Annotated in this window: 48 protein-coding genes and 1 pseudogene; 28 read left to right on the forward strand and 21 right to left on the reverse strand. The window is 70.1% G+C overall.

All coding sequences use genetic code 11. From position 1 onward, the window contains the following. On the forward strand, positions 1 to 398 hold a 398-nt coding region (locus tag NT132_RS11530; protein WP_297788932.1), incomplete at its 5' end, for an HNH endonuclease signature motif containing protein. 187 nt (positions 399 to 585) lie between these two features. On the opposite strand, the gene NT132_RS11535 is transcribed toward NT132_RS11530, so the two are convergent. The 6 genes from NT132_RS11535 to NT132_RS11560 all read right to left on the reverse strand — a co-directional run bounded on the left by NT132_RS11535 (position 586) and on the right by NT132_RS11560 (position 6,561). After that, complete coding sequence (locus tag NT132_RS11535) at positions 586 to 1,500, reverse strand: NADP-dependent oxidoreductase (RefSeq protein ID WP_297788935.1); 915 nt, start codon at positions 1,498 to 1,500, stop codon at positions 586 to 588. A gap of 97 nt (positions 1,501 to 1,597) precedes the next feature. Next, the gene (locus NT132_RS11540) at positions 1,598 to 2,116 is read right to left on the reverse strand and encodes an RpiB/LacA/LacB family sugar-phosphate isomerase (protein ID WP_297788938.1); all 519 of its coding nucleotides are present in this window, start codon (positions 2,114 to 2,116) and stop codon (positions 1,598 to 1,600) included. A 2-nt stretch (positions 2,117 to 2,118) separates the two neighbouring features. Beyond that, the gene (locus NT132_RS11545; protein WP_297788941.1) at positions 2,119 to 3,507 is read right to left on the reverse strand and encodes an FAD-binding oxidoreductase; all 1,389 of its coding nucleotides are present in this window, start codon (positions 3,505 to 3,507) and stop codon (positions 2,119 to 2,121) included. Positions 3,508 to 3,577: 70 nt separating this feature from the next. Beyond that, the gene (locus NT132_RS11550) at positions 3,578 to 4,819 is read right to left on the reverse strand and encodes a multidrug effflux MFS transporter (protein WP_297788943.1); all 1,242 of its coding nucleotides are present in this window, start codon (positions 4,817 to 4,819) and stop codon (positions 3,578 to 3,580) included. Beyond that, on the reverse strand, positions 4,816 to 5,580 hold the full coding sequence (locus NT132_RS11555) for an SDR family oxidoreductase (protein WP_297788946.1): 765 nt from the start codon (positions 5,578 to 5,580) through the stop codon (positions 4,816 to 4,818). Before NT132_RS11555 ends, NT132_RS11550 begins: the two co-directional genes overlap by 4 nt. A gap of 45 nt (positions 5,581 to 5,625) precedes the next feature. Beyond that, positions 5,626 to 6,561 carry a VOC family protein gene (locus NT132_RS11560; RefSeq protein WP_297788949.1) on the reverse strand — a complete coding sequence of 312 codons (936 nt, stop codon included), beginning with the start codon at positions 6,559 to 6,561 and terminating at the stop codon, positions 5,626 to 5,628. A 106-nt stretch (positions 6,562 to 6,667) separates the two neighbouring features. On the opposite strand from NT132_RS11560, the gene NT132_RS11565 reads away from it, so the two are divergent. From NT132_RS11565 to NT132_RS11600, 8 genes are all read left to right on the forward strand, one after another. Further along, positions 6,668 to 7,582, forward strand: coding sequence for a LysR family transcriptional regulator (locus NT132_RS11565; RefSeq protein ID WP_297788952.1), 915 nt, complete (start codon positions 6,668 to 6,670; stop codon positions 7,580 to 7,582). Between the two features lie 69 nt (positions 7,583 to 7,651). Then, positions 7,652 to 8,830 (forward strand): FAD-dependent oxidoreductase, encoded by a 1,179-nt coding sequence (locus NT132_RS11570; RefSeq protein WP_366940406.1) that lies wholly within the window; start codon positions 7,652 to 7,654, stop codon positions 8,828 to 8,830. Then, positions 8,827 to 9,369 carry a cupin domain-containing protein gene (locus NT132_RS11575; protein ID WP_297788959.1) on the forward strand — a complete coding sequence of 181 codons (543 nt, stop codon included), beginning with the start codon at positions 8,827 to 8,829 and terminating at the stop codon, positions 9,367 to 9,369. Before NT132_RS11570 ends, NT132_RS11575 begins: the two co-directional genes overlap by 4 nt. 5 nt (positions 9,370 to 9,374) lie before the next feature. Then, positions 9,375 to 9,797, forward strand: coding sequence for a VOC family protein (locus NT132_RS11580; RefSeq protein ID WP_297788961.1), 423 nt, complete (start codon positions 9,375 to 9,377; stop codon positions 9,795 to 9,797). Continuing rightward, complete coding sequence (locus NT132_RS11585; protein WP_297788964.1) at positions 9,794 to 10,609, forward strand: SDR family NAD(P)-dependent oxidoreductase; 816 nt, start codon at positions 9,794 to 9,796, stop codon at positions 10,607 to 10,609. Before NT132_RS11580 ends, NT132_RS11585 begins: the two co-directional genes overlap by 4 nt. Next, positions 10,606 to 11,031 carry a nuclear transport factor 2 family protein gene (locus NT132_RS11590; RefSeq protein ID WP_297788967.1) on the forward strand — a complete coding sequence of 142 codons (426 nt, stop codon included), beginning with the start codon at positions 10,606 to 10,608 and terminating at the stop codon, positions 11,029 to 11,031. Before NT132_RS11585 ends, NT132_RS11590 begins: the two co-directional genes overlap by 4 nt. Positions 11,032 to 11,060: 29 nt before the next feature. Continuing rightward, positions 11,061 to 12,239 (forward strand): alpha/beta fold hydrolase, encoded by a 1,179-nt coding sequence (locus NT132_RS11595; RefSeq protein WP_297788970.1) that lies wholly within the window; start codon positions 11,061 to 11,063, stop codon positions 12,237 to 12,239. Positions 12,240 to 12,343: 104 nt separating this feature from the next. Continuing rightward, a complete protein-coding gene (locus tag NT132_RS11600; RefSeq protein ID WP_297788973.1) occupies positions 12,344 to 12,964 on the forward strand; it encodes a TetR/AcrR family transcriptional regulator in 621 nt (206 codons plus the stop codon). A 33-nt stretch (positions 12,965 to 12,997) separates the two neighbouring features. Here NT132_RS11600 and NT132_RS11605 read toward each other — a convergent pair whose 3' ends face one another. Beyond that, positions 12,998 to 14,251, reverse strand: coding sequence for an NAD(P)/FAD-dependent oxidoreductase (locus tag NT132_RS11605; RefSeq protein ID WP_297788976.1), 1,254 nt, complete (start codon positions 14,249 to 14,251; stop codon positions 12,998 to 13,000). Between the two features lie 90 nt (positions 14,252 to 14,341). On the opposite strand from NT132_RS11605, the gene NT132_RS11610 reads away from it, so the two are divergent. Then, positions 14,342 to 14,713 carry a hypothetical protein gene (locus NT132_RS11610; protein ID WP_297788977.1) on the forward strand — a complete coding sequence of 124 codons (372 nt, stop codon included), beginning with the start codon at positions 14,342 to 14,344 and terminating at the stop codon, positions 14,711 to 14,713. 30 nt (positions 14,714 to 14,743) lie between these two features. Here NT132_RS11610 and NT132_RS11615 read toward each other — a convergent pair whose 3' ends face one another. Then, a complete protein-coding gene (locus NT132_RS11615) occupies positions 14,744 to 15,706 on the reverse strand; it encodes a fumarylacetoacetate hydrolase family protein (protein ID WP_297788979.1) in 963 nt (320 codons plus the stop codon). A gap of 181 nt (positions 15,707 to 15,887) precedes the next feature. Between NT132_RS11615 and NT132_RS11620 the strand changes: the two genes are divergently transcribed. From NT132_RS11620 to NT132_RS11630, 3 genes are all read left to right on the forward strand, one after another. Then, the gene (locus NT132_RS11620; RefSeq protein WP_297789067.1) at positions 15,888 to 17,291 is read left to right on the forward strand and encodes an MFS transporter; all 1,404 of its coding nucleotides are present in this window, start codon (positions 15,888 to 15,890) and stop codon (positions 17,289 to 17,291) included. A 77-nt stretch (positions 17,292 to 17,368) separates the two neighbouring features. After that, positions 17,369 to 18,157 (forward strand): SDR family oxidoreductase, encoded by a 789-nt coding sequence (locus tag NT132_RS11625; RefSeq protein ID WP_297788982.1) that lies wholly within the window; start codon positions 17,369 to 17,371, stop codon positions 18,155 to 18,157. Then, entirely contained in the window at positions 18,150 to 18,449 is a 300-nt protein-coding gene (locus NT132_RS11630) for a hypothetical protein (RefSeq protein WP_297788985.1), read from the forward strand. Before NT132_RS11625 ends, NT132_RS11630 begins: the two co-directional genes overlap by 8 nt. Before the next feature lie 6 nt (positions 18,450 to 18,455). Here NT132_RS11630 and NT132_RS11635 read toward each other — a convergent pair whose 3' ends face one another. From NT132_RS11635 to NT132_RS11650, 4 genes are all read right to left on the reverse strand, one after another. Beyond that, the gene (locus NT132_RS11635; protein WP_297788989.1) at positions 18,456 to 19,232 is read right to left on the reverse strand and encodes an IclR family transcriptional regulator C-terminal domain-containing protein; all 777 of its coding nucleotides are present in this window, start codon (positions 19,230 to 19,232) and stop codon (positions 18,456 to 18,458) included. Between the two features lie 112 nt (positions 19,233 to 19,344). After that, positions 19,345 to 20,514, reverse strand: coding sequence for a thiolase family protein (locus tag NT132_RS11640; protein ID WP_297788992.1), 1,170 nt, complete (start codon positions 20,512 to 20,514; stop codon positions 19,345 to 19,347). A gap of 2 nt (positions 20,515 to 20,516) precedes the next feature. After that, positions 20,517 to 21,179: a 3-oxoacid CoA-transferase subunit B gene (locus NT132_RS11645; RefSeq protein WP_297788995.1), complete on the reverse strand. Its 663-nt coding sequence runs from the start codon at positions 21,177 to 21,179 to the stop codon at positions 20,517 to 20,519. Continuing rightward, positions 21,176 to 21,916 (reverse strand): 3-oxoacid CoA-transferase subunit A, encoded by a 741-nt coding sequence (locus tag NT132_RS11650; RefSeq protein ID WP_297788998.1) that lies wholly within the window; start codon positions 21,914 to 21,916, stop codon positions 21,176 to 21,178. Before NT132_RS11650 ends, NT132_RS11645 begins: the two co-directional genes overlap by 4 nt. A gap of 207 nt (positions 21,917 to 22,123) precedes the next feature. Here NT132_RS11650 and NT132_RS11655 point away from each other — a divergent pair, with 207 nt between their 5' ends. Further along, positions 22,124 to 23,116: an intradiol ring-cleavage dioxygenase gene (locus NT132_RS11655; protein ID WP_297789001.1), complete on the forward strand. Its 993-nt coding sequence runs from the start codon at positions 22,124 to 22,126 to the stop codon at positions 23,114 to 23,116. A 9-nt stretch (positions 23,117 to 23,125) separates the two neighbouring features. Here the strand turns inward: NT132_RS11655 and NT132_RS11660 are convergent, their stop codons facing one another. The 7 genes from NT132_RS11660 to NT132_RS11690 form a co-directional block, all read right to left on the reverse strand. Next, complete coding sequence (locus NT132_RS11660) at positions 23,126 to 24,124, reverse strand: acyl-CoA thioesterase (protein ID WP_297789004.1); 999 nt, start codon at positions 24,122 to 24,124, stop codon at positions 23,126 to 23,128. 25 nt (positions 24,125 to 24,149) lie between these two features. After that, positions 24,150 to 24,548, reverse strand: coding sequence for a 4-carboxymuconolactone decarboxylase (gene pcaC, locus NT132_RS11665; protein WP_297789008.1), 399 nt, complete (start codon positions 24,546 to 24,548; stop codon positions 24,150 to 24,152). A gap of 11 nt (positions 24,549 to 24,559) precedes the next feature. Next, positions 24,560 to 25,336, reverse strand: a complete 777-nt coding sequence (locus NT132_RS11670; RefSeq protein ID WP_297789011.1) for an alpha/beta fold hydrolase — start codon at positions 25,334 to 25,336, stop codon at positions 24,560 to 24,562. Between the two features lie 13 nt (positions 25,337 to 25,349). Continuing rightward, a complete protein-coding gene (locus NT132_RS11675) occupies positions 25,350 to 26,867 on the reverse strand; it encodes a lyase family protein (protein WP_297789015.1) in 1,518 nt (505 codons plus the stop codon). Further along, positions 26,857 to 27,447, reverse strand: coding sequence for a protocatechuate 3,4-dioxygenase subunit alpha (gene pcaG, locus NT132_RS11680; protein WP_297789018.1), 591 nt, complete (start codon positions 27,445 to 27,447; stop codon positions 26,857 to 26,859). The genes NT132_RS11675 and pcaG overlap by 11 nt, the downstream gene beginning before the upstream one ends. 1 nt (position 27,448) lies before the next feature. Beyond that, positions 27,449 to 28,267, reverse strand: coding sequence for a protocatechuate 3,4-dioxygenase subunit beta (gene pcaH / locus NT132_RS11685; protein ID WP_297789021.1), 819 nt, complete (start codon positions 28,265 to 28,267; stop codon positions 27,449 to 27,451). Positions 28,268 to 28,344: 77 nt separating this feature from the next. Further along, positions 28,345 to 29,106 (reverse strand): IclR family transcriptional regulator, encoded by a 762-nt coding sequence (locus tag NT132_RS11690; RefSeq protein WP_297789024.1) that lies wholly within the window; start codon positions 29,104 to 29,106, stop codon positions 28,345 to 28,347. A 112-nt stretch (positions 29,107 to 29,218) separates the two neighbouring features. On the opposite strand from NT132_RS11690, the gene NT132_RS11695 reads away from it, so the two are divergent. Together NT132_RS11695 and NT132_RS11700 are read left to right on the forward strand one after the other, a co-directional pair. Beyond that, the gene (locus NT132_RS11695; protein WP_297789027.1) at positions 29,219 to 29,971 is read left to right on the forward strand and encodes an IclR family transcriptional regulator; all 753 of its coding nucleotides are present in this window, start codon (positions 29,219 to 29,221) and stop codon (positions 29,969 to 29,971) included. A 119-nt stretch (positions 29,972 to 30,090) separates the two neighbouring features. Next, entirely contained in the window at positions 30,091 to 31,278 is a 1,188-nt protein-coding gene (locus NT132_RS11700) for a 4-hydroxybenzoate 3-monooxygenase (protein WP_297789030.1), read from the forward strand. 23 nt (positions 31,279 to 31,301) lie between these two features. Here the strand turns inward: NT132_RS11700 and NT132_RS11705 are convergent, their stop codons facing one another. Further along, positions 31,302 to 32,498: a CynX/NimT family MFS transporter gene (locus tag NT132_RS11705; protein WP_297789033.1), complete on the reverse strand. Its 1,197-nt coding sequence runs from the start codon at positions 32,496 to 32,498 to the stop codon at positions 31,302 to 31,304. A gap of 79 nt (positions 32,499 to 32,577) precedes the next feature. Between NT132_RS11705 and NT132_RS11710 the strand changes: the two genes are divergently transcribed. Continuing rightward, positions 32,578 to 33,795 (forward strand): MFS transporter, encoded by a 1,218-nt coding sequence (locus tag NT132_RS11710; RefSeq protein ID WP_297789036.1) that lies wholly within the window; start codon positions 32,578 to 32,580, stop codon positions 33,793 to 33,795. Positions 33,796 to 33,798: 3 nt separating this feature from the next. On the opposite strand, the gene NT132_RS11715 is transcribed toward NT132_RS11710, so the two are convergent. Beyond that, positions 33,799 to 34,284 (reverse strand): MarR family transcriptional regulator, encoded by a 486-nt coding sequence (locus tag NT132_RS11715; RefSeq protein WP_297789038.1) that lies wholly within the window; start codon positions 34,282 to 34,284, stop codon positions 33,799 to 33,801. A gap of 93 nt (positions 34,285 to 34,377) precedes the next feature. Between NT132_RS11715 and NT132_RS11720 the strand changes: the two genes are divergently transcribed. From NT132_RS11720 to NT132_RS11770, 11 genes and pseudogenes are all read left to right on the forward strand, one after another. Continuing rightward, a complete protein-coding gene (locus NT132_RS11720) occupies positions 34,378 to 35,304 on the forward strand; it encodes an SDR family NAD(P)-dependent oxidoreductase (RefSeq protein ID WP_297789041.1) in 927 nt (308 codons plus the stop codon). A gap of 37 nt (positions 35,305 to 35,341) precedes the next feature. Then, entirely contained in the window at positions 35,342 to 36,223 is an 882-nt protein-coding gene (locus NT132_RS11725) for an amidohydrolase family protein (RefSeq protein WP_297789043.1), read from the forward strand. A gap of 2 nt (positions 36,224 to 36,225) precedes the next feature. Further along, positions 36,226 to 37,410, forward strand: coding sequence for an acyl-CoA dehydrogenase family protein (locus NT132_RS11730; protein WP_297789045.1), 1,185 nt, complete (start codon positions 36,226 to 36,228; stop codon positions 37,408 to 37,410). A 26-nt stretch (positions 37,411 to 37,436) separates the two neighbouring features. Next, entirely contained in the window at positions 37,437 to 37,889 is a 453-nt protein-coding gene (locus NT132_RS11735) for a MaoC family dehydratase (RefSeq protein WP_297789049.1), read from the forward strand. Positions 37,890 to 38,034: 145 nt separating this feature from the next. Then, positions 38,035 to 39,030 carry an ABC transporter substrate-binding protein gene (locus tag NT132_RS11740; protein ID WP_297789052.1) on the forward strand — a complete coding sequence of 332 codons (996 nt, stop codon included), beginning with the start codon at positions 38,035 to 38,037 and terminating at the stop codon, positions 39,028 to 39,030. A gap of 70 nt (positions 39,031 to 39,100) precedes the next feature. Beyond that, entirely contained in the window at positions 39,101 to 40,636 is a 1,536-nt protein-coding gene (locus NT132_RS11745; RefSeq protein WP_297789055.1) for a long-chain fatty acid--CoA ligase, read from the forward strand. Positions 40,637 to 40,657: 21 nt separating this feature from the next. Continuing rightward, complete coding sequence (locus NT132_RS11750) at positions 40,658 to 41,509, forward strand: ABC transporter permease (RefSeq protein ID WP_297789058.1); 852 nt, start codon at positions 40,658 to 40,660, stop codon at positions 41,507 to 41,509. Continuing rightward, a complete protein-coding gene (locus NT132_RS11755) occupies positions 41,506 to 42,282 on the forward strand; it encodes an ABC transporter permease (protein WP_297789061.1) in 777 nt (258 codons plus the stop codon). Before NT132_RS11750 ends, NT132_RS11755 begins: the two co-directional genes overlap by 4 nt. Continuing rightward, on the forward strand, positions 42,272 to 43,135 hold the full coding sequence (locus NT132_RS11760) for an ABC transporter ATP-binding protein (protein WP_297789064.1): 864 nt from the start codon (positions 42,272 to 42,274) through the stop codon (positions 43,133 to 43,135). Before NT132_RS11755 ends, NT132_RS11760 begins: the two co-directional genes overlap by 11 nt. Positions 43,136 to 43,185: 50 nt before the next feature. Further along, a complete protein-coding gene (locus NT132_RS11765; RefSeq protein ID WP_297789066.1) occupies positions 43,186 to 44,361 on the forward strand; it encodes a multidrug effflux MFS transporter in 1,176 nt (391 codons plus the stop codon). Positions 44,362 to 44,462: 101 nt separating this feature from the next. After that, a pseudogene (locus tag NT132_RS11770) lies at positions 44,463 to 44,798 on the forward strand (methylenetetrahydrofolate reductase); the annotation flags it as partial.

The raw sequence follows: 44,798 nt of genomic DNA on the forward strand, positions 1-44,798 counted from the left end.
CCGCCCGGCGGATGGCAGCGGACGCGCAGATCATCCCCTGCGTCCTCGGCGGGAACAGCGACATCCTCGACTGGGGCAGAGCGAAACGCCTCTTCACCCCCGCCCAGAAACTCGCCCTCGTCGAACGCGACGGCGGCTGCGCGAACTGCGGCGCCCCACCCGGCATGACCGTCGTCCACCACATCCGCTGGTGGCACCGCGACACCGGACCCACCGACCTGAACAACGGCATCCTGCTGTGCACCACCTGCCACCACCGCATCCACGACGACGGCTGGGACATCCACATCGACGGCACCGGCACCAACGCCACCGTCTGGTTCATCCCCCCACCCTGGCTCGACCCCACCCAAACCCCACGCCCCGGCGGACGACACCGCTTCGACCTCACCGCCTGACCAGCGCGGGCAGGGCGACACCGGTCGCACCCCCGGAGTGCAACCCGTTTCGCCCACCGGGAGCAGCGCCTACGTGACTCCTACGCGACTCCGGTGTGACTCCGGCCTGACTCCAACGTGGTTCCGGCCTGACTCCAGCGTGGTTCCGGGCCTGACTCCGGCGCGACTCCTCCGAGGTCCCCCAGGCCTACGGCGTGACGACGATCTTGCCCGCTGCGTGCGCTCCTTCGAGCGCCGTGAACGCCGCCACGACCTCGTCCAGCGGGTAGGTGGCCGCGACCGGGGCGACCAGGCGTCCGGCGGCGACGTCCTCGGCGATCCACGCCAGGTTCTCGGCGGTCCGCGCCGCACGCTCGGCGGGCTGCACCCCCAGTTCGTCGCCCGCACCGTAGGCGGCGATCGCGACCATCCGGCTCACGGGCACCCCGAGTGCCACGCCGGCATCGAGGCCATCGCGGCCGTGACAGTCGTACACCGCGGTGAACGGCCCGAAGGGTTCGAGTCGCGCCGCGAGGTCGTCACCGTACTCGACCGGCTCGATGCCGACCGAGCGCAACAGCTCGTGGTTGTGCTCGGATGCGGTGCCGATCACGCGTGCGCCGGTGGCGAGCGCGAGCTGCGCGGCGATGAAACCGACAGCACCGGCGGCGCCGCCGACGAGCACGGTGTCATCACCGTCGACCGGGACCGTTTCACGGCAGGACAGCGCGGTGAGGGCGGCGACGTTCAGGCCACCGGCGACCTCGACCGGCAGCCCCTCGGGGCGACGGGCGAGCCCGGATGCGGTGGCGACCGTGCGCTCCGCTACCGACCCGGCGCCACGACCCAGCACCTCATCGCCGATCTGAATGGGGGAACCGTCCCAGTAGACGGCGCCCGCCCCCACGGCCTCCACCGTCCCGGCGAGGTCCGACCCGATGCGACGGGGGAAGGGAGCCTCGGAGGGGATGACGCCGCTGCGGACCTTCCCGTCGAAGGGATTGAGCCCCGCGGCGTGGACGCGCACGACGACATGCTCAGCGCCCGGCTCGCGGTCCTCGATCTCGGCGACGTAGAGGACCTCGGGTCCACCGACCTGGTCGTACAGGGCTGCGCGGGTCATGGAGTCCTCCTTGCGGCGGCGCCGTCCGGCGCGCCGGTTGCTGTCATGGGCGAGCGTACCGGTGCGCGAGCGGCCGGGGCAGGGTGCCGACGACGGGTCAGCCGTGCTGGACCGCGATCTGCTCGGGCTCGAGCTGGACCGCCCACCCTTCGATGGTGCCCGCGTTCTCGTACTCCTCGATCTGCAGGATTCGTCGACCATGGTCGACGACGTGCGGCAGGCTCGCGGTGACGAACGCGCTGACCGTCAGCCAGGCCGACTCCTCGAAGGCGATGCCATCGAGGACCAGCACGTTGGCGTCCACGATCTCCCGGGCGGTCACCGCCGAACGCGGCGAGGCGGCGGGCACAGCACGCACCCCGTTGACCTTGTTGGCGGCGACGACGCCGGCGAAGCCCTCGTCGACCACGAGCACGGCGAAGGCGTCGATCCCCGCATCCTGGTCCTCCACGACGGCGCGGCCGACGCGTACGGCGTAGACGGGGTAGTCGTCGCCCGGGTCAGGGGTATCGGCCCCGTGCCAGACGACGTCGTAGCCGGCGGCGATCGCGCGGGCTTCCAGCGCGCGGCCGAGGTCGTACCCGCCGTGGTCGACGGCGAAGTGGATGCGAGTCATGGTTACAGCTCCCAGTGGTTGTGGTTGAGGGTGGCGGGATCACTCGCCAGGTAACGGACGAACCGGCCGTCGGGGTCGCGGTCCGCCATGATCTGCTGCAGCCGCGCGTACGCCTCGTCGGTGGTGAATCGCAGCTGGCGCTGGGTGAAGTCGCTGTCGCCGAGGTACTGGCCCGCCGTGACGGGCTGCGCGTCGGTGAGCACCCGGCTCATCCAGGCGCGGTTCGCGTCCTCCTCCGCGGGGTCTTCGTAGCAGCAGTAGGTCGCGACATACGCGCCGGTGTGGAGGCCGAAGGCCATGTCCGGCAACGGGCGGGTGGGCAGGTTCGACATCCAGATCGTGAACGCCTTCTTCGTCGGCAGTTCGGTGAACAGCGGCCGGATCCGCTCGACGATCTCTGCGGTGTCCCCGTCCACCCAGATGTTGTCCGTGAGGTACTGGTGCTCCTCGGGGTTGGAGCGGATCTGCTCGACCCGCTGCTCCGCCAGGGACGACGGTGCCGCATCCTTCACCACGATCGCCCGCGGCAGCGCGGGGTTCTCCCGGAAGATCTCGAGAGATGCCTGCGCGTGCGCGAGGTCGTCGCCGAACGCGAGGCCCGTGACGATGAAGCCGGGTTCGCCCGGCTCGCCGTCCTCATCCGGGAGATACATGCCGACGACCACGATCTCGACATTCGTCGGGATGCGGAGGGTGGCGTCGTACATCCACGTCATGACCTCGGTGAACTCCTCCGGGCGGAACGCCTGGACGGTGTGCGCGAGACCGCCGAACAGCGGCCGGGTCTTCAGGTGGAAGCGGGTCACGATACCGGGGAAGGAGGGTCCGGCACCGCGGGCGGCCCAGTACAGGTCGGCGTTCTGCGTCTCGTCGGCGCGGACGAGCTCACCGTCGGCGGTGACCACGTCGATGGCGACGACGCTCTCCGCCGCCCACCCCCAGCCGCGCTGGTTCCAGCCCTGACCGCCCTGCAGCAAGAATCCGCCGATCCCCACGGTGGGGCAGTGCCCGCCGTTGAAGAAGCGGCCGCGTTCCTCGAGGAACGGGCTGAGCTCCTCGCCGCCCTTGGTCGACGGGGTGGCGCTGACGATGCCGGTGGCCTCGTCGTAGTCGATACCCCGGTAGTCGCCGAGGTCGATGAGCAGTCCGCCGTCACGGACACTCCATGCCGCCCACGCGTGTCCGCCGGAGCGCACCGCGACACTCCAGCCGTTCTCGGCGGCGAGACGCACCCCGGCGACGATGTCGTCCTCGGTCTGCGCGAGGAGGACCGCGTCCGGGCGGCGGGAGGGCCGGCGGTGGTTGAACACGCGGCCGAGGACGGCCTCGTCGAAGTCGGCATCGGCGGGCGTCACGAGCCGTCCGGTGAATGCGGGCGCTGTCTGGGTCATCGTCGAACCTCCGTGGTGAGCATATGAAGCGAACCGGCGCGGGAGAACGCCGTCCGAGGGATACCTGGGATCAGGCCGAGACGGTGTCGCGAGGGCGGAAGACGAACCAACCGACCCAGGCGATCACGGCACCGATGGTGAGGGTGAGCGCCAGCGGCGTGAAATCGCTTGCGCCGCCGAGCACCGACAGCGGTGCCACCACCGCCGAGATGGAGAACTGAATTGCGCCGACGAGGGCGAGGGTGGTGCCCGCCGTCTCGCGAAGCTCGGCCACGGCGAGGGCAAGCGAAGGGCCGATGTACAGGCCGCAGGCAGCCGCCAGCAGGAAGAAGCCAGGCAGGATCAGCCAGACGGTCATCGCCCCGGAGAGGATCGCCAGCACGACCGACGCGGCGCCGAGCGTGAGCACCGTCAGGCCGAGGGCGAGGATGCGGTGCGGCGTCCATCGCCGTGCGAGGCGGGCCGCCACGAGGCCGCCACCCACGACTCCCAGACCGTTGATCGCGAAGCTGATCGCGTAGCCGGCGGGCGAGAATCCGAGTGCCTCCTGCAGCACGTACGGCGAGGCCGAGATGTACGCGAAGCTCGCGGCGAAGGCGAACCAGACGACGAGGGAGCCACACCAAAAGGCTCGGGTCCGCGCCGCCGCACCGACCGCGCGGGGAACGGCGCGCAGCCCGCCCCGCACCCGCCGCGCCGGTGTGAGGGACTCCGGCACCAGCAGCGCGACAAACACGAAGGATGCTGCGGCGAGGACCGCCATCCCGACGAACACACTTCGCCAGCCCCACAGGAGCGCGAGACCGACACCGAACACGGGCGCGACAACGGGGCCGACAGCCATGGCCGAGCCGAGCAGGGAGAGGCCCCGGGTGAGCGCGGAGCCCGTTTCCAGGTCGGTGACCACGGCACGTCCGACCGTGGCGCCCGCGGAGGCGCCGAAGCCGAGGATCGCGCACGCCGCGATCAGCATCGGAAGGCTCGGCGCGAGTGCGGCAGCGAGTGAGAACAGCGCCAGTGCGGCGCTTCCCGCGAGCAGCGGCCGGCGTCGCCCGATGGCATCCGACAACGGGCCGGAGAACAACTGGCCGAGGGCCATGCCCACGGTCACACCGCTCAGCGCGAGCTGCGTGGACCCGGCCGACACCGCGAACTCCTCGGAGATCCGGGGCAGGACCGGCAGGAATGCATCCGTCGCGAAGGGGCCGAGCAGCGCCAGGCCGCTGAGCCCGAGGAGCGTTGCCCCGGTGAGACCGCCGGGCGCGGCGGCGGCCCGCTCGGTCGGATGACCGGCGACCGAGTCGGGGGTCATCCGAGGACGGTTCCGCCGCCGTCGACGACGAGGTTGATTCCGGTGATCCAGGATGCGTCGTCGGAGGCGAGGAACACGGCCGCGTTGACGACGTCGGCGGGTTGCCCGACCCGGCCCAGGGGAATGCGGTCCCAGGTGGCCTTGAGCGCGGGAGGCGGGTCCTCGACGAGGAACGTGGTCGCGGGGGTCTGGATGAACCCGGGCGAGATGCACACCGCCCGGATGCGGTGCGGGCCGCCTTCGACAGCGAGCTGCTGGGTGAGGTTGATGACCCCGGCCTTCGCCGCACCGTGCGCGTTCTGCGGCATGAACTCCACCCCCCGGGTACCGGCGATCGATCCGATGTTCACGATCACCCCGCCCCGGGTCTTCAGGTGCTTCCACGCGGCGCGCACGGCGTAGAACACGATGTTCAACTCCATGTCGATCGCGAAGTCCCAGTCCTCGACACTGATCTCGTCGATCGCGCCGAAACGTTGGATCGACGCGTTGTTGTAGAGGATGTCGATCCCGCCGTACACGGCGGCGGCAGCATCGATCCACGCCGCCACCGCGACCGCGTCCCCCGCATCCACCGGAGCGAACCCGGTGATCTCCCCGCCCTCGGCGCGGACGAGCTCCACCGTCTCGGTCAGGCCCTCCGCGTTCAGGTCGCACCCGACCACCCGGGCACCCTCGGCCGCGAACCGACGAGCCGCCTCACGGCCCATCCCCCCACCGATCCCGGTGATCACCGCCACCTTGCCAGCCAGCCGGCCCATCGCCACTCCCTCGTGATCGTCGTCGTCTGCGTGCACCGGCGCCGGTCAGACCGGCGGTGCGACGAACAGGCCCTTGTCGATGTCGTTGAACGATTCGCGGGCGACGAGCTCGCTCATTTCGGCCGCGGTCCCCCACTGGTCCTGGGTGGAGAGGTGGCTGATGTCGTGGCGGTTCGCCTGCCAGTTCTCCTCGTCGACGACGGCGAGCTCGGTCGTGTACTCGATCGTGTTGCCGGCCGGCGAGAGGAAGTAAGCGAACGTGTTGTCGCCGGCGTTGTGGCGTCCCGGTCCCCAGATCATCCGGGCACCGGATCGCAGGATCTTGCCGGAACCCCGCATCCATTCCTCGATGCCGCGCATCTCGAACGAGAGGTGGTGCAGCGAGTGGTGTGGGCCCGTCGCGATGGCGATGGAATGGTGGTTCGGGTTGCACCGCATGAAGTGCATCATGTCGCCGCCGTCCGGCCGCACCAGCGAATCCGAGATGGTGAACTCCAGGTGGTCCACGTACCACTGGGCCGACCGGTTGAGGTCGGAGGAGTTGAAGACCATGTGCGACAGCTTCGCGGGGATGGGCTCGCGCTCGCGGATCTTGCGGCTCTCGCGCTGCTCGTAGCCGGTGGAGAACTCCAGCACGCGGCCGTCGCCGTCGAACACCCGGAATCCGTACCCGCCGCCGAAGCCGGTGAGCTCCTGCGGCTCGTGCACGAACTGTACGTCCTCGGCGTGGAGCTTGTCGGCGAGCGCATGGATGTCGGCACGGGAGCGCACCCCGAAACCGGCCAGGTCAACGCGCTTCTCGTCGGCGCGCAGTCGCAGGATGAACGGCTCCGCCGATCCTTCCGCGGCCAGATAGCTCAGTCCGTCCTCGGCGTGGACCTCGGTGAGCCCCCAGTGCCGGACGAAGAACTGGCGCTCTTCCTCGAAGTTGGGCACCGCCAGTGCGGCGTAGCGGAGGTGGGACACGAGCCGGTCAGTCATCGTCGACCTTCTTTCGGGGATGCGTACGGGTGCGCAGAGCGCGACCCCCTGAATGTATGTCGTCCGGGCGTGCGACGGCCATGCGCGGTCCGGATACCATGCATCTGTGGCTAACGGCGACCCGGATCTGAACCTGTTGGTCGCTTTGCGCGCCCTGCTGGAGGAAGCGAACGTCACGCATGCCGGCGAACGTATCGGCCTGGGGCAGTCCACGATGTCGTCCGCGCTCTCGCGCCTGCGCACCGTGTTCCAAGACGAACTGCTGGTGCGCGTGGGCCGCGATTACGAGCTCACCCCGCTCGCGCGGCAGATTCTGCCGCAGGTGCAGTTGACCCTGCCGCTGTTGTCGCAGGCCCTCGGCCAGGACGAGCTCTTCGACCCCGCGACGACCCGGCGCCGTTTCAGCGTGCAGATCTCGGACTATGCCGCGGTCGAGCTGCGACCCTTGTTCTCGATGGCCTCGGCGATCGCACCCGGGATCCGCTTCGACTTTCTCCGGCTGCCGCCCGAACCGGTCGGCGCCGACCGGCATCTGCTCTCGCACGATTTCATCGTGCTAACCCCGGGCATCGGCATCCAGGCGGAAGGCTTCGAGGTGCTGCGGGATGAGTACGTCGTCATCGCCGACCGTGACAACCCTCGCGTCGCCGGCGGCGAGATCTCCGCCTCTGACTTCATGGCGAGCCCGCTGGTGCGGTGCGACTTCGGCCGGGCGCACATGATGCCCATCGAGCGGCGGATGCACGAGCTCGACATGCATCCGCAGATCCGGGTGACGACCTCGACCCTGCTGTCGGTGCCACTCATCGTCGCCGGCACCGATCTCATCGGCGTCGTGCCACGCCGCCTGGCCGAGCGGAACGCCGAGGTCGCCGGCATCGTCGCCGTCCCGACTCCGTTCCCCCCGGTCGAGCTGATCCTGCGGCTGTGGTGGCACGCCGCCCACACGCACGACGCCGCGCACGCCTGGTTCCGCGACCTGGCCGCCGAGGCCGTCGCCACCGGCATCATCCCGGGCTGATCCGCCGCATCCGGCCCCCTGCGATAGCTGGCATCGGGCCGAGCGTGTGGCGGGCACTTCCCTGCGGCCATAGCGTCATCCGGTGGGGCGCGGTGTCGCGTCCGGAAGTGGGAGACGAAGATGTCGGTTCGGAATGTGCTCATCGTCGGCGGTGGATTCACCGGTCTGACGGCGGCGATCGCGCTCGCACAGCGCGGGGTGCAGGTCACCCTGATCGACCGCGCGAAGGCATGGGCGCGGGTCGGGCACGGCCTGACCATCCAGGGCAACGCCCTGCGAGTCTTCCGCGAGCTCGGTGTCATCGACGAGGTGCTGGCCACCGGCCAGCCCGAGAACAGCCTCACGCTGTACTTCGCCGACGGCCGGGTGATGGCCGAGATCCCGACGCCGCGCACCGGCGGCGACGACCTCCCCGCCACGATCGGCGCGCTCCGGCCCGACCTGCACGAGATCCTCGTCCGCAAGGCCGAGTCGCTCGGCGTCGAGATCCGGCTGGGCCGCGAGCTCGCCTCCTTCGAGACTGTCGGCGACACCGCGACATCTGTCCTCTCCGACGGGACGACCGAGACGTGGGACCTCATCGTGGTGGCGGAGGGGATCAAGTCCCCCACGCGGCCCGCACTCGGGATCACCGAGGACCGCGCTCCCTCCGGCCTCGGCATCTGGCGCGCGGTCACCTCCCGCCTTCCCGAGATGACCGGCGGCATCGCATACCCGGTCGAGGACGACGGCGGCGCCTTCAAGGTGGGGTACACCCCGGTGGGACCGGACCAGTGCTACATCTTCGTGCTCTGCCGCCCGGTGCGGCCGGACAACGGCCTGTCGGACGTGGACGAGGTGAAGCGCCTGATGGCGAACTTCCACGGTCCGTTCGACCACCTGCGTGAGTCCCTCACCGAAGAGACATTCCTGAACTTCCAGGAGATCGAGTGGATCTTCGTCGAGGGCCCCTGGCACCAGGGCCGGGTCATCGCCCTCGGCGAGACCGTGCACGCCGTGCCGCCCCTCATCGCCCAGGGCGCGGCGCAGTGCGTGGAGGACTCGCTCGTGTTCGCCGAGTACGTCACGCAGGAGGGCGACCTCGAGGAGCAGCTCACCGCTTTCGAAGCCCGGCGCATCCCGCGGGTCAAGGGGGTCGTCGACGCCTCGCTGCAGCTCGCGGACTGGGAGCTGCACCCCGGTACCCCGGATGCGGACCCCGGCCGCCTCATGATGCAGGCGCTGTTCGCGCTGGTGCCGGCCCCGTGAGCGGCTTCCGCGTTCCCCGCCGCATCGTCACCGGGCACGACGCCGCCGGCGTCTCGGTGATCGTCAGCGACGACACCGTCCCGGTGACCCGTGAGCTCCCGGAGGACGGCGTCGCGTTCCACGAGGTGTGGGAGACGACCGGCGCACCCGCGACGATCGGTGCGGCGTTCGACGACCCGACGATCGGCGACATCACGGTGCCGCCGCCCACCCAGGGCACCCGCATCCGGATCAACGAGTTCCTGCCCGGCCACCTCGACGAGCGTGGGCTGCAGTCGCCGGTGCACCGCACCGAGTCGATCGACTACGGGATCGTGCTGGAGGGCGAGATCGTGCTGATCCTCGACGACAGCGAGGTCACCGCCCACGCCGGCGACATCATCGTGCAGCGCGGCACCGACCACGCGTGGGCGAACCGCTCCGACCGCATCGCGCGGGTCGCGTTCGTGCTCGTCGACGGCGAATTCGGCGACGACGTGTTGCAGGTACTGCCCGCCGACATCCGCGGCGACCTCATGCGGCACGGGCCGCGGGACTGAGGACGATGATGCACGTCGACCACATCGGGTTGTCCGTGGGCGACCTGGACGCGCAGCGGGACTGGTATCAGCGGGCCTTCGGGTTCGACACCGCCCGCCCGTTCGAGATCGCCCCCGTCGGGCTGCGCGGAGTATTCCTCCTCGGGCCCGATGACCTCGCCCTCGAGCTGCTGGAACGCCAGGGCTCCCAGGCGGTGAACCGCCCCGCCACGACCCCGCCGGACGCGCTGCTGTCCCGCGGTTGGGCGCACGTGTGCCTGCGGGTCGACGACGTGGACGCGGTGTTCACCCGTCTCATCGACGCCGGGGCCGGCACCCTCAGCGCCCCGGGGGACTCCCCCGAACCGGGCGTGCGCTTCGCATTCGTCACCGATCCGGAAGGCAATCTCATCGAACTCCTCGACCGTTCAGGGCCGGTGACCGCATGACCGCGGTCGCCCTGCCCGGTCTCTCCGGCAACCTCTTCGTCGTCACCGGCGCCGCCGGCGGGCAGGGAGCGCAGGAGGCGCTGCTTCTTGCCGCCAACGGGGCGGACGTCATCGCCGCCGACGTGCGCGACGACGCTCCGGAACTCCTCGCCGCCGCATCCGGCCTGCCCGGCTCGGTCACCTACCGCCGCCTGGACGTGACCGACGAGTCGGCGTGGCAGGACCTCGTCGACTCGCTCAATGGTCGCCGCGTGAAGGGCCTCGTGAACAACGCCGGCGTCACGCACCGGGTGCGCATCGGCGCCGTGGAGCGCGCCGACTGGGACCGCGTGCTCGCCGTCAACGTCACCGGTGCCATGCTCGGCATCCAGGCCCTCCTCCCCCTGATGGATGCGGGATCCTCGATCGTCAACATCGGGTCGGCCGCGGGCCTCACCGGCCATTACACGGCCGCGTACACGACGAGCAAATGGGCGATCCGCGGCCTCACGCACTCCTGCGTCACCGAGCTCGGCCCCCGCGGCATCCGCGCGAACATCGTCCACCCGGGGTACATCCGCACCGAGATGACCGCCTCCGCGCCCGCTCCCTTCCTCGACGCGAACATCGCGATCGCCCCGCTCCACCGCGGCGGTGAGCCCGAGGAGGTCGCCAACGTCGTGGTGTTCCTCCTCTCCGATGCCGCGGCCTACGTCACGGGTGCCGAGATCGGAGTCGACGGCGGCCAGTTCCTCTCGGGGGTGGCGACATTCCTCTCGGATGCGGTGCGCCCGGCGCAGCAGCCCGCCTCAGCCGCCGAGGGGCGCGCATGAACCAGGAGACGTTCGACGACTACATCGCCCGGTTCAACCGGCGTGACATGACGGCCTTCGAGGACTACCTCGACGACGACATGCACATGCAGAATGGCACGCTCGAGTTCACCGGCGTGCAGGGGATGAAGGACCACTACGCGAAGATCTGGTCCACATTCCGCGAAGAGCTGGCCCCGACCGATTTCGTCGGGTCCGACACGAACGCGGCGATCCGGATGGTGACGTTCTTCACAGCCGAGCGCGACGACCCGGAGTCCCTCTTCGGGCCCGTCGCCCTGGGCGACCGGTACGAGTTCCGCGGGGTCATCTCCTACCGGCTGACCGCCGAAGGGAAGTTCGCCGACATCCTCGTGGCCTACAACTCGTTCACCTCGATCCGGGCCGACGGCACCGTGACCGAACTCGGCATCCCCCACTGATCTTCCGCAGTCCCCGAAGGAGTCCTTCTATGTACATGTACTACCCCACCAACTACGTGTGGAGCATGGCGGTCGTCGCTTCGCTCAACAACGGCGGTTTCATCGACGACGTCGACAAGGCCGCCCGCCCCGTGCTGGAGGCCTCGCAGCAGGGCGACGACGTCGGCACCGAGCTGCTGTACGCCTCATGGAAGGCGGTGGCCGATCGGCTTCTCGCCGCCGCCGCGACCGATGAGGCCCGCGGCTGGAAGCTCTCCGCCTCCGACAAGTACTATCGCGCGGCGCTGTACACCTCGCAGGCGGAGCGCCTGCAGTCGCCGAAATGGGAAGGTCGCAAGGCCGCGTACCAGCAGTCGATCGACCTGCTGCTCAGGCACGTCGAGCTCGGCGGCATCCCGGTGACCCCCGTCGATGTGCCCTACTCCGGCGACGACGCCCCCACGGGCTCCGCGCTGCCGGGCTACTTCTATCGCGCCCCGGGTGACGGGCCGAAGCCGCTGATCGTGATGTGGAACGGCCTCGACTCCACCAAGGAGATGATGTACACCTCCGGGTTCCCGCAGCAGATGGCCCGCCGCGGCATCTCGACGCTCATGATGGACCCGCCCGGCTCCGGCGAGGCGCTCCGGATGCGGGACCTCCACGCCCGATTCGACACCGAGGTGTGGGCCGCCTCCATTCTCGACTGGGTCGAGGCGAACGCCGGCGAGCTGAACGTCGACCCGACCAAGGTCGGCCTCGTCGGCTGGTCGCTCGGCGGCTACTACGTGCCGCGGGCGGCCGCTTTCGAGAAGCGCATCGCTCTGGCCGTCGCATGGGGCGCCAACTACGACTGGGCAGCCGTGCAGGAGGCGCGCCGTCGCCGCGAGGGCGAGAACCCGGTGCCGCACTACTGGGACCACGTGCACTGGGTGTTCGGTGCGAACGACGACGCCGATTTCCTGGAGAAGACGAAGAACATGCGGCTGGAGGGCGTGGTCGAGAAGATCACGGTGCCGTTCCTCGTCACCCACGGCGAGGCCGACCGGCAGATCCCGGTGAAGTACGCGTACGACGAATACGAGGCCGCGGTGAACTCCCCGAAGCGGGAGCTGCGCATCTTCACGCAGGAGGAGGGCGGCGCCGAGCACATCGGCATCGACAACATGGCCTACGTCGGCGAATTCACCGCCGACTGGATCGCGGAGACCTTCGCCGAGCTCGCCTGAGCGGGATCGAACGGGACGGATGCGGCGGCCTTGGGTCGCCGCATCCGTCCTCTGCGTTCCCGCCCGAGGACGAGCAGACGTCGGCCCGACGGGATAATCAGGGGATGACCGACAACCCAGCGGTGCGCGCACCCAAGCAGCAGCGCTCCCGCGACGCCTGGGACCGCGTGCTCGCCGTCGGCGTCCAGCTGTTCACCGAGGGGGGCCTGGAGGCGCTGACGGTCACGGCGGTGTGCCGGCGGGCCGGAGTGTCCGCCCCCTCGCTGTACGCCCGGGTCGACGGCCGCGCGGGTCTCATCGCGGCGGTGTACGAGCACGCGATGCTCACCATCCGGGCGAGCGACGCCGAAGTGGTGGGCAGACTCCCCGGCCCGGACGCCCCGCAAGCGGCCCGGATCGCCGCCGTGGTCGCCGCCGCGGCCGAGCAGTTCTCGCGCAACGCCCGGCTGCTCCGGCCGATCATCGCCGCGTCGCTCCAGGACGAGTGGGTGCACCGACGGGGCATCGAGGAGGCGCAGCGGCTGATCGGCGAGCTGTCGGCGGCGCTGGGTATCGGCGAGGAGGCCGGGCGCGACATCGCGACCATGCTGTTCGCCGAGCTCGTCATGAGCACGATGTACGGTGCCGACTTCGCGTCACCGTTCGCCCCCGACGCCACCGGGCACCGGGATCGGCTGGTGCGGATGGCGACGGCCCGCGCCGAGGCGATCGACGCGGGCCGCTGACGCGCCCCGGTCAGGATCCGGAGCGCGTCGGCATCACGCCGGGGCGGTGATGCCTGCACCCATCTCGTCGAGCTGGGCGTCGATCTCCCGCGGGCTGCGCTCCCCGATCTGCTTCTGCAGCATCGAGGTGTGGTCCATGACGGCGTCGCGCAACGGACGCAGCACCGCGGGTGCGTGATGGAAGACCTTCCCCAGGATGTAGGCCTGCTGCACCTGCATCGTCGTGTGCGGGATACGGATGCGGTCGTACTCGGTCAGCGCCGCGGTCACCGCCGCCGTGTCGTGCAGGTCGACGCCGGCGAGGAGCTTACCGAGGAAGTAGCCGTCGCCGATGGACATGCCCGCTCCGTACGCGGCGTACGGGGAGGTCGCGTGCGCCGCATCACCGGCCAGCGTGATGCGTCCGCGCGACCATGCCTTCAGCGGCTTCCGGTCGCGGATCACCCAGCGCTGCACGTGATCGTCGGTGGTGTGATCGATGAGAGTCGTCAGCGGCGCACCGAACCCCCGCGCGCCCCGCCGCGCGTGGCCACGGAGGTCGGCGGGAGCCGGCGCGTCCGGGTCGCACGCCTCCAGCACCCACCACTGGAACCCGTCACGGCCGTCGCTGCGGATGGAGGTGTACGACCCCTGCACCGTGCGAGTGTGGGCGATGATCGCCTCGCCCTTCTCCGCGGCGGGGACGTCGTCGAACGTGTATCCGCCGATGATCTGGAGCCGGTGCTCCCGCTTCGGCGACACGCCCCAGAGGTGAGTGCGCACGATCGAGTCGATGCCGTCGGCGCCGATGAGAAGCGGGGTGCGGCGCATGGTGCCGTCCTTCAGCGTGAGCACCACCTCGCCGCCGGTGTCCCGGATGCCGACGACCTCCTGGTTCGTCTGCAGCATGCCGTCGGGGAGCGCGGCCAGCATGCGCCGGTACAGGTCGGGGCGCAGCATCCCGATGAAGCCGCCGCCGTACGCCGTCACGACGTCGTCGGGGATCTGCACGTCGGCACGGATGTCGCCGCGAGCGTTCCGGAACGTCGAGTGGCACGGCGCGCCGAGGTCGGTCGTGTCGACGCCCATGAGCCCGAGCGCCTTGATGGGCGGCGGCCAGAGGTTGAGGATGTTGCCGGCGGGGCGGGCCTCGCGGTAGCGCTCCAGGATGACGACGTCGTGGCCGGCGGTGCGCAGCGCCAGGGCGCTCGCCATCCCGGCCGGTCCGCCGCCGAGCACGACGATCGGGTCCTGCGGGGTGTGGGTCATCGGTGACTCCTCGTCGAATCGGGATGGCACCACTGCCATCCCGCAAACTGTAAGCTCCTTACACTTTTAAGGGCAGCGTCCGGCACCGATCCCCGGTATCGACGCGACCGATGATGGCAGGGAGCGACGATGACGACGACGACACAGGCGGTGACCTGGGTGGCGCGACAGGTGACGGATGCGGCGTTGCGCGAGGCGCGGGGCATGGCGGGCGCGCTCGGGCTCGCGGTGCTGCAGGACGAACCCGGGAAGCTCGTGGTGGCAACGGCCGACGGTGGCGTGCTCGAGTACCTCACGCCCGAGAGGGCGGAGCCCGCCTACCTGTTCGACGGACAGGACACCGTGGTCGGTTTCCTCGTCGACGACCTGGATGGCGCAGTCGGCGATCTCGCCGACGCCGGCTTTGCGCCCGTCGGGGTGGGCGGCGCCGGGGGCGGGGTGCGGTTCCAGCACGTGCGCGGACCCGGCGGTGTCGCCTACGGGCTCATCCAGCGGGTGTGATGGGCCGCGGCTCGCCGACGCTCCCTCGGCTCAGCGGGTGCGGCGCCGAGGGCGTACGCGCGCCGGAGGGATCGGCGGGCCGGGGATGCGGTTCCCGACGACGTTGACGATCTCGCCCACGCCCTCGATCACCATGCGGACCTCGTCGCCGGGTTCGAGCGGTGGGATCGCACTGCCGCGCCCCCACAGCTCGCCGAGGCAGCCGCCGTTGCCGACGGTGCCGGAGCCGAGCACGTCGCCGGGCACCACGACGGAGTTCCGGGCGGCGTAGGAGACGAGCTCCGGGAACGGCCACCCCATGTTGGAGACGAGATCCTCGCCCACGAGCATCCCGTTGACGAACACCTCGGCGCGGACGGCGAGGAAGCCGTCCTCATCGAGATACGGGTCGAGCTCATCGGCGGTGACGATCCACGGGCCGAGAGTCATACCGAAGTCCTTGCCCTTCGCCGGCCCCAGCCGCACCTTCATCTCGCGCGCCTGCAGGTCGCGGGCGGACCAGTCGTTCATCACGGTGTAGCCGAAGATGTGGGAGGCGGCGACCTCGGGGTCGATGTTCTCGCCGGTCGAGCCGGCCACGCCGCCGATGACGACCGCGAGTTCCAGCTCGAAGTCGAGCCGCTGCGTCTCCGGGATGTCGATGACCTCACCGGTCGCCCGTACCGTGTGCGGGTTCGTGAAGTAGAAGGTCGGCGCCTCGTGCCATTCCGGCGGCACGTCGCTCTTGCCCTCGACTCCGGCGGAGACACCCTCGACGTGCTCCTCGAACGCCACGAAGTCGCGGATCGATGCCGGCACCACGGGGGCGAGCAGCGTGACGTCCGCCAGCGGTGTGCCCGCGCGGGACGCATCGATGTGCCCCGGCAGCGATGCGAGGCCGTCCGCCAGCACCTGCGAGAGACTCGCCCCCTCGACGAAGGGCACCACGTCGTCGCCGACGACGACGCCCTCCCCGATCGTTCCCGCACCGTCGCGCCATCGAGCCAGTCGCATATCGCCGCCTTTCCTCACCCAGCATGGGCGGCATCGAGGGGTCGGCGGAAGGCACCGGATTCCATGCAACGCATCGATCGGGGTGATGCGGAGCCGGCCCCTGGCCCGGGGCCCCGCATCCCGGCGATAGCCTGAAAGGATGACCGGGAGAGACGACCACCGCCGCAGCAGACTCACCCGGATGCCGAAGCAGGGCGCGATCGTCGCCGTGCTCGCGGCCGCGGGCCTTGCCGCATCCTTCATGTTCACGCTCGTGGTGCCGATCCAGGCACAACTGCCGGAGCTGCTGCACGCGAGCCGCGACGACACCGCCTGGGTCATCACCGCGACCCTGGTCGCTGCCGCCGTGGTCACCCCCATCGCCGGGCGACTCGGCGACATGTACGGCAAGCGGCGGGTCGTGCTGATCCTGCTGCTGCTCATGGTGGCGGGGTCCGTCATCGCGGCCCTGTCCACCGGCATCGTGAGCATGATCGTCGGCCGCGCCCTGCAGGGGGCCGTCTCGGGCGTCATCCCGCTCGGCATCTCGATCCTCCGTGACGTGCTGCACGCCAAGCGGGTGGATGCGGCCGTGGCCCTCATCAGCGCCACGCTCGGCGTCGGCGGTGCGATCGGACTGCCCATCAGCGCCGTGGTGACGGAGTACCTGAACTGGCACATGCTGTTCTGGATCTCCGGTGCGCTGGGTGCGATCGTCTTCGTGCTCGTGCTGTGGATCGTGCCGGTGAGTGTCCTCCGCTCGGGAGGCCGGTTCGACTTCGCCGGTGCCGCGGGCCTGAGCATCGGCCTCATCGGGATCCTCCTCGCCGTCTCGCGCGGCAACGAGTGGGGCTGGGCCTCGCCCGCCACGCTCGCCTGCGGGCTTGGCGGCGTCCTGGTGCTGCTGGTGTGGGGCTGGTATGAGCTGCGCCTCGACTCCCCGCTTCTCGACCTGCGCGTCGCCGCGCGCCCCGCGGTGCTGCTGACCAACCTGGCGTCGCTCGCCATGGGCTTCGCCCTCTTCGCCTCGAACGTCTCCTACCCGCAGATCCTTGAGCTGCCGGTGGCGTCGGGGGTGGGGCTCGGCCTGTCGCTCGTGGCCGCCTCGCTCATCGTGATGCCGTCGGGTCTGGTCATGATGGTGCTGTCACCGTTCTCGGGTCGGCTCGCGCAGAGCGTGGGCCCGAAGCTGCTGCTCGTCCTCGGTTCGATCGCTCTGGTGCTCGCCTACGGGTTCACCCTGGTGTTCTCGACCGAGGTGTGGCACATCCTGGTCGCCAACCTCCTGGTCGGGGTCGGAATCGGCTTCGGCTACGCCGCGATGCCGATGCTCATCATGCGTTCCGTGCCGCAGAGCGAGACCGGCGCCTCGAACGGGATCAACGCCCTGTTCCGTTCGCTCGGCACAAGCACCGCCTCGGCCGTCGTCGGCGCCGTGCTCGCCGGCTTCACCGTACAGGTCGGTGGGGTCGCCATGCCCTCCGCACAGGGATTCCAGCTCGCCTTCGTGCTGGGCCTCATCGCCGCGATCGTCGCCCTCGTGATCACCCTGTTCATTCCATCCCGCCGCGACCCGCACGAGCCGCGCCCCTCGCTCCCCGAATGACGGCGGATGCCACCGCGATGGGTGGCATCCGGCGAGCGGCGTTGTCCCGCGGCGTGCGCCACCCCTAGCGTCGGCATGTGCCCACCGCTGCGCTGCCCTCCGCCACCGACCTGTTCTCGCTCGCCGGGACGGTCGCGATCGTCACCGGTGCCACGTCGGGGATCGGTCTCGGCACGGCGCAGGTCCTAGCCTCGGCCGGCGCGCGGACGGTGCTCACGGGATTGGCGGGCGACGACCCCGTCGGCATCGCGGCGGGCCTCGCCGCATCCGGGCTCCCCGTCGTGGGGCGGGTCTGCGACCTCCGCTCCCCGGACGACCTGGCCTCACTCGTCGACTGGACCGTGGCGGAGTTCGGTCGCATCGACACCCTGTTCGCGAACGCGGGGCTGTCGACCGAGGATCATCCCCTGGGGCTCACCCCGGATGAGCAGTTCGACCTCATGCTCGACGTGCATGTGCGCGGCAACATCCGGCTCACCGACCTGGTACTGCCGGTCATGGCGGAGGGCGGCGGCGGGTCGGTCGTCATCATCTCGAGCCTCGCCGGGCTCCGCGGCAGTCGCAACGTCCCGCTGTACGGCATCACCAAGGCCGCGGCCGCACAGCTGGCACGGAACATCGCGGTCACCTGGGGTCCGCACAACATCCGTGCCAACGCGCTGGCGCCCGGCGTGATCGAGACCGGCTTCGCAAAAGCCATCACGGAGGGCGAGCTCCGAGAGGCGCGCCTGGCGAAGGCGCCGCTGCACCGGTTCGGCCGGGTGGCCGACATCGCCGGCACCGTCGTGTACCTCGCGTCGCCGGCGGGCTCCTTCACCACCGGGCAGACCATCGTGGTCGACGGCGGAGCGCTGATCAGTGACTAGGACAGTGCAGCTGCGGCGCTACGAGCTCGAACCCGGCGGCGGCCGGGAGTTCGTCGCCTGGTGGGGGTCGTGGATCCCGCGGGTGCGGCCGGACCACGGATTCGCCATCGAGTTCGCCCTGCTCGACGACGCGGCGGACGAGTTCACCTGGGCGGTGTCGTTCGACGGCACGGAGGACGAGTTCCGCGCCGCCGAGGCGCGCTACGCCGAGGATCCGCGCCGCATCGAGGCGTTCACGACCGCGCCGCCGCTGCGGCGCCAGCACATCGCGTTCGTGACACCGGCGACGTAACGGCGATCAGAGGTGACGGGACTCGGCCTCGATGCGCGCCGTGGTCTCGAGCAGGTGCGGCAGATAGCGGTCCACCAGGGCCTCGACCGGGTCGCGGGTCGCGCTGGTCGACACGTTGACGGCGGCGACGACGGTACCGTCCTTCGCGTGGAGCGGCGCCGCGATCGAGCGCAGGCCCGGTTCCAGCTCGCCGTCGACGAGCGCCCAGCCCTGGTCGCGCACCCGGTCGAGCTCGGCCCGCAGCGCGCTCGGCTCCGTGAGGGTCCGGTCGGTGAGGTGCTCGCGCGCGGAGGCGTCGAGCACGGCGTCGCGTTCCGCATCCTGAAGCCCGGCGAGGAGGACCCGCCCCATGCTCGTCGCGTACGCGGGGAAGCGGGTGCCGATCGTGATGCGGACGCTCATGATGCGGCGGGTGGGGACACGGGCGACGTACACGATGTCGGTGCCGTCGAGCACGGCGGAGGAGACGGATTCGCCGACGTCGCGGGAGAGGCGTTCCAGATGCGGTTGCACGATCTCGGGCAGCGACAGCGACGAGAGGTAACTGAAGCCGAGCTCCAGCACGCGCGGGGTGAGCGCGAACAGCCGCCCGTCGGTGCGGACATATCCGAGCGAGGTCAGGGTGTGCAGGAACCGGCGCGCGGCGGCTCGGGTCAGGTCGGTGCGCCGGGCGACATCGCTCAGCGACAGCTCGGGATGCTCGGCGTCGAAGGCGCGGATGACGGCGAGGCCGCGCGCCAGAGACTGGACGAATTCGCCGCTCGCTGCCGCATCCGTCTCCATGCGCTCTACCCTCTCACCCCCACGACCATGTCCCACTTTCTGCCGTTATGAGCCGGTCGAAACGACAGAAAGTGGGACATGTTGTGCGGAAAGTGGGACATGCCGGCGGGGGTCAGCGCTCGAGGACGACGGCGAGGCCCTGGCCCACACCGATGCAGATCGCGACGACCGCGACACCGCCGCCGCGGCGCGCCAGCTGGTGCGCGGCGTGACCGAGGATGCGGCCGCCGGAGGCACCGAGCGGGTGACCGATCGCGAGCGCACCGCCGTGGATGTTGACCTTCGCGGGGTCAAGGTCGGGCCACCCCGCGATGCAGGCGAGCGACTGCGAGGCGAAGGCCTCGTTGAGTTCCACCACGTCGACGTCCGCCCAGGTCTTCCCGGCACGGGCGAGGGCCTTGTTGGCCGCCTCGATGGGGGCGATCGGGAACTGGTCCGGGTCGACACCGTGGCTGGCGCGCCCGGCGATGCGGGCGAGCGGCTCGCCCGGAAGCGCCCCCTCGGCCCCGATCAGCACGGCGGAGGCGCCGTCGTTGATGGAGGAGGAGTTGCCTGCGGTCACGGTGCCGTCCGCCGCGAACAGCGCCCTCAGCTTCGCCAGCTTCTCGACCGAGGTGTCATCGCGGATGCCCTCGTCGCGGGCGAGCTCCGCACCCGGGACCTGGACGATCTCGGGGTCATAGACGCCGTCGGCCCACGCCTTTGCGGCGAGCTGGTGCGACCGCACCGCGAACTCGTCCTGCGCGGCGCGCGACAGGTTCCACTCGCCGGCGATCTTCTCCGCCGACTCACCGTTGCTGATGGTCCATTCCTTCGGCAGCGCACGGTTCGTCATCCGCCATCCGATGGCGGTGTTCCACATGGTCTGGTTGCCGGTGGCCGGGTAGGGCTTCGACGACTTCTCCACGACGAAGGGGGCACGGCTCATCGACTCGACACCGCCGGCCAGGATGATGTCCGCATCCCCTGTCTCGACCGCGCGGGCGCCCTGGATGACCGCCTCGAGGGAGGAGGAGCACAGCCGATTGACGGTGACCCCGGTGACGCTCGTCGGGAACCCGGCGAGCAGCGCACCGAAGCGCGCGACGTTGCGGTTGTCCTCCCCGGCCTGGTTCGCGTCGCCGAAGATCACGTCGTCGATGCGTGCCGGGTCGAGCCCGGTGCGCTCGGCGATGGCCTTCATCACGACGGCGGCCAGGTCGTCGGGGCGGACCCCCGCCAGGGCGCCGCCGGCGCGGCCGAACGGGGTGCGGACGGCGTCATACACGAAGCTCGCGGTCATGGTTACTTTCCTTCCACGGATGCGGTGGCGTCGGCGAGTGCGAGCCCGGTGAGGTCGCGCAGTTCGTCGAGGGTGTTGTCGCCGAACAGCTCGCGCACGGCGAACCCGTCGGCGGTGATGTCGAAGACGGCGTAGTCGGTGTAGACACGCGAAACGCAGCCGACGCCGGTGAGCGGGTAGGTGCACTCGGCGACGAGCTTGGAGTCGCCGGTCTTGGTGAGCAGGTCGGTCATGACGTAGACGTCCTTGGCACCGATGGCGAGGTCCATCGCGCCGCCGACGGCCGGGATCGCGCCGGGGGCGCCGGTGGACCAGTTGGCGAGGTCACCGGTCTGCGACACCTGGAACGCGCCGAGGACGCACACGTCGAGGTGACCGCCGCGCATCATCGCGAACGAGTCGGCGTGATGGAAGTACGCGGCTCCCGGCAGCGCCGTCACCGCCTGCTTGCCGGCGTTGATGAGATCCGGGTCGACGTGTCCGGCCTCCGGGGCGGGGCCCATGCCGAGCAGACCGTTCTCGGTGTGGAGGATGATCTCCTCGTCCGCGGGCAGGAAGTTGGCGACCAGGGTCGGAGCGCCGATGCCGAGGTTCACGAAGGACCCTTCACGGATATCGGCGGCGATGCGGCGCGCGAGGTCGTCGCGCGAGATGCGGGTGGTCATCGGGTTTCCTCCTGCAGTACGCGACCTTCGAGGTCGACTCCTCCGACGAATTCGCCGTCCCGCAGCCACGGCCGCTCCCCCACAGCGACGACGCGGTCGACGAACAGTCCCGGGGTCACCACGGTCTCGGGGTCGATGGCGCCGAGCGGCACGACCTGGTCGACCTGGACGATCGTGGTGGCCGCGGCGGTCGCCATGATGGGGCCGAAGTTGCGGGCGGTCTCGCGGTAGACGAGGTTGCCCCAGCGGTCGGCCTTGAGCGCGCTGATCAGCGCGAAGTCGGCTTTGATCGGGTATTCGAGCACGTACTGGCGGCCGTCGATCTCGCGCGCCTCCTTGCCCTCCGCCAGCTGGGTGCCGACGCCGGTGGGCGAGAAGAAGGCGCCGATCCCGGCACCCGCGGCGCGGATGCGCTCGGCGAGGTTGCCCTGCGGCACGAGTTCGAGCTCGATCTTGCCGTCGCGGTAAAGCCCGTCGAAGACCCACGAGTCACTCTGCCGCGGGAAGGAGCAGACGATCTTGCGCACGCGTCCCGCGGCGAGGAGGGCGGCGAGGCCGGTGTCGCCATTGCCGGCGTTGTTGTTGACGATGGTGAGGTCGGTGGCGCCGTGGGCGATCAGCGCGTCGATGAGCTCGACGGGCTGCCCCGCCCGACCGAAGCCGCCGATCATGACGGTCGCCCCGTCGCTGATTCCCTCGACCGCTGCTGCGACGTCGGGGACGGTCTTATCGATCACGCGTCCTCCTCGAAAGTGTTCGCTCTGCGAACGTACGTTCGCGATAAGAACAGCTTAGCCGCACGCTGCTCCCGAGGCAATGGTCGCCGCTGCGCTCCCTGCATCTGCCGAGCGGCCCCTTCGTCGGCGAATCCGAGGGCCGCGAGGGATGCGGACATAGCGGGCTCATAGCGGGGACCGAGGCGCCACAGGGGCGCACAGCACAGGATGGGCGGGACGCGACAGTTGGAGGTCACCGTGAACCGCATCCCCGAGCCCGACCACACCCCGAACGGCCCCGCCTACGAAGGGCGACTCCTCGACCGGGCAGACGAAGAGGTCGTCGACCAGGGTGTGCGCTTCGATATCGGCACAATCCTCTCCCGGCGGGGCCTCCTGTCCCTCGTCGGCCTCGGGGCGGGAACGGCCGTCCTCGCCGCCTGTGCACCGACCGCGTCGGCCACGAGCACCGCCACCGCATCCGCGTCCCCCTCCGCATCTCCCACCGCGACAGCCACGCCCTCCGCCGCGGTGCCGGCCGGAGAGATCCCGGACGAGACGGCGGGCCCGTACCCGGGCGACGGGTCGAATGGCCCCGACATCCTCAGCCAGTCCGGTGTCGTCCGCAGCGATATCCGCACGAGCATCGGCGGCGGCGCCACCGCAGCCGGGGTGCCGATGACGCTGAACCTGACGATCCTCGACCAGGCGAACGGCGACGCCCCGTTCGCCGGCGTCGCCGTGTACGTCTGGCACTGCGACGCCGAGGGCCGCTACTCGATGTACTCGGACGGCATCACCGACGAGACGTACCTCCGCGGCGTGCAGGTCGCCGACGCGAACGGTACCGTCGGCTACACCTCGATCTTCCCCGCCTGCTACAGCGGACGCTGGCCGCACATCCACTTCGAGGTGTATCCGGACGTTGCCGCGATCACGGATGCGTCGAACGCGATCGCGACCTCGCAGGTGGCCCTGCCGCAGTCCGCGTGCGAGACCGTGTACGCCCTCGCGGAGTACTCCGGCTCGACGCGCAACCTGTCACAGGTGTCGCTGACCTCGGACAATGTCTTCGGCGAGGACGGCGGCGCGCTGCAGCTCGCGACGGTGACCGGCGACGCGACGAACGGGTACACCGTCTCGCTCACCGTTCGCGTCGACACGACGACCACCCCGACCGCGGGCGCGGCGCCCGGTGGGAACCCACCGGCGTCCCGCTGAGTGGTGGCGTCAGGGCTCCAGGGTCAGCGACGCCGGGATCGGCACGATGCTCTCGCGGAGGCGCACGATATCGCGAGCGTGCTCGTGCAGCCGCAGGTCGCCGGGCCGCACCGGCCGCCACTCCGGGACGGCCTGCGCGACACCGTCGGCGCCCGGAACGACGAAGACGCTCATGCACTGCGTCGTCAGCGTCAGCTCGTGCGGCGACCGCGGGTCGGCCGAGGACACCCGGATGCTGATGTGCATGCTGTGCGCACTGGTGTAAACGATGCGGGCATCGACCTCGACGAGTTCGCCGATCCGCACCGGCGCGAAGAAGTGGATACCACCGGAGTACACCGCCACTGCGTGGCTCGCGCCGGTGCCGTCACGCGCCCAGGCCGCCGCCACCGCGTACGCGGCCTCATCGATCCACCGCATGACGGTGCCGCCGTGCGCGTTGCCGCCCCAGTTCACGACGCCGGGCGGGACGAGGAACCGCAGTGTCACGCGCGGCGCATCCGTGTCCTCGCCGTATTCCTCATCGAGCATGAGCTTCTTGATCTCGGTGCGCGAGGGGATGCGGTCGAGCGCCGCCGCGGCGAGCTTCCGGTCGGAGCGGGTGAGCGGCTGCCAGTCCGGGACGGCGGTCGGGCGGCCCTCGGCATCCTTCGCGACGAAGATCAGGATGCAGGTGGTGGCGGGGGTGTACGCGCGGGTCTCGATCTCGGCGGAGGAGACCGTGACGACGACGTGCATGCTCGTGCGGCCGGTGTGGATGAGCCGGGCGTCGACCTCGACCAGACTGCCGGGCGGGATCGGGCGGCGGTGACGCACGTTGCCGACGTAGGCGGTCACGCAGTACGCCCCGGACCAGCCGACGGCGCAGGCGTACCCGGCCTTGTCGATCCATTCCATGACGCTGCCGGCGGCGACGGAGCGTCCCCCGGCCGCGGTGTCGGCGGGCGTGGCCAGGAATCTCAGGGTGATGCGGTCGTCCCGCGCGGCGGCGGGTGCCGTCATCGTCATCGTGGTCGCACCGTCTCGGCCGGGGTCACCCCTCGGCGAAGACATCCTTCGCGATGCGGAACGCGGTGTTGGCGGCCGGCACACCGCAGTAGATCGCGGACTGCAGGATGACCTCGATAATCTCCTGCTGGCTGAGACCGTTGCGGACCGCCGCCCGCAGGTGCATCGCGAGCTCCTCGTGATGGCCGAGCGCGATGAGGGCGGTGAGCACGGCGATCGACCGATCGCGGCGCGCCAGCCCGGGCCGCGACCAGATGTCACCCCAGGCGTAGCGGGTGATGAGGTCCTGGAAGTCGGCGGTCAGCGGCACCGTCCCCGCGACCGCACGGTCGACGTGCGCGTCGCCGAGCACCGCACGGCGCACCTGCATGCCCTGGTCGTACCGCCCTTCGTCGGTGAGCCCTTCGCCCTCTGGTCGAGTCATGGCAGGTCCTTTCAGCGGACGGAGTCGAAGAACGAGAGCAGAGCGGATGCGGTGGCGCCGGGCTGCTCGGCGGGGGGCAGGTGTGCCGCATCCTCGATCACCGCGACGGAGCCGTGCTGCACCCCGGTGGCGATCTCGACGGCCTTCACCTCGGGGGCGACCTCGTCGGCGCGCCCCCATACGGCGTGGACCGGGAGGGAGATCTCACCCAGGCGGTCCCGCACGTCATAGGCGGCGGGCGCCTCGCAGCACAGCGCGTACCCCTCGTCGTCCGCGTCCTGCAGCGCGTGCAGGAGCCGTCCGCTGAGTTCGGGCTCGCGCTCGATGGAGCCGGGGGCGAACCACCGCTGTGCGGAGCCGATGATGAGCGACGACGTCGACTGCGCACGCACCTGCGCGGCGCGGTCGTGCCAGGCCTGCGGGTCGCCGAGCTGCGCGCCGGAGGCGACGATGGCCGCCGCCATCACGAGGTCGGGGTGGCGGAGCGCCAGCTCGAGCCCGGTGGCACCGCCCAGCGAGACACCCGCGTAGAGGATGCGGTCGGCGCCGAGCGCGCGCGCGCCTTCGGCGACGGCGTCGGCGAGGTCGGCGACCGTGAAGCCTGCAGCGGGGGGCACCGAGTCGCCGTGACCGGGAAGATCCCAGGCCGTCACGCGGAACCGCTCACGCAACGCCGGCAGCGCGTTCTCCCACAGGATCGTGGACGTGCCGAGCGACGGCCCGAGGACGAGCAGGGGGGCGCCCTGCGGACCGGCGGGCTCGGTGAAGGCGAGGTCGGGAACCGTCATGCGTCCTCCGTTGTCAGAATTCAGGCTGGGAGCGAGGATCGGGGCCGGTTCCGGGCGTGGCGCCGTCCTCAGCCTGAATACCGACAGCCTCGGCCTCGGTGGTGACGAACAGATCGCGAGCCGCGTCCGCCGGAGCGTCGGCGACCGCACGGCCGACGAGCGCGCCGGCGAGGCCGGTGTAGCCGGCGGGATCGAGAAGCGCCTCGACGTCATCGGCCGGATGCGGCGCGCCCGGGGCGCGGTCGACCGCGGCCTCCAGCGCGTCACGAACGAGGTCGACGAGGTCGCCGCCTCGGCCGGCAGCGGCCACGATGCGCGACACTTCGTCTTTGCCGATCACCGGGGTCAGCACGATCGAGAGCCGTTCAGCGACGATGAGCCCACCGGTGAGCGCGAGATCGCGGGCGGCGGCGGCCTCGTCCACGCGGAGGCCCTCGATGAGCGACGCCGCGGTCCCGGTCGCGCCGAGGGCGAGGCGCAGGAGCTCCCGCAGGGTCGGCCATTCGGCGTGCCACGCCCCGTCCGGGCGCTCGTCGACGGCGAACGCGGCGGCCAGATGCAGGGTCGCGGCGAGGTTCGGGGCGCGCAGGGCCGCGGAGCGGATGAGCACGGATGCGGCCGGGTTCTGCTTCTGCGGCATGGCGCTCGAGCCGCCGCCGGTGCCCTCGGCGAGTTCGCCGATCTCGGTGCGGCTGAGGGTGGCGATGTCCGCGGCGATCTTGCCGACCGCGTCGATGGTCTGCGCCAGGGCATCACCGAGCTCGGTGACCGGCCAGCGGGTCACGTGCCAGGGGGCGTCGGGCGCGGCGAGGCCGAGTTCGGCGGCGTACGCGGCGGGGAGTGCGGTCGCCGCATCCGAGCCGCCGATCTCGACGAACGACGCCAGCGTGCCGCCGGCGCCGCCCAGCTGTGCCGGCAGCGCCGCGACCGCCGCGGCGAGCCGCACCCGGGCACGGGTGAGACCGCGCAGCCATCCGGCGGCGCGGGCACCCACTGTCGTGGGGACGGCGTGCTGGGTGAGGGTCCGCGCGGCGACGACGACGTCGCGGTGCACGACCGCGAAGCCGGCGAGCACCGCCTCGGTGGCGCGGAGGGTGGTGAGCAGGTCGAGGCCGGCACGTCGGGCGACGAGCATGAGCGCCGAGTCGAGGATGTCCTGGCTGGTGGCGCCGCGGTGCACCCAGGTGCGGGCATCGACGCTCACGCGGTCCTTCACCCGGCCGACGAGCGGGATGACCGGGTTCCCGCCGGCGACGGATGCGGCGATCACGGCGTGGCGATCGAGCCACGAGGTGTCGCAGCCCTGGCCGGGGCCCGCCCAGCCGAGGGCGTCGGAGACGGAGGCGACCGCCGCATCCGGGGCGACACCGACCGCGCCCCAGGCGCGGGTGAGCGCCGCCTCGGCAGCGACCAGGGCGCGCAGCACGGCGGCGTCCGTGACCTCGGCGTCGAAGCCGATAGTCACCGGTGACAGCAGCCCCTCGTCGACGGCGTCGCGATCGTCGTCGATGGAAGGTGCGTCAGAAGGCAAGGAACACGGTCTCCTTCTCGCCCTGCAGGTGGATGTCGTGTGCGAGACCGCCGTCGGGCGTGCGGGTCGCGACGAGCGTAGCGCGCTCCGCGGCGTCGAGCGAAGCCAGCAGCGGGTCTGCGGCGAGCAGCTCCTCGTTCTCTGGGAGGTAGATGCGCGTGTGCAGCTTGTTCGGCAGGCCACGGGCGTAGACCACCGCCGCGAAGAACGGCGCCTCGCCGCTCACGGAGCCGGGGTTGCGGGTCCAGAACTCGTAGTGGCCCTCGTCGGTGGTGAAGGAGCGGCCGAATCCGGTGAAGGTGTGGTCGTCGCGACGGCGCGAGCCGCGGGCGCGGGAGATGGTGCCGTCGCTGTCGGCACCCCAGATCTCGACGCACGCGTCCGGGATAGGCGCACCGGCGCCATCGAACACGGTGCCGGAGAGCACGATGGCGCCCGGCGTGTGCGGGAAGACGACCTCGTGCATCTTGTCGTACTTCAGCCCGAAGGCGAAGAACGGGCCGATGGTCTGCCCGGCGGTGGGCGACAGGGTGGGCTCGCCGGCGGCGGCGATGCGACGGGCACGCGTGTTGCTGGTCATCTCAGTGCTCTCCCTCGGGCTCGAACCAGGTGGCATCCGGCCCGTCGACGACGATGTCCCAGCGGTAGCCCATGGAGAACTCGGGCACGGTGAGGTCGTGGTCGTAGGCCGAGATGAGCGCCTCGCGATCCTTCTGGTTGCGGATCGTGTTGTAGATGGGGTCCAGCGCGAACAGCGGGTCGCCGGGGAAGTACATCTGCGTGATGATCCGCTGGGTGAAACCGGATCCGAACAGCGAGAAGTGGATGTGCGCGGGCCGCCACGCGTTGATGTGGTTCTTCCACGGGTAAGGGCCGGGCTTGATCGTGGTGAAGAAGTACTCGCCGTTGTCGTTCGTGATCGTGCGGCCGGCGCCGGTGAAGTTGGGGTCCAGCGGCGCGGGGTGCTGGTCGCGCTGGTGGATGTAGCGGCCGGCGGCGTTGGCCTGCCAGACCTCCACGAGCTGGTTGCGCAGGGGCCTGCCCCAGCTGTCGAGGACGCGCCCGGTCACGGTGATCCGCTCGCCCTGCGGCTCGCCGGTGTGCTGCAGCGTGAGGTCGGACTCGATGAGGGCCACATCGCGCTGGCCGTAGGCGGGCGAGAGCAGCTCGATCGACTCGGGGTCGACCAGCCGCGGGTTCTTCGTCGGGTGGCGCAGGATGCTGGAGCGGTACGGCGCGAAGTCGTAAAGGGTGCGGAGCACCTCCTCACCGGCGGCTTCACGGGCGTCGGCGGCGCGGTGGAGTTCCGCGATCTCGGCGTTGATCTCCCGCTGGGACGGCATGTCCGCGGAGGCGAGAAGCGTCTCCGGCGCGGCAGCGGCGGGCTGGGTATCGGTCATCGGTGTCCTCTTCGACGGTCCTGCGGGTGAGTCCAGAGTGACATTCGGATGCGGCAGACACCCGCATCCGCTCCCACTCAGTGAGAATCCGACTGGCGCAGTGCGCGCGTGAGCTCCTTCGCGGCCTGCACGACGAGCGGGGCGAGGCGCCGCTCGAGCGGCTCGTCGGCGTGCGCGACGACGCCGATCGCGATGGGCGGCAAGCCGGTGACGAGTCCGAGTGCCGCGGCGACCGACACGTTGCCGAGCGTCATCTCGCCGTGAGTGACGGCGTAGCCGCGCGCCTTCGCCGTCGCGATGTCGGCACGCAGGGCCGCGGGGTCGGTGACGGACAGTGTCGTCTCGGGCACGAGCGGGGCGGCGAGGAACGCATCGAGCCACGCCTCGTCCCGCGTGGCGAGGAGCGCCTTGCCGACCCCGGTCGTGTGCATCGGGTGACGACCGCCCATGCGGCCGAGGGTCGGCACCGACGCGCGGCCCGTGATCCGGCCGGCAAAGAGGACGGTCGCCGTCGTCGGGGTGGGGGCGTCGAGCACCGCGAGGTGCACGTTCTCGCCGGTCGCCTCATACAGCCGCACCATGTGGGGCAGCGCCGTCTCGCGCAGCCGCAGCGCGTAGGGCGAGAGCTCCCCCATCTCCCACAGCCGCGCGCCGATCGCGTACCGGTAGCCGTCGGTGCGGCCGAGGAGACCCTCCGACACCAGCTGCCCGATGAGCCGGTGCACCGTCGATAACGGGAGTCCGCTGCGGTCGGCGAGCTGTGCCGCGGTCAGTTCGGGGGCGTCCTCGTCGAACGCCGCGAGCACCCGCATCGCGCGGCTCAGCATCCCTTCGGCCATGGCTCCTCCCGCAGCGAGGCTACCGCCGTCTCACCGTGTTCCCCTGTCGCATCCGGCGCCCCGCAGCCGCACCACGCGACAGGGGAACCGGGGTGCGTGGGATGCTGGGCCCATGGCGAACTCGCCGAGCGGCGACTCGATGACCGAACGCATCGTGCGGGTGCTCGAGACCTTCACGACCGAGCGCACGGTGCAGACGTCGGCCGAGATCGGTCGCCGTGCGGCCCTGCCCTCCTCCAGCGCCCACCGCATCGTCGAGGACCTCGTCACCGCGGGCTTGCTGGAACGCGACGAGGATCGCCGCATCCGGCTCGGCCTGCGACTGTGGGAACTCGCCCTCCGCGGCTCGAGCGCGCTGCGGCTGCGTCAGGCCGCCCTGCCGTTCATGGCGCAGGTACAGCAGGAGATCCGCGAGCACACCCAGCTCGCCGTCATCGAGCAGGACGAGGCGCTGTTCCTGGAGCGGCTGTCGCATCCCGACGCGGGCGCGAACATCACCCGCATCGCGGGACGCCTGCCGTTGCACGCATCGTCGTCCGGCCTGGTGCTGCTCGCCCACGCCGACCCCGCGGTGCGCGAGCGCGTGCTGTCGGGGCCGCTTCGCGCCGTGTCACGGGAGACCGAGACGGATGCCGACGCGCTCCGCCGCATCCTCGGGCTGATCCGCCGGCAGGGGTACATCGTGGCGCCCGGCACGGTCGAGTCGGTGTCCACCGGGGTCGCGGTGCCGGTGCGGAGCGCGGGCGAGGTCGTGGCCGCGCTGTCGGTCGTGCTGCCGCGCGACGCTGCTCCCGCCCCCGCGGTGGCAGCGCTCCGCCGTGCCGCCGCCGATATCGAGGCCGCGCTCCGCGCCGACCGTCGCTGACCCGCGCCGCCACAACCGCCCGTTGGGAGGGAGAGCAGGGTCCCATTCAACGGGAATCTGTCACCGTCCGCGACGCGGCGACAGCACACTGGGGCCACTGCATCGTCGAAGGAGACACCATGACCGAGACCGTCCGCACGCGCGTGGCCATCATCGGGGCAGGGCCCGCCGGGCTGCTGCTGTCGCATCTGCTCGCCGCGGACGGCATCGAGTCGGTCATCATCGATCAGCGCTCGCGCGAGGAGATCGAGAAGACCATCCGGGCCGGCATCCTCGAGCAGGGCACGGTCGACGTGCTCACCCAGACCGGAGCCTCCGAGCGCGTGCTCATCGACGGCCACCGTCACGACGGCATCGAACTCCGCTTCCAGGGCGAGGGGCACCGCATCGACTTCCCCGGCCTCGTCGGGCGGAGCGTGTGGCTCTACCCGCAGCACGAGGTGCTGAAAGACCTCATCGCCACCCGTCTGGCCGCAGGTCAGGACATCCGGTTCGGGGTCACGGCGGAGCGGGTCGAGGATGCGGGCTCCACTCAGCCCCGCGTGATCATCACGGATGCGGCGGGAGCTGCGGGCGAGATCGTCGCCGACGTCGTGGTGGGCGCCGACGGCTCCCGCTCCGTTGCCCGCGCGGCGGTCACCGGCTCGTCGACCGGGGGCTACTTCCGCGAGTACCCGTTCGCCTGGTTCGGCATCCTGTGCGAGGCGCCGCCGAGCTCGGACGAGCTCATCTACAGCAACTCACCGGAGGGCTTCGCGCTGATCAGCCAGCGCTCGGCGACCGTGCAGCGGATGTACTTCCAGTGCGACCCGGAAGCGGACCCCGAGGCGTTCAGCGAGGCCGAGCTGTGGGAGAAGCTGCAGGCCCGCGTGCCCGGCACCACGCTCAAGGAGGGCCCGATCTTCCAGCGTGACGTGCTGCGCTTCCGCAGCTTTGTGGCCCATGAGCTGCGCCGCGGCCGGGTGGCGCTGGTGGGGGATGCGGCACACACCGTGCCGCCGACCGGGGCGAAGGGGATGAACCTCGCCGTCGCCGACGTCGTGCTGCTGTCCCGGGCGATCGACGCACTGCTGCAGCGACACGACGAGGGGCCGCTCGACCGGTACGCCGAGGTCGCCTCGCGACGCATCTGGAAGGCGCAGCACTTCTCCTGGTGGATGACGAGCATGCTGCACGTCGCCCCCGGCGCGAGCGACTTCGACCGCCGCCGTCAGGTCGGGGAGCTGCGCAGCGTCGTGGAATCGGAGGCCGGACGCACCTACCTCGCCGAGGCGTACACCGGGTGGCCGCTGGAGACCGCGCTGTAGCGGAACGCGGCGTACGCCGGGCGTCAGCGATGACGGATGCGGCCGGCGACGCCCGCACCGGCGACGCCGAACAGCGCCACCGCGGCGACCACGACGAGCAGCGGCGCCGTCCAGCCGTGGCTGACCTCGTGGAGTGCGCCGACGACGGTGGGGCCCACGGCCGCGACCCCGTAGCCGAGGCCCTGGACGAGACCTGACCGGCCGGTGACCTCGTGCTGGTCGCCGCCGAGCGCGCTGATCATGATGAAGATCACCGTGAGCCCGCCGCCCTGCGCCGCGCCGCCCAGCAGGCACCACAGCCACCACAGGTCGGGGGCGAGGAGGAATCCGAGCGGCACCGTCGCCCAGCCGGCGGCCACGAGCACCACGCTGCCGACGATGGACCTGCGGGTGAGGAGCGGGGTGAGGAGCGCCCCGGCGATCCCGGCGACCTGGAAGAGAGCCGCGATCGCGCCCGCCGCGGCGATCCCGAAGCCGCCGTCGATGAGCAGGGTCGGCAGCCACGCCGTCATGGCGTAGTACGAGAACGCCTGTCCCGCGAAGGCCGCACCGAGCGCCCACGTCGTGCCCGCGCGGAGGATCGAACGGCGGGGTCCGTCGGCCGCATCCCGCGCCGCGTGCGGATCGGGGTGCGGCACGAAAACGCCCCGCATCCCGCGCAGTGCCACCCAGGTGGCCACCGCGGCGATGCCGAAGACGGCCCACACCGCGATGGCGGCGCGCCAGCCGAGCCCGGTGGCGAGCGGTGCGGTGGCGACGGTGACCGTCATGGTGCCGACGTTGATCGCGGACGTGTACACCCCGGTCATGAGGTGGACGCGTTCCGGCGGGAATTCGCGGGCGATGACGACCGGGATCACGACATTGCCGATCGTGAGGAAGATCCCCATCACGGCGGTGCCGACGAGCGCCAGGACGAAGCCGTCGGCCGACCGGATGAGGCAGCCCACCACGGCACCGAGCAGGCCTACCGCGAGCGCGAAGTTCGCACCGCCCCGGCGAACGAGGGCGACCGCGAGCGGCGAGCAGAGCGCGAAGGCCAGCACCGGGATGCTGGTGAACAGACCGATCACGGCGGCGGAGACGCCGAGGTCGGCGCTGATCTGTCTGGCCACCGGTGCGACGGCGACGATGGGTGCCCGCAGCATCGCCGCGGCCAGCACGATCGCGACGACCAGCAGCGCGGCACGGGGACCGGTGACGCGAGGAGTGGGGGGCATCGGAGACACGATACCGCCGGGCGGGAACACCCGGCGTCGGCGCGGGCGGGCATCGCGGCCCGGGTATAGTCCGATGACCATGGGCGATGATCGCGACGGCGCGAGGACCAGGCAGCTCGGACTGCTGGTCGCAGTCTGCCTGATCGCGGCGAACATGCGCACGACGATCACCGGCGTGGGGCCGCTGCTGGAGCAGATCGCGGGCGACCTCGGCACGACCACCGTGGCGCTCGGCGCGCTCGCCTCCATCCCGCTGCTCGCCTGGGCGCTGGTGTCACCCCTCGCGCATGACCTGAGCCAGCGCTTCGGCACGTCGCGGGTGCTGCTGTGGTCGTTGCTCCTGCTCGTCGTCGGCACGGTGTGGCGGTCGCTGCCCGGGGTCACGGTCAACTTGTGGCTCGGCACCGCGCTGATCGGCGCCTCCCTCGCGATCGCGAACGTGCTCATGCCGGCGATCATCAAGCGCGACTTCGCCGGACGGGTGCCCGCGGTCATGGGCCTGTACACGGCGCTGCTGGCGGGCGCCGGGGCGATCGCCTCGGGCGTCGTCGTCCCGGTGTCGCTGATCCGCGTCGACGGTGGGCCCGTCGGCTGGCGCGTGGCGCTGCTGTCGACCGGCATCCTGCTGCCCTTCGCGATCGTGTCGTGGATGCGGGCGTCGCATCGATCGCGCGCGGATCAGGGTCCCCGCACCCCGCGCACCGCCGGGGGCACCGGCATCTGGCGCGACGGCCTCGCCTGGCAGGTCGCGATCTACACCGGGCTGCAGTCGGGCACGTTCTACATCCTGCTCACCTGGCTCGCCCCGTACGCGACGGCGAACGGGCGGAACGCGGTCGTCGCCGGCATCGACGTGATGGCGTACCAGATCGCCGCGATCGTTGGCTCACTCGTGCTGTCGTTCTTCCTCCGCGGCCGGGCGCGGCGCTGGGTGCCGGCGAGCCTGCCGCTCCTCGCGATGGTCGGGGTGGTCGGCATGCTCACCACCCCGGACCTGCTAACGCTGTGGACCATTCCCGCGGGCCTGTCGTCGGGCGCGTCCCTCAGCATGGCCCTCACGCTCATGGCGGAACGCGCGCGCGACCTGTCCGCGGCGACCGCACTGTCGGGCATGGCGCAGTCGATCGGCTATCTCCTCGCCGCCGTGGGTCCCATCGCCTTCGGCGCGCTGCATGCCCTGGACGGCGGCTGGATCCTGCCGTTCGCGCTCATCGTCGCGGTACTGCTCGGTCAGCTGCTGTTCGGCCTCGCCGTGGGCCGAGAGCGGTTCGTGCTCGCGGGCAGCGGCGGCGACTGAGGGTCAGAGCACGTCGGCGGCGAGGCCGCGCAGGAGGACGGTGAACCGGTCGCGCTGCTCGTCGGTCAATCCGGCGAACGTCTCGATCTCCGCCTGCTCGGCGCCACGATATGCCTCCTCGTGCAGGGCACGCCCCTTCACCGTGGCCACCACGACCTTCACCCGACGATCGGCCGGGTCCGGCTCCCGCCGAACTAGACCGCGCGCGGCGAGATCGTCGATGAGGGCGACGATCTGGCTCGGGTCGAGGCGCAAGAAGTCGGAGAGTTCGCGCTGCGTGGGACGCGCGTCCGATGCGGCGAGCGCCAGGACGGAATACGATCGCGCCTTTAACCCGAAAGGGGCCAGCGCGGCGTGCGCACCCGCGAGCGAACGGGCGTTCGCTCGGGCGAGCAGAAACGCCAGATCGCTGCCGACGTGCGTCTCCCACAGTCGCTCTGGGCCAGAGGCGGCGACCTTCTCGGTCGCGGCCGCGCGGGATGAAGACATGCCTGGATGCTAGCGGAGACCATGGAATTCAAAAATCATTGACAACTTCAACTATTTAGGTTTTCATGTGACTGAACCGAAGAAGGAGCTCGCATGTCACTCGAAGGCAAGGTCGCCATCGTCACCGGATCGGGCCGCGGGCTGGGGCTCGCCTACGCTCAGGAGCTGGCCCGTCAGGGCGCGTCGGTCGTCATCAACGACGTGGATGCGGCGACCGCGGCTGAGGCCGTCACATCCATCGAGGCGCTCGGCGGAAACGCCGTCGCCGTGGTCGCTGCGGTCGGGTCGACAGACACCGCAAAGCAGCTCGTGCAGACCGCGGTCGACGCCTACGGCCGGCTCGACACCCTCGTCACCAACGCCGGGGTGCTCCGCGACACGGTCCTGTGGAAGATGAGCGACGACGACTTCGACACCGTGATCAACGTGCATCTGCGCGGCACGTTCACCTGCGTCCGCGAGGCCGCCACGTACATGCGCGAAAACCAGATCGCCGGCCGCATCATCTGCATCGGGTCGCCGACGGGTCAGCGTGGAAACTTCGGCCAGACCAACTACGCAGCTGCCAAGGCCGGAATCGTCGGCATGGTGCGTACGTGGGCGCTGGAGCTGCGCAAGGCCGGCATCACCGCGAACGCGGTCATCCCGGTCGCTGCGACCGCGATGACCGCGACCGTGCCGTACTTCGCAGCGGCAGTCGAAGCAGACGCCGCAGGCCAGCCTATGCCGCCCTTCTTCCGGCACGACCTCGGGTTCGGAACGTCCGACGACGTCGCGGGCCTTATCGCCTACCTCGCGTCGGACTCCGCCAGCGGCGTGACCGGTCAGGCCATCGGCATCGGCGGCGATCGACTGCAGGTGTGGGCACACCCCGAGCCGGTCGTCACCGAGTATCGGACGGGCGGCTGGACCTACGAAGCGCTCCTCGCGCAGGGCGACGAGATCCTTGCCGGCAACCTTCAGGCGGTGGGCGAGACCTTCCCGCCGCTCCCCGACGAGCTTCAGCCCTCCTCGGTTTGACGCATCCCCCTCACCCGGCAGCGCAATGGAGCGATAGATGACCCGGTACGAATCTGCGATCGACCTCGACGCGATCACCGCCATCGACATGCACGTGCACGTCGAGATCGACGACCATGGCCACTCCTCGCTCCCTGACGACCTCAACGAGGCGGCCTCCGCGTACTTCAGCACCGACGGTCCGCGACCCGACCTCGATGGCATCGCCGCCTATTACCGCGAGCGCCGCATGGCGGCGGTCGTCTTCACCGTCGATGCGGAGACCCTGCTCGGCCAGCCCGCCATCTCGAGCGTGGAGATCGCGGCGGGTGCGGCCCGCAACAACGATGTGCTGATCCCGTTCGGCTCGGTCGACCCCCGCAAGGGGACCGCCGCGATCGACCAGGCCCGCCGCCTCATCGAGGACCACGGCGTGCGCGGCTTCAAGTTCCACCCGACCGTGCAGGGGTTCGACCCGAGCGATCCGATCCACTTCCCGCTCTATCGAGTGCTGCAGGACGCGGGGGTTGTGGCACTGTTCCACACTGGCCAGACCGGTATCGGGGCGGGCCTGCCGGGCGGCCGGGGTCTACGCCTGGCCTTGTCGAACCCGATGCTGCTCGACACCGTCGCGGCAGAGCATCCGGAGCTGCAGATCATCATGGCCCACCCGTCCGTACCGTGGCAGGACGAGGCGTTGTCGGTCGCCACCCACAAGCACAACACGTGGATCGACCTGTCCGGCTGGAGCCCCAAGTACTTCCCTGCCGAACTCGTCCGGTACGCCAACTCGATGCTCAAGGACCGGGTGCTGTTCGGGTCGGACTTCCCGCTGATCACCCCGGACCGCTGGCTGCGTGACGTGGAGAAGGCGGCATTCCGTCCTGAGGTGATGCCCGGGATCATGAAGGACAACGCCGTGCGGCTGCTGGGGCTGTGAGCATGATGATCGAACCGACTCCGCTCGGCTACGACCCCTACGGTTTCGCAGAGACCCACTTGAGCCCGGCGGCGCGGAAGATACTGACCGGCCTCGCAGAAACGCTGGCGGATTCCGTCACCCCACTCATGGCTGCGGCGTGGGAGAGCGCCGCCATGCCGGATGCGGTCCTGGACACCCTCATCCCGATGGATCTGATGACCCCCGCCGGTGTGGACGAGCGCGAGGCGACCTCATCGGTGTTCGCGGGCTTCCGCACCTTCGTCCTCGCCCGGGCCGACGTATCGATCGCCACCGTGTACAACGCGCAGTCCGGCCTGTTCCGCGCCACCGTCGCCCTCGGCGGGTCTCCCGAACAGGCCGCGCGATGGGACGCGGACGTGCGGTCGTTCGCGCTGAAGGGCGTCTTCGCCCTCACCGAGCCCGACCATGGCTCCGACATCGCCGGCGGTCTCGCCACGACCGCGCGGCGGGAGGGCGACGACTGGATCATCGACGGCACGAAACGGTGGATCGGCGGCGCCGCGGCGGCGGACGTGCTCGCCGTGTTCGCCCGCGACCAGGCGGATGGCAACGTCAAGGTCTTCCTCGTCCCTCGCACCGCCGACGGTGTGCGCCTGGAGCGCATCGAAGGCAAGGTGTCCCTTCGCCCGATGCAAAACGCCGTCATCCACCTCGACGGCGTGCGGGTATCCGAGGCCGAGAGACTGCACGGCGTCAACGGCTGGCGCGATGTCGCTGCCATCCTGCGCACCATGCGTTCCGATGCCGCCTGGATCGCCGCGGGCCTTCAGTCCGGTGCACTCGAGGCCGCCGTGCGGTACGTCCGATCCCGGGAGCAGTTCGGACGACCGGTGGGCGGATTCCAGCTGGTACAGGAGAAGCTCGCCCGGATGCTGGGCAATACTGTCGCGTCGTTGTCGCTGGCGGTGCAGCTGTCGGCACGGCAGGACGCCGGGCATCTGAGCGACGAGAACTCCGCCCTGGCGAAGATGCAGACCGCTCGCCTGGCACGCGAGACCGTGGCCCTCGGCCGGGAGATCCTCGGCGGCAACGGCATCCTGCTTGAGCACGATGTCGCCCGCTTCTTCGCCGACGCCGAAGCCGTCTATTCGTACGAGGGCACGCACGAAATCAACGCGCTGATCGTCGGGCGCGGCCTGACCGGTCTGTCCGCGTTCGCCTGATCCACCCCCGCAGACAAGGAGCACCCATGACCACCACCATCGCCTACGCCGACGTCCCCCGCCTGGTCGGAGTCGACCTCGGCTATTCCGACTGGATGGAGATCACCCAGGCGCGGGTCAACACGTTCGCCGACGCGACCGAGGACCACCAGTGGATCCATACCGACCCGGAACGCGCGAAGGAGGGCCCGTTCGGCACCGCCGTCGCGCACGGCTTCCTGACCTTGTCGCTGCTCATCCCACTGTGGAGCGACCTGCTCGAGGTCGAGGGCGTCGGTTCGAAGGTCAACTACGGCCTCGACAAGGTGCGCTTCGTCTCTCCCGTCCCCGTCGGTTCCCGCATCCGCCTTACCGGCGTGATCGCCGACGTCGCGGAGGTCCCCGGCGGCTACCAGTTGGTCGTTGACGTGACCATCGAGACGGAGGGCGGTACGAAGCCCGCCGTGGTCGCCCGCAGTCTGCAGCGTCTGTACGCCTGAACACTTCCGGGGTCAGCGATCGCCGGCCCCGGAACACCACAACTGAACATCTGCATCGAAAACCGAGCACCTGCACCACAACCGAATATCGACGCACCCGCCTCCGGCGGCGTGCCCAGCCATCAGTCACAAGGGAGTTACTGACATGCGCACACGACGAATGACGGCCATCGCAGCCGTCGCCGCGATCGGCATCATGCTTACCGCCTGCTCCGGCGGTTCGCTCAGCGGCGAGACCGCCAACCCGGACTCGGACGCCGAATCCGGCGAACTCGTCCCTGTCACCGTGGGTCTGCTGCCCATCGCCGCGGCTGCCGCGGTGCAGATGGGCATCGACGCGGGAGCGTTTGAAGACCAGGGCCTGGACGTCACCGTCCAGATCGGGCAGGGCGGCGCCGCCCTGCTGCCCGCCGTTTCCAGCGGTGACATCCAGTTCGCCGTCGGCAACCCGCTGTCCGTGCTGGTCGCCGCCAGTCAAGGACTCGAGATGAGCATCATCGCCGGTTACTCCAGCGTGGATGTGCCCGCCGACAAGCTGCCCACGGGCGTCATCGTCAAGGCGGACTCGGGCATCACCACATGGAAGGACCTCGAGGGCAAGAAGGTCGCCGTCAACGCCTTCAACACGCAGGGCGACCTCAGCATTATGGGTTCGGTCGAGCAGGACGGCGGAGACCCGAACGCGGTGGAGTTCACCGAGATCGCCTTCCCGGACCAGCTCGCCCAGCTCGAACAGGGCAACATCGACGCCGCATGGGTGCCGGAGCCGTTCGTGGGCAAGGCGCTCGCGACCGATGGTCTCGCCCTCCTTGGTGAGCCGATGGGCAACGTCATCCCCGGCCTGTCATCGATGGTGACCTTCACCTCGACGAAGTACGCCGAGGAGAACCCGGACATCGTTGAGAAGTTCCGCGCCGGCATCGCCGCGTCCACCGACATGGCCATGGCCGACACCGACGCCTACCGCGACGTCATCGTCTCCTACACCGGTATGGACGCCGCCGTCGTCGCGAACATCAACCTCGAGAACCTCTCTGCTGATCTCGACGAGAGCATCATCGAGGACCTCTCCACCCTCGCCCTGAAGTACGGCTTCCTCGAGCAGGAGCCGGACCTCAGCAAGGTGCTCCTGCTCAATTGATCGAAACCGCCCGCCGTCGCGCAAGCGGCGGCGGGCGGACCCCGTCCGCCGCCACCGGAAAGAGACTGCCGTGCACAACCAAGGCATCGGTACCTGGATGACCCGCCGCAGCATGCGCTCGTTCGACGACCTCGCCGTCTCTTACGGCGACACGTCGATGGGCTACCGCGATCTCGCGGAGCGCATCCGCCGCCTCGCCGACGCCCTCGCCGGCCGGGGTGTCGTTGCCGGCGACCGCATCGCCTATCTCGGCAACAACCACCCCTCGTACCTCGAGACGCTGTTCGCCACCGCGACGCTCGGCGCCATCTTCGTGCCGCTGAACACCCGACTGGCCGCGCCCGAGATCGAATTCGCCCTCGAGGACTCCGGTGCCACGACCCTCGTCCTGCATGCCGCGCTCCGCGACCTCGCCCGCGCGGGCTCCTGGTCCACCGGCGTCACCCGGCGCATTATTGTCGACGCCGACGCGTATCCCGCCGTCGAGGCGTACGAAGAGGTCCTGGCCTCGGGGGCGGACACGCAGCGCGACGTTCCGGTGCAGCCGGACGACCCCGCCCTCATCCTGTACACCTCTGGCACCACGGGGCACCCGAAGGGTGCCGTCCTCAGCCACGCCAACATCACCTGGAACTGTTTCAACGCGATCGTCGACTACGGCATCCATGCCGAGGAGCGGGTTCTCCTCATCTCCCCCCTGTTCCACGTCGCCGCCCTCAGCATGGGCGCGTTGCCGGTGCTCCTGCAGGGCGGCCAGGTCATCCTGCACGACCGCTTCGAACCGGGCGCCGTGCTGCACACGGTCGAATCGGAACGGGTGACGATGCTCGCGGGCGTTCCCACCACGTTCCAGATGCTGCAGGAACACCCGGACTGGGACACGACAGACATCAGCAGCCTGGAACACCTCACCTGCGGCGGGTCGACGATGCCGGAGCGGATGCTGGAAGCCTACGAAGCGCGCGGGCTGTCATTCTCGTGCGGATACGGCATGACCGAGACCGCCCCCGGCGCGACCGCTATGCCCCCGCGCATGTCTCGGGCGAAGATGGGCTCATCCGGCATCAAACACTTCTTCACTGATGTGAAAGTCGTCGACGAGAACGGCCAGGAAGTGCCCGCCGGCACGGTCGGGGAAATCTGGGTCAGCGGACCCAACGTCATCCGCGAGTACTGGAACCGCCCCGACGCCACCGCATCCGCCTTCGTCGACGGCTGGTTCCGCTCCGGCGATCTCGGCTCCCTGGACGAAGACGGCTACATCCGCATCTCGGACCGCCTGAAAGACATGATCATCTCCGGCGGCGAGAACATCTACTGCGCCGAGGTGGAGAGCGTGATCATGGAAATCCCGCAGATCTCCTCTGTCGGGCTGATCGGCATCCCGGACGATCGCTGGGGCGAGGTGCCGCTGGCCGTGGTCGCCCTCAAGCCGGGGCAGCAGTTGCACGCCGAGGACATCGTCGCCCACCTGACGGGGCGCCTGGCCAAGTACAAAATTCCCAAGACCGTCGTCTTCACCGACGAACTGCCTCGCACCGCCAGCGGGAAGATCCGCAAAGCGGACCTGCGCGCACACTACGCCGCCGGCGTCACGCCGAGCTGACACGCTGCCTCTAGGAGGTCGATGATGACCATCACACCACCCCCCGACGAGACGGTCACCCGCACCGTCGCCATCGCGAAGGCGCGCGCTCGGCGTCGGTTCCGCCCCCGCAACGCCCTCCTCGGCATCGCCGGCATCGTCCTGTTCCTCGCGTTCTGGGAGATCGCCTCCCGCACGGGTCTGGTGAACAGCACCTACCTGCCGCCACCCAGCGACGTGATTCCGCAGCTGTTCCGGGTCGCCACCTTCCCGGACTTCTGGGTCGCCGTCGGTGACACCCTCCTCGCCTGGGGTCTGGGCATGATCATCGCCCTCGTACTCTCCTGCGTGTTGGGAGTCGTGATCGGGCTATCTCCGTTCCTGCGCCGCGCCACCCACTCCACGGTGGAGTTCCTGCGCCCGATCCCCTCGGTCGCGCTGATTCCGCTCGCGGTGCTGCTGTTCGGCATCCGGATCGAGTCAACCCTGCTGTTGGTGGTCTACGCCGCCTTCTGGCAGATCTTCATCCAGGTGCTCTACGGCGTCGCCGACGTTGACCAGGTGGCGATGAGCACGGGCCGCAGCTACGGGTTCTCCGCGTGGCAGCGCATCCGCGACATCGTGTTCCCGACCGCGCTGCCCTACGTGATGACCGGTGTCCGGCTGGCGTCGGCGATCGCGCTCATCCTGGCCATCACTGCACAGCTGATCATCGGCACACCCGGGCTCGGCAGCGAGATCGCGTTCGCACAAAACGCCGGCAACTACGCGACGATGTACGCCCTCACGATCGCGACCGGCCTGCTGGGTGTCCTCATCAACCTCGGCGCACGGGCCCTAGAGCGCCGCCTCCTGTCCTGGCACACCTCGGTGCGCGGGGAGGTGGCAGCATGAGAAAGGTCGCCTCTGTCGTCGCCTTCACACTGGGCCTGCCCCTCATCCTCGTCGCGCTGTGGTGGATCAGCACGCTTGTCTCACCCAGCTTCTTCGTACCGGAGCCGCCGGAACTGATCAGCGAGTTCTTCGGACTCTGGTTCGGGCCCCGGTTGTGGGCAGACGTGCTGCCGAGCCTCGGCCGATTCGCCGCCGGCGTGGCTCTCGCCATCGTCATCGGGACGCTGCTGGGCATACTCATCGGCCTGAACCGCACTCTGCGTTCGCTCACCGAACCCGTCTTCGAGTTCTTCCGTGCGCTTCCTGCACCCGTCCTCGTACCGCCGCTCCTGCTGATCATCGGACCCAACGATGCGATGAAGATCATCGTGATCATGCTGGGCGCCGTCTGGCCCGTCCTCCTGAACACCGTCGAGGGCGTACGTGCCACCGATCCGGTGCAGAGCGACACAAGTCGGTCTTACGGCATCTCGGGTTTCAACCGCGTGCGCTATCAGGTGCTGCCCTCCGCTGCCCCGCAGATCCTTGCGGGCATCCGGCAATCCCTCCCCATCGGGCTGATCCTCATGGTCATCTCCGAGATGTTCGCTCCCACGGGCGGCCTCGGCGCCGCCATCATCCGATTCCAGCGCACCTACGCGATCCCCGAGATGTGGTCGGGAATCCTGCTGCTGGGCCTCATCGGCTTCCTCGTCGCGGCGATCTTCCGTGCCGTCGAACGCCGCATCCTCCGCTGGTACTACGGATTGAAGGATCTCGAGAATGCTGTCTGACGCCTCCGCTCCCCTGAACACCGCCCCCTATGGACGCACCCTGGATGCGGCGGACACTCTGCTTTCGGTACGGAACCTGAAGAAGGTGTACTCCACCGACGGCGGCGACATCGAGGCTGTGCGCGACCTCACCTTCGACCTCGGGAAGAACGAGCTGACGTGTCTCGTCGGTCCATCCGGGTCGGGCAAGACGACGCTCCTCAAGTGCATCGCGGGCCTACTCGCCCCCACGAGCGGTGAAGTCGTCCTCGACGGCAAGAAGGTCACGGCACCACCGAAGAAGATGGCCGTGGTCTTCCAGGAGTACGGCCGGTCGCTGTTCCCCTGGTTGCGGGTCGCCGAGAACGTCGAACTGCCGCTGAAGAACGCCGGCATGGGGCGTGACGAACGCAAAGCCCTCGTCGAAGAGGCACTCGAGAACGTCGGTCTCGCGCACGTCCCCCGTTCGTACCCCTGGCAGCTCTCCGGCGGGATGCAGCAGCGCGTCGCGATCGCCCGCGCGATCGCCTACCAGCCGGAGGTGCTGCTGATGGACGAGCCGTTCGCGGCCGTCGACGCGCAGACCCGTGCAGACCTCGAGGACCTCGTGCGGCGCGTACGAAAGACGCTCGGGCTCTCGGTGCTGTTCGTCACGCATGACATCGACGAATCGGTCTACCTCGGCGAGCGCGTGATCATGCTCTCCAGCTCGCCGACCGTCGTGCAGCAGGACCTCGTCATCGATCTGCCCGAGGAACGCGATCAGCTCGAGACGCGTTCCATGCCGCGGTTCACCGAACTCCGGCACTTCGTGTACGAGCAGATCCAGGAGGCCAAGAAGGGGTTCCGCCCGGACGCCGCCACCCGCCGGTGATCCTCGCCCGCCGTTCCCCTCGCCTCCGAGGTCACATCGACCCGGGGCTCATGCTGGCCCTCGGATTCGTGGCGATGGCGGGGTCGCTGTCGACGGACATGTATCTGCCGGCGTTCCCTGACATCGCGGCCACGTTCCGGGTCGATGCCTCTGCCGTGCAGCTGACGATGACGTCGTTCCTCATCGGGTCGGCGGGGGGCCAGCTCCTTATCGGCGCGTTCTCCGACGCGCTCGGGCGGCGGCGTACACTGCTGACCGCGCTGGCTGTCTTCGCAGTCTGCGCCTACCTCGCCGCGGCCAGCCCCTCCCTGGTCATCCTGCTCGTGGTGCGCACGGTGCAGGGGTTCGCCGGCTCCGCGGGCGCGGTGCTCGCCCGCGCGGTGGTGTCGGACCTGGCCGACCGGACGCAGGCGGTGCGCGCGTTCAGCCTGCTGTGGGCGATGATCGCGCTCGGCCCCGCGATTGCCGCGCCGCTCGGGGGGTGGTTGACGCAGACGGGTGGATGGCGGCTCACGCTCCTCGGCGTCGCCGTCCTCGCGACCGGGATGCTGATCATCGCCGCGCTCGTCATCCCCGAGAGCCTCCCGCCCGAGCGCCGGCACGCGTTCACCGTCGGCGCGATCGCGGGCAACGTCGGGCATCTCCTGCGCGACGCTGCGTTCGTTGGATACGCCGTCGCCTTCGGACTGGGCTACGGGACCCTCATCGTGTACATCAGCTCGTCGTCCTTCATCGTGCAGAACATCTTCGACACGACCCCGTTCGCCTACTCGCTCACGTTCTCGTTCACGGGGTTGTGCATCATGTGCGGCGCGTGGCTCAGCGGCCGCATTGCAGCACGCATCGGCATCCGCCGAACGCTGTTGAGCGCGCAACTCCTGCAGGTGACGGGTGCCGGTATCGGCGGCGCGCTGGCAGTGGCCGGCGCCTTCGACCTGGGCTCGTACCTTCCGCTCATGGCCGCCTTCGCGCTCGGGTGCGGCGCCGTGATGTCCGCCGCGTCCGCCATCGCCGTAGGACGTTCTGCGCGTACCGCCGGGGCGGGGTCCGCGCTGGTGGGTTTCAGCCAATTCACCTTCGGCGCAGTCGCGTCACCGCTCGGCGGGCTGTTCGGCACGGACTCCGCCATCCCGGCCATGACGTTCATGACCTTGCTCCCGCTGCTGGCAATCGGCGCGGCTCTGGTCGGCCGGATCCTCGCGGCGAGACAACGTCCCACTCCCTGAGATTCCGTCATCCTGGCCCTAGACAATCACTATCGGCATAGGTAAAGTAGCCATCACGGCACCCGACGAGGCGTGCCCCTCAGCGGAAAGGAGCTCGACTCGTGGCTCATATCTCGCCCGCGGCCGATCGCGCCGCAGCACTCCGACTCATCGACGGCTTCTCGCTCGAGATGACGGGTAAGGATGTCCCCGGACTGGAGGAGGCGCGTGCCGCCATCCCCGCCGGGACGAAGATCAACGTCACGTTCCTCGGCAACGAGGACCTCGACATGCGGGTCGCGGCGGCGAAGGCCGTCAAGGACTTCGGATTCACCCCGGTGCCGCACATCTCCGCCCGGCGCCTGTCGAGCCAGGAGCAGCTGGAGGAATTCCTCAGCCGCCTGCAGGAAGTCGGCGCGACCGAGCACGTGTTCTGCGTCGGCGGCGACCCGGCCGAA

The sequence above is a fragment of the Microbacterium sp. genome (assembly GCF_026393345.1).
In the GTDB taxonomy this organism is placed as follows: domain Bacteria; phylum Actinomycetota; class Actinomycetes; order Actinomycetales; family Microbacteriaceae; genus Microbacterium.

Excerpts from the sequence above, each read along its gene's own strand:
- NT132_RS11535 (WP_297788935.1), bottom strand. The coding sequence starts at position 1,500 with ATGACCCGCGCAGCCCTGTACGACCAGGTCGGTGGACCCGAGGTCCTC.
- NT132_RS11540 (WP_297788938.1), bottom strand. The coding sequence starts at position 2,116 with ATGACTCGCATCCACTTCGCCGTCGACCACGGCGGGTACGACCTCGGC.
- NT132_RS11545 (WP_297788941.1), bottom strand. The coding sequence starts at position 3,507 with ATGACCCAGACAGCGCCCGCATTCACCGGACGGCTCGTGACGCCCGCC.
- NT132_RS11550 (WP_297788943.1), bottom strand. The coding sequence starts at position 4,819 with ATGACCCCCGACTCGGTCGCCGGTCATCCGACCGAGCGGGCCGCCGCC.
- NT132_RS11555 (WP_297788946.1), bottom strand. The coding sequence starts at position 5,580 with ATGGGCCGGCTGGCTGGCAAGGTGGCGGTGATCACCGGGATCGGTGGG.
- NT132_RS11560 (WP_297788949.1), bottom strand. The coding sequence starts at position 6,561 with ATGACTGACCGGCTCGTGTCCCACCTCCGCTACGCCGCACTGGCGGTG.
- NT132_RS11580 (WP_297788961.1), top strand. The coding sequence starts at position 9,375 with ATGATGCACGTCGACCACATCGGGTTGTCCGTGGGCGACCTGGACGCG.
- NT132_RS11585 (WP_297788964.1), top strand. The coding sequence starts at position 9,794 with ATGACCGCGGTCGCCCTGCCCGGTCTCTCCGGCAACCTCTTCGTCGTC.
- NT132_RS11590 (WP_297788967.1), top strand. The coding sequence starts at position 10,606 with ATGAACCAGGAGACGTTCGACGACTACATCGCCCGGTTCAACCGGCGT.
- NT132_RS11595 (WP_297788970.1), top strand. The coding sequence starts at position 11,061 with ATGTACATGTACTACCCCACCAACTACGTGTGGAGCATGGCGGTCGTC.
- NT132_RS11600 (WP_297788973.1), top strand. The coding sequence starts at position 12,344 with ATGACCGACAACCCAGCGGTGCGCGCACCCAAGCAGCAGCGCTCCCGC.
- NT132_RS11605 (WP_297788976.1), bottom strand. The coding sequence starts at position 14,251 with ATGGCAGTGGTGCCATCCCGATTCGACGAGGAGTCACCGATGACCCAC.
- NT132_RS11610 (WP_297788977.1), top strand. The coding sequence starts at position 14,342 with ATGACGACGACGACACAGGCGGTGACCTGGGTGGCGCGACAGGTGACG.
- NT132_RS11615 (WP_297788979.1), bottom strand. The coding sequence starts at position 15,706 with ATGCGACTGGCTCGATGGCGCGACGGTGCGGGAACGATCGGGGAGGGC.
- NT132_RS11620 (WP_297789067.1), top strand. The coding sequence starts at position 15,888 with ATGCCGAAGCAGGGCGCGATCGTCGCCGTGCTCGCGGCCGCGGGCCTT.
- NT132_RS11635 (WP_297788989.1), bottom strand. The coding sequence starts at position 19,232 with ATGGAGACGGATGCGGCAGCGAGCGGCGAATTCGTCCAGTCTCTGGCG.
- NT132_RS11640 (WP_297788992.1), bottom strand. The coding sequence starts at position 20,514 with ATGACCGCGAGCTTCGTGTATGACGCCGTCCGCACCCCGTTCGGCCGC.
- NT132_RS11645 (WP_297788995.1), bottom strand. The coding sequence starts at position 21,179 with ATGACCACCCGCATCTCGCGCGACGACCTCGCGCGCCGCATCGCCGCC.
- NT132_RS11655 (WP_297789001.1), top strand. The coding sequence starts at position 22,124 with ATGGGCGGGACGCGACAGTTGGAGGTCACCGTGAACCGCATCCCCGAG.
- NT132_RS11660 (WP_297789004.1), bottom strand. The coding sequence starts at position 24,124 with ATGACGATGACGGCACCCGCCGCCGCGCGGGACGACCGCATCACCCTG.
- pcaC (WP_297789008.1), bottom strand. The coding sequence starts at position 24,548 with ATGACTCGACCAGAGGGCGAAGGGCTCACCGACGAAGGGCGGTACGAC.
- NT132_RS11670 (WP_297789011.1), bottom strand. The coding sequence starts at position 25,336 with ATGACGGTTCCCGACCTCGCCTTCACCGAGCCCGCCGGTCCGCAGGGC.
- pcaG (WP_297789018.1), bottom strand. The coding sequence starts at position 27,447 with ATGACCAGCAACACGCGTGCCCGTCGCATCGCCGCCGCCGGCGAGCCC.
- pcaH (WP_297789021.1), bottom strand. The coding sequence starts at position 28,267 with ATGACCGATACCCAGCCCGCCGCTGCCGCGCCGGAGACGCTTCTCGCC.
- NT132_RS11690 (WP_297789024.1), bottom strand. The coding sequence starts at position 29,106 with ATGGCCGAAGGGATGCTGAGCCGCGCGATGCGGGTGCTCGCGGCGTTC.
- NT132_RS11695 (WP_297789027.1), top strand. The coding sequence starts at position 29,219 with ATGGCGAACTCGCCGAGCGGCGACTCGATGACCGAACGCATCGTGCGG.
- NT132_RS11700 (WP_297789030.1), top strand. The coding sequence starts at position 30,091 with ATGACCGAGACCGTCCGCACGCGCGTGGCCATCATCGGGGCAGGGCCC.
- NT132_RS11705 (WP_297789033.1), bottom strand. The coding sequence starts at position 32,498 with ATGCCCCCCACTCCTCGCGTCACCGGTCCCCGTGCCGCGCTGCTGGTC.
- NT132_RS11710 (WP_297789036.1), top strand. The coding sequence starts at position 32,578 with ATGGGCGATGATCGCGACGGCGCGAGGACCAGGCAGCTCGGACTGCTG.
- NT132_RS11715 (WP_297789038.1), bottom strand. The coding sequence starts at position 34,284 with ATGTCTTCATCCCGCGCGGCCGCGACCGAGAAGGTCGCCGCCTCTGGC.
- NT132_RS11720 (WP_297789041.1), top strand. The coding sequence starts at position 34,378 with ATGTCACTCGAAGGCAAGGTCGCCATCGTCACCGGATCGGGCCGCGGG.
- NT132_RS11725 (WP_297789043.1), top strand. The coding sequence starts at position 35,342 with ATGACCCGGTACGAATCTGCGATCGACCTCGACGCGATCACCGCCATC.
- NT132_RS11730 (WP_297789045.1), top strand. The coding sequence starts at position 36,226 with ATGATGATCGAACCGACTCCGCTCGGCTACGACCCCTACGGTTTCGCA.
- NT132_RS11735 (WP_297789049.1), top strand. The coding sequence starts at position 37,437 with ATGACCACCACCATCGCCTACGCCGACGTCCCCCGCCTGGTCGGAGTC.
- NT132_RS11740 (WP_297789052.1), top strand. The coding sequence starts at position 38,035 with ATGCGCACACGACGAATGACGGCCATCGCAGCCGTCGCCGCGATCGGC.
- NT132_RS11750 (WP_297789058.1), top strand. The coding sequence starts at position 40,658 with ATGATGACCATCACACCACCCCCCGACGAGACGGTCACCCGCACCGTC.
- NT132_RS11755 (WP_297789061.1), top strand. The coding sequence starts at position 41,506 with ATGAGAAAGGTCGCCTCTGTCGTCGCCTTCACACTGGGCCTGCCCCTC.
- NT132_RS11760 (WP_297789064.1), top strand. The coding sequence starts at position 42,272 with ATGCTGTCTGACGCCTCCGCTCCCCTGAACACCGCCCCCTATGGACGC.
- NT132_RS11765 (WP_297789066.1), top strand. The coding sequence starts at position 43,186 with ATGCTGGCCCTCGGATTCGTGGCGATGGCGGGGTCGCTGTCGACGGAC.